Origin of the sequence: Pseudomonas sp. LAIL14HWK12:I1 (assembly GCF_003202095.1) — a bacterium.
Classification (GTDB): domain Bacteria; phylum Pseudomonadota; class Gammaproteobacteria; order Pseudomonadales; family Pseudomonadaceae; genus Aquipseudomonas; species Aquipseudomonas monteilii.
In genome coordinates this window covers 170409-226971 of record NZ_QJKG01000007.1, presented here as the reverse complement: position 1 = coordinate 226971, position 56563 = coordinate 170409, and the positions used below count along the sequence as shown (strand labels likewise).

The window sequence follows — 56563 nt, the reverse complement described above, 5'->3', positions numbered from 1 at the left end:
GGTTGAGGCGATCCTCAACACCAAGCTGATCAGCCACCTGCTGCCCAAGGCCGAGCTGACCCTGGAGGCGCTGCACAGCGCCTGCTACGAACCCTATTTCGTGCCGGAAAGCACGCCGCTGCAAATGCAGCTGCTGAACTTTCACAAGCAACAGCGCCGGCTGGGCGTGGTGGTGGACGAGTACGGCGAGGTGCTTGGCATTGTCACCCTGGAAGACATCCTCGAAGAGATCGTCGGTGAGTTCGAGGACGAGCAAAGCCTGGACAACCCCCATGTACACCCGCAGACCGATGGCACGTTCGTCATCGATGGCACCGCTTCGCTACGCGAAATCAACCGCACCCTGGGCTGGCACCTGCCTTGCGACGGCGGGCCGAAAACCCTCAACGGGCTGGTGACCGAGGCGCTGGAGAGCATCCCGGAAAGCGCCGTTTGCCTGAAGATCGGCCGCTATCGCCTGGAAATCCTCGAAACGGAGGACAATTGTGCCAGCAAGGTACTGGTGTGGACCGTGACCCGATAGCTATACTCGGGTCACGCTTACCCAGCCCCGCCGTCCCGCCTGCTACCCGCACCCGGCGCTACACGGCCAGTCCGCTCCACTGACACGCCCTGCGGCCCTGCTTCAACACCCCGAACAGAGCCCGCCCCGCCCCTATCCCCCTTGGGCTATCGTCAGTCGGGCGCACACAACAACAAAACGCTCCGGCGTCCGCGCATCTGTGCCTGCCCTTTTGCATTGCACACCGTCGCGGGCAAAGCCCATGGAGCCGGACCAGACTGTTAGGGACCTACTTAATGACAACCAGCAGCACCTATGCCGAAGCGCCTGCCGCGCCGGTCAACTCGCCGGCACGGGTGGCCACAGCCAGCTTTATCGGCACCGCCATCGAGTTCTACGACTTTTACGTTTACGCCACCGCCGCTGCCCTGGTGATCGGCCCGGTGTTCTTCCCGTCGGGGTCGGGCACTGCGCAGATGCTGGCGGCGTTCCTCACCTTTGGTATTGCCTTCCTTGCCCGCCCATTGGGCTCGGCGCTGTTCGGCCATTTCGGCGACCGCATCGGCCGTAAATCAACCTTGGTCGCGTCGCTGCTGCTGATGGGTGTGTCCACCACGGCCATTGGCGTGCTGCCAGGCTATGACAGCATCGGCGTGTGGGCGCCGATCATCCTCTGCCTGCTGCGCTTTGGCCAAGGCCTGGGCCTGGGCGGCGAATGGGGTGGCGCGGCGCTGCTGGCCACCGAGAACGCCCCGGAAGGCAAGCGCGCCTGGTTCGGCATGTTCCCGCAACTTGGGCCGTCGATCGGCTTTTTGGCTGCCAACGGCCTGTTCCTGACCCTGGCCCTGCTGCTCAGCGACGAGCAGTTCCGTGAGTGGGGCTGGCGTATTCCGTTCCTGCTCAGCGCTGCGCTGGTGCTGGTGGGGCTCTATGTGCGCCTGAAGCTTGAAGAGAGCCCGGTGTTCGCCAAGGCCGTTGCCCGTCACGAGCGGGTGAAAATGCCGGTGGTCGACCTGTTCTCCAAGTACTGGGTGCCAACCCTGCTGGGCGCTGCGGCCATGGTGGTGTGCTACGCGCTGTTCTACATCTCTACAGTGTTCTCGCTGAGCTATGGCGTGACCACACTAGGCTACAGCCGCGAGACGTTCCTTGGCCTGCTGTGCTTCGCGGTGGTGTTCATGGCCTTGGCCACGCCCCTGTCGGCCTGGCTCAGCGACCGTTACGGGCGTAAGCCGGTGCTAATCGTCGGTGGCCTGCTGGCGGTAGCGTCGGGCTTTACCATGGAGCCGCTGCTGACCTCGGGCTCGACCACGGGCGTAGCGCTGTTCCTGGCCATCGAACTGTTCCTGATGGGCGTGACCTTTGCGCCAATGGGGGCACTGCTGCCTGAACTGTTCCCGACCCACGTGCGGTATACCGGCGCTTCGGCGGCGTATAACCTGGGCGGGATTGTCGGGGCCTCGGCGGCACCGTTCTTTGCCCAGAAGCTGGTGAGCATGGGTGGGTTGAGCTGGGTGGGAGGGTATGTGTCGGCGGCGGCGGTGATCAGCCTGATTGCCGTGTTGTGCCTGAAAGAGACGCGCAATACCGAACTGTAAACAAATGGGGCCGCGTTGCGGCCCCAATCGGATCAGAACTCGACCTTGACCGCTTGCGATGCACGGGTCGCCTTGGCCCGCGCCTGCTCTACCGACTCATCACGCGCCAGGCACACGCCCATGCGGCGGGTGCCGTTGATTTCCGGCTTGCCGAACAAGCGAATGGCGGTATCCGGCTCGCTCAGCGCTGCGCCCAGGTTGGCGAAGCTGGTCTGCTGCGACTGCCCTTCCGGCAGGATCACCGCCGAGGCCGACGGGCCAAACTGGCGCACCACCGGAATTGGCAAGCCGAGAATGGCGCGGGCATGCAAGGCAAACTGCGACAGGTCCTGGGAAATCAGGGTGACCAGGCCCGTGTCATGCGGGCGTGGCGACACTTCGCTGAACCACACCTGGTCGCCCTTCACGAACAGCTCAACACCAAACAGGCCACGACCGCCCAGGGCATCGGTGACCGCCTTGGCCACGCGTTGCGATTCGGCCAGCGCTTTCGGGCTCATGGCCTGCGGCTGCCACGATTCCTGATAATCGCCCTTCTCCTGGCGATGACCAACCGGCTCCAGGAAGGTGGTACCCCCCACATGGCGCACGGTCAGCAGGGTGATTTCGTATTCGAAGTCGATAAAGCCCTCGACGATCACCCGGCCCTTGCCAGCGCGGCCGCCTTCCTGGGCGTAGTCCCACGCCTTCTGCAAGTCGGCATCGCTGCGCAGCAGGCTCTGGCCCTTGCCCGACGAGCTCATTACTGGCTTGACCACGCACGGGTAGCCGACATCGGCCACGCCCTTGGCGAAGTCTTCATAGGTGTCGGCGAAGTGGTAGGGCGACGTTGGCAGCTCCAGCTCTTCGGCGGCGAGGCGACGAATGCCTTCGCGGTTCATGGTGAGCTGGGTGGCACGGGCAGTCGGCACCACGTTGAAGCCTTCGTTCTCCAGCTCGACCAGGGTGGCGGTGGCGATGGCTTCGATTTCCGGAACGATGTAGTGCGGTTTTTCGGCTTCGATCACGGCCCGCAGGGCCACGCCATCGAGCATGTTGACCACGTGGCTGCGGTGCGCCACCTGCATGGCCGGGGCATTGGCGTAGCGGTCGACGGCGATCACCTCGACGCCCAGGCGCTGCAGTTCGATCACCACTTCCTTGCCCAGCTCGCCACAGCCGCACAGCAGTACACGGGTCGCGGTGGGCGACAAAGGGGTTCCGATAAGGGTCATTTCAGGTCCTCGAAGGCATCCGGGGTCGCACCAGGCTTGGTACGGCCCGCTGAAAAAGGACCGCTATTCTACACCATCAGCCCGCAACGGCGGCCCGTCGGGCGCGAAATGCCATGGCCAGCCACACGGCGGTGACACCGGCAAACTTCGAGGCCATGGCGGTGCCGACTATCACCGGCGTCAGGGCGCCGATCATGCCGAAGAAGATGAAGGTATCCACCGGAATGCTCAGTGCCGAGCTCAGCCACAGGCGGTCGCGCAGCGGCCGGCGGGTGATGCTGAACACCAGCCAGTCGATCAGCTCGGAAATGAAGAACGCGGTGGCGCTGGCCAAGGCGATGGCCGGCTCCGAGGTGACGTAGGACAGCACCAGGGCCACCAGCATGGCCGCCAGGGCGCCGTGGCCGAAGCGGGTCTGCACCATGTCACGCAGGATGAACACCAGGCCGCCCCAGGCGGACCAGATGATGTCCAGGTGCGGGGCGCTAGAGAAGGCGTAGTTGATCAGCACTACGCTGCTGATGTAGGCAATCAGATAGAACATGGCGAGTCGTCTGTGGGCAAGCCCTACAGATTACCGCTGGCTTCTTCGCGGGTAAACCCGCAGGCACCGCACCACATAACCTGTGGGAGCGGGCATGCCCACAGGTTCTGCGTCAACCTACAGGATGAGGCCGGCGGCTACTGCCCGTTCATGGCAGAGCTTCAACACCGCCCGGCGCTCGTCATTGTCCATCCGCCCCCAGCGGCCAATCTCCGCCACGGTACGCTGGCACCCGGTGCAGACATCCTGCTCGTCCAGCGCACAAATGCTCACGCACGGCGAGGCTACCGGCCGCTCTACAACATCACTCATCATCAATCACCAGTTCCTGCGCATAACGCCGGGCATTATGCACATAGTGCGCGGCGCTGGCTTCGAGCATTCGCTTTTGCTGCTCGGTCAATTCACGTACCACCTTGCCCGGCGAGCCCATTACCAGCGACCCATCAGGGATTTCCTTGCCCTCGGCGATCAATGCATTGGCGCCGATGATGCAGTGCTTGCCGATGCGCGCGCCGTTGAGAATCACCGCATTGATACCGACCAGGCTGTAGTCGCCCACCGTGCAGCCATGCAGCATGGCGTTGTGGCCAACGGTCACGCCCTTGCCCAAGGTCAGCGGCGAGCCCATGTCGGTGTGCATCACCGTGCCATCCTGCACGTTGCTGCCCTCGCCAATGTCGATCAGCTCGTTATCCCCGCGCAGTACCGCGCCAAACCATACGCTGGCATCGGCCTGCAGGCGCACGTTGCCAATCAGTGTGGCGTTGGGTGCGGCCCAACTGGTGGGGTGGCTCTCGACCCGCAGGTCGCCCAGGCGGTATTTCATGCTTGCTCCTCAGGCTGGAACGCAGACGGCGGGGTTGGCCCCGCTCAGTTTTCGATGTAACGCTCAGGGGGGTGGTGCAGGCTGATGCCGGCATCGAACAACACGTTGACCAGTTCCACGATCATGATCGCCGACAACCCCCAGATCTTGTATTCGCCATAACGGTAGCTGGGCACATACCAGCTGCGCCCCTGGTAATCGATACGGTGGGTATGGTCGCGCGGGTCCTGGCGGAAGAATTCCAGCGGCACGGTGAATACTGCCGCGATTTCGGCGTCGTTGGCGCGGTATTCGACGAAGTCGGGAATAACCCCGACGAATGGCGTCACTTTGAGGCCGTGCAGCGAAATCAGCGGGCTGAGCGGGCCGATCACTTCCACCAGCCCCGGCGGCAGGCCGATTTCTTCTTCGGCTTCACGGAGCGCGGTGAACACCAGGTCCGGGTCTTCCGGGTCGCGACGGCCACCGGGAAAGGCCACTTCGCCACCATGTGTGGACAGGCCCTTGGCGCGCAAGGTAAGGACCAGTTCGGGCGCTTCGCTGCGGGTAATGGGCAAAAGAACCGCCGCTTCAGGAAACCGCCGGTCGGTTTCCAATGATGCGGGTTGGTGGTTGCTCATTCGGCGAAGTAGCTCGTCCAGCATTGCGCACACTCGTATCCAAGGCCTGCCTTGCATGATGCACCAAAGCCGCGAAGCACCCAAGCCCCTGCGCTTGCGGCGGCCTTGCCGGCGCGCCAAGATAGCCCCAAGCAAAAGGACCTACACATGAAATTCTGCAGCGCGTGCGGCCAGCCGGTCATACAGCAGATCCCCGAAGGCGACAGCCGCCTGCGGTATGTCTGCGAGTCTTGCCAGACCATCCACTACCAGAACCCCAACATCGTTGCTGGCGTGTTGCCAACCTGGGGCAGCCAGGTGCTGTTGTGCCGGCGTGCCATCGAGCCCCGCCGGGGCTATTGGACCTTGCCCGCCGGCTTCATGGAGAACGGCGAAACCCTCGACCAGGCCGCCCGTCGCGAAACTGTCGAGGAAGCCTGCGCCCGGGTCGGGTCGATGAGCCTGTACCAACTGTTCGATTTGCCGCACATCAACCAGGTGCACGTGTTCTTCCGCGCCGAGCTGGCGGACCTTGCCTTTGATGTGGGTGTCGAAAGCCTGGAGGTGCGCTTGTTCGAAGAACATGAGGTACCGTGGGGCGAGCTGGCTTTTCGCACCGTCACGCGCACACTAGAATGCTACTATCGCGACCGCATCGGGTATCACTACCCCATTGGCCATGAGTACCTGCCGCCGATGAACGTCTCGACCACGACCTCTACATAGAAAAGCCTTCAGGGATACCGTTACATGCGTTGGTTGCTTGCCCTTTTCTGCCTTTGCGTTACCTCGGTGTCCCAGGCGGCCTTCACCGAGACCATCATCCGCAAGCCCGTACCGGCAGCGCAAACGCCTTCGCCTTCGCAGCAGGCCATGCAACCGCTGATCGACAAGGTGCTGGTGATCAAGTCCGAGCGCCGCCTGCAGCTGATCAGCCGTGGCGAGCCGCTGAAAACCTACCGCATTTCCCTGGGCAAGCAGCCCAAGGGCGCCAAAGAGCGCGAAGGCGACAAAAAAACCCCCGAAGGCCTGTACTGGCTGGACTGGCGCAAGCAAAGCGACCGCTTCAACCTGGCCATGCACATCAATTACCCGAACGTCAGCGACGCCGCCCGTGCCACCCGCGAAGGGGTGAGTGCCGGCAGCATGATCATGATCCACGGCACGCCGATCAACGACGAATACCCGGAATGGTACTTCCATACCCTGGACTGGACCGATGGCTGCATTGCCATGCGTAACCGTGACATGCAGGAAGTGTGGGACCTGGTGCGGGATGGGACGTTGATCGAGATTCGGCCTTAGCCCTACAAGCAAGTACCCGCTTCGACAGGTTTACCAGCGCAAGTCGCGTTGCCCTGCCAACGCCTGCGGCCCCAGCCACTGCGCCCCCCGCAACAAGGGCGTCAACGCAGCCTCCGGTTGCAACTCGAATACCAGCTGCGCCCGACGACCTGGCAGGTCAGCATCCACCGCCAACTGATGCTGCCCCTGCTGCGCCAGTTGGCCACGCAGGCGCCAGCCACTGCGGCAGTCCATTTCCAGCCAGCCCTGCCCCAGGCCCAGCGACCAGGGTTGGCTCAGTGCCAGATCACTCACTGTTACGCGGCCTTCGCTGGCCAGGCACCGGCGCCCTACCCCGTTCAGGTGCACTGCGCCCTGCCACTGCCCGGCCAGGCGGTAATCAGCCGCCACCGTAGCCTGAGGCCCCATGGCCGCTGCTTCCAGCCGCCAACGCCAAGGCCAGCCTTCGGCACGCAGCTGCCAGGCTTGCCCTTGGAACCCCAGCTGCGCAGTGGCCTGCATGCGCCAAGGCTCCACCGACCAACGCAATGGCCCGACTGGCCCCAACTGTTGTGCGTGACCTTGCCACAGGCTGCCACGGGCATCCTGCATTGGCAGGCCGAGCCCGCGCGCCACCCAGCTAGCAGGTGGTTCCACCAGCAGTGTCACGGCGAACACGAGCAGTACCCACGCCGCAGCTTTACGGCTCATGGCTGCACCACCAGATCGAAGCGCAACACCTTGCCATCCTGCTCAAGCCCCCATTGCAGCGGCTGTACGCCTTCGGTGCGCAGAGCCTGCAACCAGTCTTGCAGCGCCCGCTCATCGGCCACCTGCCCGCGCAGGTGCCAGGTTTTGCCTTGTTCATCGACCTCGGCCAGCGCCACCCGCCGCGCCTCGGCCGACTGCTTCAAACGCTCCATGCTCAAGCCAGGGCCACCCTGCAAACTGGCGGCTTGTGCAGCCAACCCTTGCCACTGACTGAGTTCGCGCCATTGCGCCAAGCCACCGCGCAGGCCCAGGAAGGCCAGCAACACGGCAATCAACAACCAGGCGAACTTCAACCGATGACGTTGCATCCAGTCGCGGCTCATACGGCTGCTCCCAAGTCGAAGATCACTTCGCCACTTAGCACCTGCACGGCGGCGCCAGCTGCGCTGGCCATGTCTTGCCAAGGTGGCGCGGCCCCCTCGCCCGCCAACCGCACGCGCCAGCGCTGGCCATCGAAGCGCACGGCTTGCAGGCGCCAGCCGGGGTGATCCCGCAGCCACGCCTGCAACGTTGCCTGCAAGTCTTCGAGCTGGCGTGTGCGCACTTGCTGTTGCAATCCACTTTCACGCAGGCGCTTGAGGGCCTGAGCGGCATGCCGTGGGCTGGCCTGTTCGCCTGTCACGGCAATGACCTGGGCCCGCCAGAGTTGCGCCTGGCGCCATTGCTGGCTCAACCACAGGCTGCCCCATACAGTCGCCAGTACCAGGCAAGCAGCCAACAGCCGTTGCTGCGGACGCGAAACGGCAGGCAATGAAGGTGTCTTGCGGCCACGCTCGAACAAGCCAGGCAGCGAAGTGAGGGGCGCCAGCGCACTTGGCCAGTCGCCACTCAGTGGCACCTTTTGCAGGTGTGCCCAAGGTTGCTGCGGCATTTCTTCCAGTACATCCGGCCACGCCAGCCAGTGTTCCTGTTCGTCTTCGCCCAACCCTTTGTACAAGGACATGCCGGGTGGGCGCTGCCAGTGCCAGGCAGTGCCTGCTTCTAACGCAGGTAGCAACTGCAGCTCTGCCCAGCAACGCTCCACTTGCAGGCCCCATGCGGCACACTGCCCGCGCCAGCCCTCCAGTTTCTGGCGTGCCACAACCAGCAGACGAAGGTGCCCGGGTTCTCGGGCCAGGCAGGCACAGGCCACTTCGTCCGGCGGTTGCAGCAAGCAGTCCTCAAGCAGCAACGACCACTCTTCACGCTTGAGCCCCGGTGGAGCCGGTACGCGGAAGCAGCTGCACGCCTCGGCAGGCAGAATCAGTGCAACCCGGGCTTGCAGGTTCGCCGGTGGCTCACCCTGCCCTTGGCGCTGCACGACGCCGCCCTCGGTCAGTGCCCAGTGCCAGACAACGCCGGGGCGCAGCAACAACCACGGCTGAGCCGGCGTTCGTCGCCGCCATTCAAATTTCATGAGTGCCCCCACGGGAGGGCGAAAGTGCAGACATAGGGTGCTCCATCACGCTGCAATTCCAGGCGCACACCACGGCCGGGATGCGCGGGCTGGTCAGAAGGCCAGGTCAGCCAGCGGCCGCCCTGGTAATAAAGGACATTCATCACGCTGACCCGGTCGAGGTGTTCGCGTTGTATCCAGCGCGGGGCGGCGGCCGCGTACAGGTCGGCCGAGCTTTCCAGCAGCAGGCGTTGATCGCGGGCCTCAAAGCGCAAGCGTTGGCGCTGCAGGCGCGATCCGCCCTCGGCCTCTGGCAGGCCGGTGGCGGCGACCCATTGCAATTGGTGGCTTGCCGGTTGCCAGTCCAGCCAGCGGCTGGTCAAGGGCAGGCGCTGGTCATAGACCCGGCGCAGCACCGGGCTGTCGAAGCGACGCTCCAAGGCCAGGCAAAAGTCCAGCACCGAGGTTTGTTGGCTGGTGACCTGAAGGCGTTCGCGGACCTTGAGCCAGCCGTTGACCAAAGCGGCGAGCATGATGCCGAGCAAGGCTGTCAGGGCCAGGGCGACCATCAGCTCGATCAGGGTCAAGCCAGCCTGGCGGCGCTTCATGGGCGCTCCAGAAACACGGTGTACTGGCCCAGCGGCAGGCGCTGGTCACGGTCGGCGAACAGTTGCAGCTCGCCCCGGCGCAAGTCGCGCACGCCGGTGCGGCGCAGTTGCAATTGCCAATGGCACGGCTGGCCGCCCTGGTTCAGCTCGCCGTTAGCCTGATTGGCGGCAGGCCAGAACTGCTCGACAGCGAAGCGGGTTTGCAGCTCACGCGCGCACAGCAGGCCAAGGCGATGCTGCTGCAGGTTGTCCTGCACGGCCAGGCGCTGACGCAGGACCTGGCTGGTGATCACCGCCAGCACAGCAGCGATCGCCAAGGCTACGGTCACCTCCAGCAAGGTGAAGCCACGCTGACGTTGCTTCATGGCGCCACCTGCAAGCGACCATCGCGGCCCCAGGCCCATTGCTGGCTGCCATCGGCCCAGCGCCAGATCACGCTGCCCGGCTGTGCCCAGCCATGCGGCGTGAACACCAGGCGCGGCTGCGGGCTGACGGGCCAGTCCGGGTGCAGGCCTTTGGGCCAGTCGCCCACCGCAACGGCTTCGACGACCCAGGCATTGCCCTCGCGCCGCACAAACTCCGGACGCGGGCCATTCCAGCGCAGCCCGCGCAGTTGCCCGGTATGTCGGGCCAACGCGGCCTGCGCTCGGGTTTCGGCCGCCAGGCGCTGCAACGCCTGGTCGACATTGGCTTGACCGCTGCCAAGCCCCGCCACCGCCAGGCCCGTCATCAGGCCGGCGATGGCCAGCACCACCAGCAATTCGATCAGGCTGAAGCCCCGCTGACGGCGCACCTTTACAGTTCCCAGTTACCCAGGTCGGCATCCTGGCCTTCCCCCCCGGGCAGGCCGTCCGCGCCCAGCGAGTAAACATCCACCCGACCATGTTCACCGGGCATGCGGTACTGGTACGGAGTGCCCCACGGGTCTTCCGGCAGGCGGCGCACATAACCGTCGTTGCGCCAGGCCCGTGGCAGTGGTTCCTGGCTCGGCTTTTTCACCAGTGCGGCCAGGCCCTGCTCGCTGCTGGGGAAACGCAGGTTATCCAACCGGTACATGTCCAGCGCCTGCTCCAGGGTGGCCAGGTCGGCCATCACTTTCTGTTTCATGGCCTTGTCCTGGTTGCCCAGCACGCTGGGCGCGACCACGGCGATGAGCAGGCCGATGATGAAGATCACCACCATGATTTCCATGAGGGTGAAACCGCGCTGGCGGTTGCGTCGATGCAGCATGGCAAAACTCCTTGTCGTCACAGTTGCAGGCCCTGGTTGAGTTGCATGATCGGCAGCAGCACCGCCAGCACGATGAACAGCACCACTGCGCCCATCACCAGGATCATCAGGGGTTCGAACAGCGCCATGGCGGTATCCACCTGGCGGGCAAAGCCGCGCTCCTGGTCGTCGGCCACGCGTTCGAGCATGTCGGCCAGGGTGCCGCTGGCCTCGCCGCTGCCGACCATGTTCACCAGTAGCGGCGGGAATTGCTGGCTGGCATCCAGCGCTCGGTGCAGGCTGGTGCCGCCCTGCACTTGCTGGCGCACCTGCTCCATGGCCAGCCGGATGCGCCGGTTGCCGACGGTTTCGGTGGCTACTTGCAAGGCTTCGAGCAGGGCCACGCCACTGCCACTGAGAATCGCCAGACTGCGCGCCAGGCGGGCGCTTTCCAGCACCTGCAGCAGGCTGCCGATGCGCGGCAGGCGCAGCAGCAACTGGTCGCGGCGCAAGCACCAATGCGGCTTGCGCAGCAACCAGCCGCCGAGCACGCCAAGCATCAACGCTACCCCCAACAACCACGGCCCGGCGTGTACCAGCCCCTGGCTCAGGCCGATCAGCAGCGAGGTGATCAGCGGCAGGCTTTGCCCCGCGTGGGCGAATTGTTCGGTGAGTTTGGGCACGACGAAGGTCATCAGGCCGACGACCACGGCAAGTGACACACCCATCAATACGGTGGGGTAGATCAGCGCAGTACGGGCTTTGTGCTGCTGGCGCTGTACCTGCTCCAGGTGGTCGGCCAAACGTGTAAGCACCTGTGCCAGGCGCCCGGAACGCTCGCCGGCCTCGACCAGTGCGCAATACAAACCCGTGAACGGCGCCCCCTGGCGCGCCAGGCTGCGGGCCAGGCCCAGGCCTTCGGCGAGCGATCCACGCAGGGCCACCAGCACACTGTGCAGGGCGGGCTGGCGCAGTTGGCGTTCAAGGGTACCCAGCGCATCGACCAAGGGGATGCCAGCCCCGATAAGGGTCGCCAGCTGGCGGGTCAGTTCACAGAGCTGGGCGCGGCTTAAACGCTGGCGCCTGGCTTGCCGGGCTCCGGCTTCCTGGCGCTGCAACTGTCGGGCGAACAGGCCCTGCTCGCGCAACAACTGGCGTGCATGGCGCTCGCTGTCGGCTTGCAGGCTGGCTTTGTGCGCTTTGCCGGCGAGGTCGACGGCCTGGTAGCGATACGTCGGCATGCCTTAACCCTGCACCACACGCAGCACTTCGGCCAGGCTGGTCTCGCCACGGGCAAGGCAATCACTGGCCATCGCCACCAGGCTCTGGCGACGCTCGGCCAGGTAATCCTGCATGGCCAGTTCACTGGCGCCGTCGTAGAGCAGACCAATCAACCCGGCATCCAGCTCGATGAATTCGTACAGGCCCAGGCGCCCGACATAACCGCTGCCCTGGCACTGTTCGCAGCCCACCGCGTGGTAGCTGCTGCCCAGTGCCGCCAGTTCTGGCCACAGCTCACGCTCGGCAGGTTGCAGCGGGTACGACACGGCGCAACGGCACAAGCGCCGTACCAGGCGCTGGGCCAGCACACCACGCAGGCACGAGGCGATCAGGAACGGCTCGATGCCCATGTCGCGCAGACGGGTTACTGCCCCCACGGCGCTGTTGGTGTGCAGGGTGGACAGCACCAGATGGCCGGTGAGGCTGGCCTGTACCGCGATCTGCGCGGTTTCCTGGTCGCGGATTTCACCGAGCATGATCACGTCCGGGTCCTGGCGCAGGATGGCGCGCAGGCCACTGGCAAACGTCAGCCCGGCACGTGGGTTTATGGCTGTCTGGCCAATGCCGGCAATGGCGTATTCGACGGGGTCTTCGACCGTGAGGATATTGCGGCTGCCGTCGTTGAGGCTATTGAGGCTGGCGTACAGGGTGGTGGTCTTGCCCGAGCCGGTCGGGCCAGTGGACAGCACGATGCCATTGGGACGCGCCAGGCAACTGCGCAGGCCCTGTAACACGGCGGGCGGCATGCCCAGGTTATCCAGCGCCAGCAGGCTGGCCTGCTTGTCGAGCACGCGCATGACCACCCGCTCGCCATGAATGCCGGGCAAGGTCGAAACCCGTACATCCACTTCACGGCCTGCTGCACGCAAGGTGATACGGCCGTCCTGGGGCTGGCGCTTTTCGGCGATGTCCAGGCGCGCCATGACCTTGATCCGCGACACCAGCATGGCCGACAGCGCTCGCGGTGGGCGCAACACTTCACGCAGGTGCCCATCGATCCGCAGGCGCACCACCAGGCTCTGCTCGAAGGTTTCGATATGGATGTCCGAGGCGCGCAGGCGCAGCGCCTGGCCAAACAGGCCATTGATAAGACGGATGACCGGGGCTTCGTCATCGCTTTCCAGCAGGTCTTCGATACGCGGCATCTCGCTCATCAGGCTGTCCAGGTCGACCTGGTCACCAATGCCTTCGATCAGCGCTTCAGTGGCGGCATCACCCACCTCATACAACTGGCCCAGGCGCTCGTCGAACACGGCCGGTTCCAGATATTCCAGCGCACTGGGCTGGCCATGTACACGCAGCAGCTCCTGCAACTGGGCGCTGTCGGCATCGCGCCGTAGCCACAGCTGCCAGCCCTCGGCCGCCGGGACCATGGCCACCCCGCTTTGCCGTGCCTGGCGATAAGGCAGCATCACCAGTCACCGCCTTCCAGGCGCGCGCGGCTGGCGGGGAATACCTGCAACAAAGGGGTGCCCTCGGTCAGGTCCGGCAGTTGCAGCGGCGTGGTCTGCTGCAAGGTGCGGTACTTGTCTTCGCTAAGCCCGGCCAGGCTTGGCCCGTCCCGCAAGATGCGCGGGCGGATGAACACCATCAGGTTCTGCTTGGTGTTTTTGGTGGCGTCGGAACGGAACAGCCGGCCCAGGTAAGGGATGTCACCGAGCAGCGGCACGCGCTGGTTGCTGGTGCTCAGTTCGTCGCTGATCAGGCCGCCGAGGATCACCAGGCCGTTGTCCTCGACCATGACCTTGGTCTTGATCTCGCGCTTGTTGGTGATCACATCGCTGGCCGCGCTGGATTCGGCGATCGATGACACCTCCTGGACAATGTCCAGGCGCACGCTGTTGTCGACGTTGATCTGCGGCTTGATGCGCAGCTTCACCCCGACCTCTTTACGTTCGATGGTCTGGTACGGGTTGGCGTTGTTCTGTGTGACCGAACCGGTGACAAAGGGCACCTCCTGGCCGACCAGGATGGAGGCCTCGGCGTTGTCCAGGGTCAGCAAAGTAGGTGTGGACAGCAGGTTAAAACCACTCTTGCCCTTCAGCGCATTGACCAACATGGCGAAGTTGAACCCGCCGCCGAAATGGCCGATGCCCGCCGTGGCGCCGGTAGTGGCGGACAGCAGGTCGCCAAGCGCCTCGTTGTCGCCACTGGCAGCCGCCCCGGCGATGTTGGCGATGTTCACCCCGTTGCTGCCGAAGTTGACGATGCCGGCACCGAACTTTTCGTCGGCAAACAGCCATTGCACGCCCAGCTCCTGGGCGCTGCTATCGGACACCTCGGCAATGATCGCTTCCACCACCACCTGGGCACGGCGAATGTCCAGCTGCTCGACGATGGCGCGGTAGGCGGCCAGCTCGCTGTCTGGGCCGACCATGACCACAGCATTGGTGCCTTCTTCGTATTCAAGGCGAATGCCCGGGCCACCACTGGTAGCCACCGCGGGCCTGTCCTTACCCTCACCTTCACCCGCCCCTTCGGCCGGCACCACACCTTCCTGGCTGAGCCCCCGTAACACCTTGACCACTTCTCCGGCATTGGCATGGCGCAGGTAGATCACCTGGGTGCTGCCATTGCCAGGCGCCTCTTGCGGGCGGTCGAGCTGGCGCAGCAGGCTGGCGATGCGGTCGAGGTTACTGCGCCAGTCGGTGACCACCAACTGATGCGCTGCCGGGTACGGGGTGATCACCCCAACGCGCGGGTCGATCAGGGGTTTGAGGATACCCAGCACCTGTTCGTTGGCGGCGTTGCGCACATTGAATACACGGGTGGCCACGCTGTCGCTGCCTTCACCCTGCTGCCCGCCCGCCTCCACCGGCACCGGTTCCAGGCGCGCGGCCTGGTCGGGGACGATCTTCACGCTGCCGTTGGGCAGGTCGACAGTGGCATAGCCTTGGGCGCGCAACTGCGCGAGGAAGATGTCGTAGATGGCATCGGCGTCGTGCAGGTCGACGGTGCGCACAGTGACCTTACCCTTTACCCGGGGGTCGACGATGAACGTCGTGCCGGTGATACGCGACACGCTGTCGATGAACTCGCCCAGTTCGGTGTCGACGAAGTTCACCTCGTACATGGGCGTCCCGTTGTCATCGAACACCGGCTCTTCGGCGCAGGCCAAGGACAGCACCAGGCTCAGCGCAGCAGCCACGCAGTATCTAACAGGCATCGTTCATCCTTGCCGCTTGAAGCCGGTCACGGCGGGGCGTGGCGGCCAGGGCAGGCGTTCGCGCCGCCCCTGGTTGTTGAAAATCAGGCCATCACTGTCGATGTCCTGCAGCACGATCCCCGGCGCCAGGCGTTGGCCACGCGCCAGCGTGCGTACTTGCTCGCCGTAGCGCAGCACCACCACGCTGGAGGCCAGTGGCTCAGCCTTCAGGCCCCCGAGGTATTGCAGTGGCAGGCGGGTAATGGCGATTGCACCGTCGTCGATGGGCGCCTGCCAGTGACCGACCATCAGCCCAGGCAACGGACCGACAGCCACCGCAGGTGCTGTCGCCGGTTGTGGCTGGAGGCTCAGTTGCAGCACGCACTGGGCGGCCAGCCAGCCTGCCAAGGTCAGGCCTGCGCCCGAGAGCAGGCGCGAAGCGAACGTCACGAAGCCAACTGCCGTGGGTGCCAGCCCGGGTGCCCCTGCACATAGCGCACGTCTGGCCATTGCAACGGCACCAGTTGCCAGCCGGGTGCCTGACGGGCAAGCCAGGCTTCAACCCGCTGCCACAGGGGCTCGCCCGCCTGGCTTTCAAACTGCAGGCCAAAAGTGCGGCACAGGCCCTGCACCGGCTCCAGCCCGGTGATGCGCTTGCCTTGCGGGCTGTAGCTGACCCCCCAGGCCTGGCTCTGCCAGCGTGGCAGGTCTTGGCTGTTGTCCAGCAGTAGCGGGTCGCCGAACAGTTGCTCTGCGGCGTTCTCCAGTACTTGCTCCACCTGCCGGGCCGGCGCTTCGACCACCGGGGCCGGGTAGCCACCGGTCAGGCTGATCAGGTGTTCGCGGGTGATGGGGGCACCTGCGGGCAGCGGGTAGTCATAGCGCAGGCCCGGCAGCAGCACGGGCATGCTGCTGTCATCGGCCAACGCTTGATGCAGCAAGCGGTCCCAGCTGCCGCCACGGGTGTCGCGGCGCCACAAAGCCTGTGGCGCACGGGCCAGCGGTTGGTCGAGCCAGGCCGCATGGCCGGCGCGTTGCTGGCGCAAGGTAGCCTGCAGTTGCCCCACCCGCAGTTGCGCGGCGGGTGACAGTTGCTGTTCGAACGCCGGGAAGAAACGCCCATCGAATTGCCATGCGCCAGCCACTCGCTGACAACGCAGGCGGAAGACGCCGCTGCCCCGACAGCCGGCGAACAGCACCGGCACGCGCCGGCCATTGGCCTGGGTGACCTCGACCGGCGCGGGCCACAGGTCCTGGCCACGGGCGCACAACAACACGTCGATTTGCGGCACCCGCTCGGCCAGCCACAAACCAGGGCCTGTGCCTATGTCGGCCATGGCCACCACCAGGTCGCCTTCGCGCCGGGCTTGCTCGAACACGGGTTGTAATGATTGGTACCACAGTTTCAGGGAGGCTTTCTGGTCCTGGGCGTAAGGGTCGGTCACGCCGACCACGGCAATGCGGGCACCGCCGCGCTCGAAGACGTGCAAGGCCTCCAGCCCCAGTGCCTGACGTTGCGCGTCCGCCAGCCCGGCGCCCAAGGTAATGGCGCTAGCCTGGCGATACAGCCCATGGCTACGCTGCGGCCACAGCACGCGTTCATCGCTGCTGACACGCACCTCACTGCCCAGCATCTGGCTGCCTTGAACGCCGCTCTCACCTTGAGTCAGGTAGGCCAGGCCACTGCCATTCCAGCCTTGGCCGTTTTCCAGGGTCAGGCTGTTACCTGCACCGGCCTCCTCCCGCAGTTGCTCCAGCAACGCCGCCAGCACGGCAAAACCGCCCAGCTGGGCTGTAGTTGCCTGGCTGGCATCGAGCAACGACGCCAGTTGCGGGTAGGCCAGGCTGGCGCTGCTGCCGGTCATCCAAGGTGCGCGGCCCAGGTGGCTGACCGGCCCCAGGCGAGTCGCCGGCACCACCGCCTGGCCGGGTTGGCGGGCATCGAGGGTATCGGCCACGTACAGCAGGTCGAGGTGGGCGTTACCGCCCTGCTGTGCCGGGAAAGCAGAACAGGCGCCGAGCAGCGGGGCCATGGCCCCGACACCCATCCAGCTGATCACTTCGCGCCTGTGCATGCTGCTTGCCATCGAACCCGCCATCCTTATCCATGTTCATTCAGGGCTCCGGATGTTGCGGCGTTGGCATTACAGTTTGATGGCAGAATTCCGACAATCATTCCAAATCGATCTGTCAGCGTATGTTCTAAGAGCGGGCCGTTTTAAAACGCCGTTAACATTTCTGCCAATGAATCATCATATTTGCGCACTAAAGTCGCGGTTTCCTCTAACTCAGCCAACATAAGGACACCCTGATGAGTCGAGATACCGGCGACAACCTGGACCGGAACCAAAGCGGCAACCTGCCGATGGCCAACGTCATGGACGCCTACCTCAGCCGCCGCAGCGTGATGCGCGGCAGCCTGGGCGCCGCCATCGCCATGATCGCCGGTACCGGCCTGACAGGCTGCTTCGACGGTGGTGGTTCCGATCACGATGATCCGGTCACCGAGCCACCGGTGACCGAGCCGCCTGTTACCGAACCAGAGGTACCGAAACTGGCGCTGGGCTTCCAGTCCATCCCGGGCTCGCGCACCGACGCCTGCGTGGTGGCCGCCGGCTACAGCGCCTATGTACTGGCGCCGTGGGGTACGCCCATCAACAGCAATGGCAACCCGTGGAAGTCCGACGGCAGCAACACCTCGACCGACCAGGCCAATGCCATGGGCATGCACCATGACGGCATGCACTTCTTCCCCATCAACGGCAGCTCGGAAGACGGCTTGCTGGCGATCAACTTCGAATACATCGACACCGCCGCCCTGCACCCGGCCGGCCCCACCACCGACGTGAACGGCAAGCGCCCGGTCGAAGAAGTGCGCAAGGAGATCAACGCCCACGGAGCTGGCGTGGTGCGCCTGCAGAAAATCGGCGGACGCTGGCAGGTGGTCGACAACGACCCGCTGAACCGCCGCTTCACCACCGCCTCGCGCATGGAAATCACCGGCCCGCTGCGTGGCACCGACCACGTCAAGACCAAGTACTCCACCGCCGGCACCCATTGCCGTGGCACCAACAACAACTGCGGCAACGGCTACACCCCGTGGGGCACCTACCTGACCTGTGAAGAGAACTGGCCGGGTATCTTCGTCAACAAGGGTACCCGCCCCGAAGACCAGCGCCGCATTGGCGTGGGCACCTCCAGCGGCCAGTACAAGTGGGAAACCGCTGCCGGTGACAGCACCGAGGTGGCCGACGAGTTCGCCCGTTTCGACGTCACCGTCAAAGGCGCCAGCGCCACCGACGACTACCGCAACGAAGCCAGCACCTACGGCTACATCGTCGAAATCGACCCGTACAACAGCAGCACCCTGGCCACCAAGCGCACCGCACTGGGCCGCTTCCGCCACGAGGGCTGCGCCCCAGGTCTGCCGGTCGCCGGCAAGCCGCTGGTGTGGTACATGGGTGACGACTCGAACAACGAGTACCTCTACAAGTGGGTGTCCACCGCGGTGTGGGACGCCGCCGACGCCAACCCGGCCGACCGCCTGGCCACCGGTGCCAAGTACCTTGACCAGGGCAAGCTCTACGTGGCCCGCTTCAATGCCGACGGCACCGGCGTATGGCTGCTGCTGGATGTGAACACCGCTACCACTAACGGCAGCACCCTGGGTGCGCTGTATGGTGACTTGCCAGGCATCATCCTCAACACCCGTGGCGCCGGCGATGCCGTGGGCGCAACGCCGATGGACCGTCCGGAATGGACCACGGTCAACCCGCTGAACGGCGATGTATACCTGACCCTGACCAACAACAGCGCGCGTACCCCGGAAAAGGTCGATGCGGCCAACCCGCGCGGCCCGAACCGCCATGGCCACATCATTCGCTGGCACGACAGCGACGACCAGTTGAGCTTCACCTGGGACATCTTCGTGTTCGGCGCCAACGCAGCCGGTACTGCCGATATCAACCGTTCCGGCCTGACCGAACTGAACCAGTTCGCCAGCCCCGACGGCATGAGCTTCGATAGCCGTGGCGTGCTGTGGTTCGAGACTGACAACGGTGAAAGCACCCTCACTGATTACACCAACGACCAGCTGCTGGCAGTGATCCCCACCGACCTGGTAGACGCCAGCGGCAAGCAGGTGCCGGTGAACGCGCAGAATCAGGTGGACCTGCGCCGCTTCTTCGTTGGGCCGAATGAATGTGAGGTGACCGGGATTACCTTTACGCCGGACAACAAGACGCTGTTCGTGAACATTCAGCACCCGGGGAACTGGCCATATACCGACAAGGCGACCGACGCTACGCCGGCTGGGACTACGGTACGGCCGCGGGCTTCGACGGTGGTGATTCAGCGTATTGATGGCGGGGAGATCGGGACTGCCTGATCGACCTGTGCACGGGGGCCGCTTTGCGGCCCTTTCGCGACACAAGGCCGCTCCTACAGTGGGTACGCGATCTCTTGTAGGAGCGGCCTTGTGCCGCGAATGGGCTGCACAGCAGCCCCGGCAACCTCAAGCCCTACCAAGCCATCGGCTCGCGGCTGCGCACCCGCACCTGCTGCGCCGGCCCCCGGGAAACTGCCCAATCACCGACCAACCATTTCTTCAGAAGTGGAACCAGCTGAGTGCGTCAACACCAAGTCGACTGCGGATTTGGTCTGCGTGCGCTCTGATATTGGATATGTCTCGCTCATAACTCAGACGTTGTTCGGTGCCTTCTACCAAATATGAAAGATTCTGACTAAAGTTTTGCTCGTGCCGATTCATGTCAATAAGTTGCTGATACAGAGACTCTGCCTGAGCGAGGTCAAGTGGCTGTAGTCCCGCAGCTTCATGGCGGGGCGGAGTTCGAGCCCCGTTGGCCAATGGCAGCTGTTGAGCTGTACTACCCGCTGGTGCAAGACGGTTAGCCAGATACACTGTACCCTGCTGAGCCATAGGGTTTCTCAGTGTTTGCCTAACAGGTTGTGTTGGCATATGGGCTTGTGTTTGTTGCCGCTGTTGTAGTCTGGCACGCAGTGCCTCCACACGCTGTTCTGCAGTCTGCCGCGGAGCCCTTTGTGCCCCTGCCCTTCGTGATTGCTGCAATAGCTTTTGCGGTACTTTACGCAGACCACTTAGATCCGCGTGACCACTTGGATCCAGCCCCATGACTGGATCTCCTGAGCAGTAGCTATAAGCATTTGGCCCGCCAGCACCAAAAGGACTCCAGCCATCAGGTGAAAGAAATCGCCTCAGGGCTGGGCTGTAAGCCCGATAACCATTGCCTAGCACGTAGGTGCCGGAGCGGCAGTCTTCTCGCTCACCATTGTAGCCAAGCATGAATGCCGAGCTAGCTTGGTTTTGGTGGTGCCCGTAAGGGCAATAGGCACGCAGAGCTACTGACACAGGGTTTTGCCTCGCAAGACGGTGAGCTGAAGTTTTGGTCTTTCCGAGGCCAGGCGCAACTAGCAAGATTATCAGTACACGCTGCTGGTTTCAGCTCACGATCACAGGTTCTGAATACCGTGCAATTCCTGAATGTGACTGGCTTGCCAGCGAATAGGCTGCACAGCAGCCCCGGCAACCTCAAGCCCTACCAAGCCATCGGCTCGCGGCTGCGCACCCGCACCTGCTGCGCCGGCACCCGGGCATGCCATTGCACCACCCCCAACGCCTCCACCTGGAATTCGCTGCGTATCGCCCGCCCCTCTTCCTCGAACGACAACTGCAACAGGAAATACCCGCTGTTCAGCAGCAACCCTTCGCTCAGCCGTTCGAACGTTTCGTCATCCACCGCCCCCAACGCCTGACGCAAGGCACCTGCATCCACATACCCCGACGCCGGCCGCCCGCTGATGATGCGGCTGAGCAACGAGCGCGAATAGCGCCCTTCGTATAACGCCTCCAGCAGCGGCAAATGCTCCAGCCCAAGCGCATTGGCGTTCAGGCGCCAACCGGTCACCTGCGGCAAGGCACACAACATCGGATAGCGGCCCTGCCGACTGGCGTCCGGCTCCAGCAGCAGGTTCAGCTCGCTGGTGTCGAGCATCGGCTGGTTGGCCGCCAGGCGTGGTGGCTGCTGACGCAGGTACTGGGCGCTTTCGGCGCCTTGCAGGCGGGTATCGCTATCGGCGTCGAGCCAGTCGGCCAGCGCATCGACCAGCCGCTCAGCCGCCATGTCGTCGCCTAGCAAATAGCGCAACTGACGCTCGGCTCGCTCGCCATCAGCACCTAGCAGCGCATTGACGTTGAAGCAGGTGTGCTGGTCGCGCACCCGCAACTGCGCCTGGCCAGCGCCAAAGTCATAGTTCAACGGCTGCCCACGCAGGGCCTGCCAGAACAATGGGCTAAGCCGCCAGGCGGGATCGCGCAGGGCTTGCTCGGCGTAGGCCAGGCCGGCCTGCTCCATGGCCCGCGCTTGCACCCGCTGGTGCAACAGGCGCACTTCATCCACCTGACGCCGGCCGTCTTCCACCAGCCAGGCCATACCCGCCGCCAACATTGCCAGCACCACCATCACCATCAACAGGGCCGCCCCCCGCTGTTGCCTGCCACCCATCCGTGCGTGCCTCGCTCGCGGAATAAAGACGCCAGTCAACACGCGGTGTGTTGCAGGTAGATGGCAATGCCCGTCCGTCATGTGTACGTCATCTACACGAGGCAGGATTAGCCTTCCTTTTCATGACCTTACAGGAGTGGTCGCAATGGGTGGCATTGGAATCTGGCAACTGGTGATCGTACTGCTGATCGTATTCCTGCTGTTTGGCACCAAGCGCCTCAAGGGCCTGGGCAGCGATGTGGGTGAGGCGATCCAGGGTTTTCGCAAGTCCATGGGCGGTGACAACGATGTCAATGCCGCTGGCCAGGCTCAGGTACAGCAGCAGGCGCCGCTGAACGGCCAGGCCACACAGCAGCCTCAAGCGGATCGTCAGGCCTGATGTTCGAGGTAGGCTTCAGCGAGTTGCTGTTGGTCGGCATCGTCGCGTTGCTGGTGCTGGGCCCGGAACGCCTGCCGGTGGCGGCGCGTACCCTGGGGCGCGGACTGGGCCAGGCGCGCCGGGCCATGCACGCCTTGCGCACGCAGGTAGAACGCGAAATCGACATGCCGAACCTCGACAGCGCCCCATTACAGCGCCTGGAGCAGGAGATCCGCCAAGGCATAAGCCTGAACGCGGAGCCGGCCAATGATGCAGCCACGGTCGCCCAGCCCAAGGAAAACGCCTCATGAGTATTGCCATGGACCCGGCGGCCAGCATGCCGTTGACCGAACACCTGCGCGACCTGCGCAAACGCCTGGTGCGTTGCCTGGCACTGGTGGCATTGGTGTTCGCCGGCCTGTTCCCCTTTGCGCAAACGCTGTACACGCTCATTTCCGAACCACTGCGGCGCTTTTTGCCAGAAGGCGCGAGCATGATCGCTACCAGCGTCACCTCGCCGTTTCTGACACCGTTCAAACTGACCGCGATGTGTGCGCTGTTCGTGGCCATGCCGCTGCTGCTGCACCAGGCTTGGGGCTTTCTGGCGCCGGGGCTGTACCGCCGTGAACGGCGCATTGCCCTGCCGCTGCTGGTGTCGAGCATCGTGCTGTTCTATGCCGGCATGGCCTTCGCGTTCTTCCTGGTGTTTCCGATGATGTTCGGCTTTTTTGCCAGCGTGACGCCGGACGGCGTGGCGATGATGACCGACATCAGCCAGTACCTGGACTTTATCCTGGCGCTGTTCCTGGCGTTCGGGCTGGCGTTCGAGATCCCGGTGGCGACGTTCATCGTGGTCTGGGTGGGGTTGGCCGATGTGGCCACGTTGCGGCGCAGCAGGCCCTACGTGATTGTCGGGTGCTTTGTGGTGGGGATGATATTGACGCCGCCGGATGTGTTTTCGCAGACGATGCTGGCGGTGCCGATGTGGGTGTTGTTCGAGGTGGGGTTGCTGGCTTGTGGCTGGTTGAAGCGGCCGGTGCCTGGCAAGGACATTGTGGCTGGCGTGTAGGGCCTATTCGCGGGCGTGCCCGCGAATGGCCTTGATGCGGTCTAGAACTCGGCGAGCAGCCAGGCTTCATAGGCTGGCGTCTCGTACGGGTGGCTCTGCTTGAGCGCAGCGACGACCTGAGATATCAGATCGTCAGTCACCACCAGCTCCACCTTCCACTCTTCCACCACCTCGACCTGGCCGGCTTGCCCGAGGAACGGCTGACTGCCGTCCAGCGGGCGGAACTGGCCCTGGCCGAGGGTTTGCCAAGCGCAGTGGTCATAGTCACCGATGCGCCCGCCACCGGCGGCGAACACGGCGGCCTTGACCACTTCGACATGGCTGTCGGGGACGAAAAAGGCGAGCTTGTACACGCCTTAGTTCACCCACACCCGTGCGTTGCGGAACATACGCATCAGCGCGGCATCTTCCTGCCACTCGTCCGGGCGCCACGAGTTCTGCACGGCGCGGAACATACGCTCCGGGTGCGGCATCATGATGGTCACACGGCCGTCGCGGCTGGTGAGGCCGGTGATACCACGCGGCGAGCCGTTCGGGTTGGCCGGGTAGGCTTCGGTGACCTTGCCGTGGTTGTCGACGTAGCGCAGGGCCACGCAACCGGACACGTCGGCTTCCAGCAGTGCCGCTTCGTTGGCGAACTCGGCGTGGCCTTCGCCGTGGGCGATGGCGATCGGCATGCGCGAACCGGCCATGCCCTGCAGGAAGATCGAGTTGGACTTCTGCACCTCGACCATGGCCACACGCGCTTCGAACTGCTCCGAGCGGTTACGCACGAAGTGCGGCCAGTACTCGGTGCCCGGGATCAGCTCGTGCAGGTTGGACATCATCTGGCAACCGTTGCACACGCCCAGGGCGAAGCTGTCGGTACGCTCGAAGAAGGCCTGGAAGGCGTCACGGGCACGGGCGTTGAACAACGCCGACTTGGCCCAGCCTTCACCGGCACCCAGCACGTCACCGTACGAGAAGCCCCCGCAGGCGACCAGGCCCTTGAAGGCCTCGAAGTCGACACGGCCCGCGAGGATGTCGCTCATGTGCACGTCGATGGCGGCGAAGCCGGCACGGTCGAAGGCTGCGGCCATCTCGACCTGGCCGTTGACACCCTGCTCGCGCAGGATGGCCACTTGCGGGCGCACGCCCTTCTTGATGTACGGTGCGGCGATGTCGTCGTTGACGTCGAAGCCCAGCTTCACCGACAGGCCCGGGTTGTCTTCCTCGAGCAGCAGGTCGAATTCCTGGTCCGCGCAGTCGGCGTTGTCGCGCAGGCGCTGGATCTGGTAGCTGGTTTCAGCCCACTGGCGCTGCAGCATGCGGCGGTCATCGTCGAACAGCACTTCGCCGTTCAGGCTGATGGACACTTCACCGTTGTTGACCGGCTTGCCGATCACCGCGACGCAACCTTCGCCCAGGCCAGCGGCGCTGAACTGTGCCAGTACGTCAGGGGTAGCATCCTGGCGAACCTGGATGACTGCGCCCAGCTCTTCGTTGAAGAGGATGGCTGGCACGTCGCCCTTGCTGTCGGTCAGCGGGTCGAGGTGCAGGTCGAGGCCGCAGTGGCCGGCGAAGGCCATTTCCAGCACGGTGGTGACCAGGCCGCCATCGGAACGGTCGTGGTAGGCCAGCAGGTGGCCGTCGGCGTTCAAGCCCTGGATCACGGCGAAGAAGGCCTTGAGGTCTTCAGCATCGTCGACGTCCGGTGCCTGGGCAGCGATCTTGCCGTAGGTCTGGGCCAGGATCGAGGCGCCCATGCGGTTCTTGCCACGGCCCAGGTCGATCAGGATCAGGTCGGTCTCGCCCTTGTCCATGCGCAGTTGCGGGGTCAGGGTTTTACGGATGTCGGTGACCGGGGCGAAGCCGGTGATGATCAGCGACATTGGCGAGGTAACGCTCTTCTCGCCGCCCTCATCGCTCCATTTGGTCTTCATCGACATCGAGTCTTTGCCGACCGGAATGGTGATACCCAGCTCCGGGCACAGCTCCATGCCGACAGCCTTGACGGTGTCGTACAGGCGGGCGTCTTCACCCGGGTGGCCGGCGGCGGACATCCAGTTGGCCGACAGCTTGATGTCGGACAGCTTCTCGATGCGCGAAGCGGCCAGGTTGGTCAGGGTTTCGCCGATGGCCATGCGGCCGGACGCCGGGGCATCCAGCAGCGCCAGCGGAGTACGCTCGCCCATGGCCATGGCTTCACCGGTGTAGACGTCGAAGCTGGTAGCGGTAACGGCGCAGTCGGCCACCGGTACCTGCCACGGGCCGACCATCTGGTCGCGGGCAACCAGGCCGGTGATGGTGCGGTCGCCGATGGTGATCAGGAAGCTCTTGCTGGCCACGGCCGGGTGGCTAAGAACGCGCTGGACGGCGTTGTCCAGGTCCAGCTTGCTCGGGTCGAAGTCATCGCCCAGCTCGGCTTCACGGGTAACCGAACGGTGCATGCGTGGGGGCTTGCCCAGCAGCACGTCCAGCGGCATGTCCACCGGGGTGTTGCCGAAGTGGCTGTCGCTGACGGTCAGGTGTTGCTCTTCAGTCGCTTCACCCACTACGGCGAACGGGCAGCGTTCGCGCTCGCAGATGGCCTTGAAGCGCTCGAAATCGACGGCGCTGACGGCCAGCACGTAACGCTCTTGCGATTCGTTGCTCCAGATTTCGTGCGGGGCCATGCCCGGCTCGTCGTTGGGCACGTTACGCAGTTCGAAGCGGCCGCCACGGCCACCGTCGTTGACCAGCTCAGGGAAGGCGTTGGAGATACCGCCGGCGCCAACGTCGTGGATGAAGGCGATCGGGTTGGCGTCGCCCAACTGCCAGCAGCGGTCGATGACTTCCTGGCAACGGCGCTCCATTTCAGGGTTTTCGCGCTGTACCGAGGCGAAGTCCAGGTCTGCCGAGCTGGCACCGGTCGCCACCGACGAAGCGGCGCCGCCGCCCAGGCCAATCAGCATGGCCGGGCCGCCGAGCACGATCAGCTTGGCGCCGACGGTGATCTCACCCTTCTGCACGTGGTCTTCACGGATGTTGCCCATACCACCGGCGAGCATGATCGGCTTGTGGTAACCGCGCACTTCTTCGCCGTGCGGGGTGTTGATGGCCTGCTCGAAGGTACGGAAGTAACCGGTCAGGGCCGGGCGACCGAATTCGTTGTTGAACGCCGCGCCACCCAGAGGGCCTTCGATCATGATGTCGAGGGCGTCGACGATGCGCTCAGGCTTGCCGTAAGGCTGCTCCCATGGCTGCTCGAAGCCCGGGATGCGCAGGTTGGACACGGTGAAGCCGGTGAGGCCAGCCTTGGGCTTGGCGCCACGGCCGGTAGCACCTTCGTCGCGGATTTCACCACCGGAGCCGGTGGAGGCACCAGAGAACGGGGCGATGGCGGTCGGGTGGTTGTGGGTTTCCACCTTCATCAGGATGTGCACCGGCTCCTGCACTGCGCCGTACTGGCGGGTTTCAGGGTTCGGGAAGAAGCGGCCGGCCACGTTACCGACGATGACCGAAGCGTTGTCCTTGTAGGCGGACAGCACGCCTTCGTTGTGCATCTGGTAGGTGTTCTTGATCATGCCGAACAGGCTCTTTTCCTGAGCCTGGCCGTCGATGTCCCAACTGGCGTTGAAGATTTTGTGGCGGCAGTGCTCGGAGTTGGCCTGGGCGAACATCATCAGTTCGATGTCGTTCGGGTTGCGCTTGAGGCCCTGGAAAGCGTTGACCAGGTAGTCGATCTCGTCTTCGGCCAGGGCCAGGCCCAGGTCGATGTTGGCCTTGGCCAGCGCGTCGCGGCCACCGGCCAGGATGTCGACCGAGGTCATCGGCTTGGGCTGGGCGTGGCTGAACATGTCGGCCGCCTGCTCCAGCTGGCCCAGCACGCGCTGGGTCATGCGGTCGTGCAGCTCGGCGGCGATCAATGCAGCGTCAGCATCGCTCAGGGTGCCGGCCACGTAGTAAGCGATGCCGCGCTCAAGGCGCTGGATCGACTGCAGGCCGCAGTTGTGGGCGATGTCGCTGGCCTTGCTGGCCCACGGCGAAATGGTGCCCAGGCGCGGCACGACCAGGAACAGGCGACCGGTCGGCTCCTGTACCGGCACACTCGGGCCGTACTTGAGCAGACGGCCCAGCACCTGCTGCTGGTCGGCGGTCAGTTCGCCATCAACATCGGCGAAGTGGGCGAATTCGGCATACAAACCAGTAACAGCGGGGACTTTCTGGCTCAGTTGCTCGAGTAATTTACCGTGGCGAAAGGCAGAAAGGGCAGGAGCGCCGCGCAGGATCAACATCGTCGGGACAGCCTCAGGAAGGGGTGTGCTTAGAGGCCGTGCATTCTAGCCTAATTCGATGGCTTTCGGCACCCGCTCTACGCCACGGCTGCCGGGCGGTGGAACCGGACTTTCGGGTCAATATTTCGGGTGCTCGCCTCAAGAGGTTTATGGCCTGTGAGATCGAGCGCCGCGCGGGCGGCGCTCGATCTCACAGGCGCCACACCTCTCACGGCAGGCACTTGGTGGCCCAAACACAATCCACCGCCACGCCCCCACATCACATAAACCGCTACCAGACAAGCTAACCGTTGTCGAGATATGGTTGAACCGGTCCTTTGCGTATACTGCAACCTATGTTCGCCCACACTGCTTTGCGCCAGCGTTGCGCCAAATGGCTTCTCGCAACCGGACTCTTTCTGCTGCTCGGTGCCTGCGTTGAAAAACCCAGCACCCTCGAGCGCGTGAAGGAGGATGGCGTGCTGCGCGTCATCACCCGCAACAGCCCGGCCACCTATTTCCAGGACCGCAACGGCGAAACCGGCTTCGAATACGAGCTGGTTCAGCATTTCGCCGAAGATCTGGGCGTAAAGCTGCAAATCGAGACCGCCGACAACCTCGACGAGCTGTACGACGCCCTCGGCAAGCCCTCCGGCCCGGTGCTGGCCGCTGCCGGCCTGGTCAGCAGCGAGCGGCGCAAGGCACAGGTCAGATACTCTCACCCGTATCTGGAGGTGACCCCGCAGGTCATCTACCGCAACGGCCGCCCGCGCCCCACAGACGCCAAGGGCCTGGTCGGCAAGAAGATCATGGTGCTCAAGGGCAGCAGCCATGCCGACCAGCTGGCCGAACTGAAGAAGCAGTACCCGGGCCTGCAATACGAAGAGTCCGACGCCGTCGAGGTGGTCGACCTGTTGCGCATGGTCGACGAAGGCCAGATCGACCTGACCTTGGTCGACTCCAACGAGCTGGCGATGAACCAGGTGTACTTCCCCAACGTGCGGGTTGCCTTCGACCTGGGCGATACCCGTGACCAGCGCTGGGCAGTGGCCGCAGGCGAAGACAACAGCCTGCTCAACGAGATCAACGAATTTCTCGACAAGGCGCAGAAGAACGGCACCCTGCAGCGACTGAAAGACCGTTATTACGGCCATGTCGACGTGTTGGGCTATGTGGGCGCCTACACCTTCGCCCAGCACCTGCAGCAACGCCTGCCCAAGTACGAGAAGCACTTCAAGAGCTACGCCAAGGTCGAGCAGGTAGACTGGCGCCTGCTGGCCGCTATCGGCTATCAGGAATCGATGTGGCAGCCGGAGGTCACCTCCAAGACCGGCGTGCGCGGCCTGATGATGCTGACCCAGCGCACCGCCCAGGCCATGGGCGTGTCCAACCGCCTGGACCCGAAACAGAGCATTCAGGGTGGCGCCAAATACTTCATGAAGATCAAGGAAGAGCTGGACGACAGCATTCAGGAGCCGGACCGCACCTGGTTCGCCCTGGCTGCCTATAACGTCGGCAGCGGCCACCTGGAAGACGCCCGTACCCTGGCCAAGCGCGAGAAGCTCAACCCGAACAAGTGGCTGGACGTGAAGAAGATGCTGCCGCGCCTGTCGCAGAAGCAGTGGTATCGGCAAACCAAGTACGGCTACGCCCGGGGTGGCGAGCCGGTGCACTTCGTGGCCAACATCCGCCGTTACTACGACATCCTCACCTGGGTGACCCAGCCGCAGCTCGAAGGCCAGGTGGCCGAGGGCAACCTGCATGTGCCTGGGGTGAACAAGGACAAGCCGGCAGATCAGTCGCCGCCCATGTAAGCCTGTACAGGTTAAGCCTTGGCCCGGCGAGCCTTGAAGAAATCACTGAGGATCTGCCCGCACTCCTCCGCCAGCACCCCGCCTTCCACCATCACCCGATGGTTCAGGAACCCCTGCCCGAAAAACTGCCCTTGGCTCTGCACGATCCCCGCCTTGGGCTCCAGGGCGCCAAACACCACGCGCATCACCCGCGAATGCACGATCAGCCCCGCACACATGCTGCACGGTTCCAGGGTCACGTAAAGGGTGCTGCCGGGCAGCCGGTAATTACTGGCAGACTTCGCCGCTGCGCGGATGGCCACCATCTCGGCATGCGCACTGGGGTCGCTGTCGATGATCGGCCGGTTGAAGCCCTGGCCGATCACCTGGCCATGCTGCACCAGCACTGCCCCCACCGGCACTTCCCCCATGCTTGCGCCTTGCGCAGCCAGTGTCAGTGCCAGGCGCATGAATTCCTGATCGCGGCTGCGATCGATGATCTGAGGGCGCATCAGACCACCGCGATCGCGGCCATCAGGCCGGTTTCCATGTGGTCGATGACGTGGCAGTGGAACATCCAGGTGCCCGGATTATCCGCCACCAGCGCCACCTGGGCGCGTTCGTTCTTGCCCAGCAGGTAGGTGTCGGTGAACCACGGCTCCTTGATGTCGTGGCGATTGGAGCCGATCACCTTGAAGCTCATGCCGTGCAGGTGGATCGGGTGCTGGTACTGGGTCATGTTCTTCAGCTCGAAGATGTAGCTCTTGCCCTTCTGCAACGTGGCGATGGGGCGGTCCGCGCAGGTCTTGTCGGTGATGTCCCAGGCCTGGCCGTTGATCTGCCACATGCTCGACGGTTTGTCCGGGTCAGGGGTGACAGTGACGTTGGCCGCCCATTCGAAATTGAAGTTGAGCTTTTCGGCATTCTCCAGGTCCGGCTCGGCGATCGGGTTGGGCGGCAGCGCTGGCGGCCAGTCACTCGGCACGTCGTTGCTGGCCACCGAACGCAGGGTGCCCAGGCGCACGAAACCGTCTCGCAGGGAAATCTCCTCACCCGCCTCGGGAATACGGATGGCCAGGCAGATACGCATGCCGGGGCCGAGCCAGTACTCGTCTTCCAATGGGCGCGGGGTCACCGGGTTGCCGTCGAGGGCATAGATTTTTGCCTCGCAGTTGCCCTTGAGGTTGAGGCGGTAGGTCCAGGTGTTGTCCAGGTTCAGCAGGCGCACCCGCACCACGTGGCCGGCCGGCAGCTCGATCACCGAGTCGGGCTGACCATTGATGGTGATCAAGCGCCCGGCGGTGCCGTTGCGCGCGGCCTCGCGCGGGATGCTGAAAGGCAGCCAGGCGCCCTGCTCGTCCACGTGCCAGTTCTTCAGGCTAAGGGTGCGCTCATGCTGGAAACCGGTCGGCTCGCGCTCCTCGACGATTAGCGGGCCAACCAGACCGCGCCCCAGCTCTTCGGAGCTGCTGACATGCGGGTGATACCAGTAGCTGCCGGCATCCGGTACGCGGAACTTGTAGTCAAAATACTCGCCCGGCTTGACCGGCAGTTGCGAGACGTAGGGCACACCGTCCATTTCCAGCGGCAGGCGAATGCCGTGCCAGTGAATGGTGGTTTCCACCGGCAGGTGGTTGATGAAGCGTACCCGCAGCCAGGTACCCTGGCGCACGCGAAGCTCGGTACCCGGCGCCGACGGGCCGAACGCCCAGGCCTCGGTCTTGAAGCCCGGCACCAGCTCGACGTCCAGCGGCGCTGCAATCAACTCATAATCGTGGCCGGCGTTTTCGTCTTCGACCTTGCCCAGCCAGTAACGCGCCGCGCCACCGGCGCCCAGGCCAACCACAACCAGGCCAGTCAGGCCCTTGAGCATTTGTCGACGGGTGAAGGACATCGGTGCGGGTACCTCGTGTTTTGCGCAATCAAGCTGCCAGCATGGCTGACGGTGAAGGGCGAATACGATACACCTGCAAATGGGAAAGATTAAGTGAAGTCTCGTTTTTGCCTGTGCTGGCCTCTTCGCGGGCAAGCCCGCGAAGAGGCCGATACAGAGGGCAGATACAACAAGGGCGCCTCGCGGCGCCCTTGTGGCTCAACTTATTCCCACTCGATAGTGGCCGGCGGCTTGCTCGACACGTCGTAGGTCACGCGCGAGATACCGTCGATTTCGTTGATGATACGGCCGCTGACGGTTTCCAGCAGTTCGTACGGCAGGTGCGCCCAGCGCGCGGTCATGAAGTCCACGGTCTCGACGGCACGCAGGGCCACGACCCAGGCGTAGCGACGGCCGTCGCCAACGACGCCAACCGACTTGACCGGCTGGAACACCACGAACGCCTGGCTGGTCTTGTGGTACCAGTCGGCCTTGCGCAGTTCTTCGATGAAGATGTGGTCGGCGCGACGCAGGATGTCGGCGTATTCCTTCTTCACTTCACCCAGAATGCGCACGCCCAGGCCCGGGCCCGGGAACGGGTGGCGGTAGACCATGTCGTACGGCAGGCCCAGTTCCAGGCCGATCTTACGCACTTCGTCCTTGAACAGCTCACGCAGCGGCTCGACCAGCTTGAGGTTCATTTCCTCCGGCAGGCCGCCCACGTTGTGGTGCGACTTGATCACGTGGGCCTTGCCGCTCTTGGCGCCAGCCGACTCGATCACGTCCGGGTAGATGGTGCCCTGAGCGAGGAACTGGATGTTTTCCAGTTTGCTGGCTTCGGCATCGAAGATGTCGATGAAGGTACGGCCGATGATCTTGCGCTTCTTCTCCGGGTCGGCTTCGCCTTCCAGGTTATCGAGGAACTGCTTTTCAGCATCGGCGCGGATCACTTTGACGCCCATGTTCTCTTTGAACATGGCCATCACCTGGTCGCCTTCGTGCAGGCGCAGCAGGCCGTTGTCGACGAATACGCAGGTCAGCTGGTCGCCGATGGCCCGGTGCAGCAGCGCGGCAACCACCGAGCTGTCGACGCCGCCGGACAGGCCCAGCAGGACGTTGGCCGAACCGACTTGCTCACGCACCTGGGCGATGGCGTCTTCAACAATGTTGGAAGGCGTCCACAGGGCTTCACAGCCGCAGATGTCCTGCACGAAGCGGGACAGGATGCGACCGCCTTGCTTGGTGTGGGTCACTTCCGGGTGGAACTGCACGCCGTAATAGCCACGGGAATCGTCGAACATGCCGGCGATCGGGCAGCTTGGGGTGCTGGCCAGCACGTGGAAGTTGCCCGGCATCTGGGTAACCTTGTCGCCGTGGCTCATCCACACGTCCAGGCCCAGTACGCCGTCGCCGTCAACGTGGTCTTCGATGCCGTCGAGCAGGCGGCTCTTGCCGACCACGTCTACGCGGGCATAACCGAATTCACGCAGGTCAGAACCTTCTACCTTGCCGCCCATCTGCTCGGCCATGGTCTGCATGCCGTAGCAGATGCCCAGCACCGGTACGTTCAGGTCGAACACGGCCTGCGGAGCGCGTGGGCTGTTGGCTTCGTGGACCGACTCGGGGCCGCCGGCGAGGATGATGCCGCGCGGGTTGAATTCGCGGATCGCTTCATCGTCCATGTCGAACGGGTGCAGTTCGCAGTACACGCCGATTTCGCGCACGCGGCGGGCGATCAGCTGGGTGTACTGGGAACCGAAATCGAGGATCAGGATGCGGTGAGCGTGAATGTCGAGGGCCATGACTCAATCTCGTCAGTGGAAATCGGAAACGACGCGGGGCTGTCGTGACAGCCCCGCATGCTTATATTGCTGGAAGCCTTAGCCTACACGGTAGTTAGGGGCTTCTTTGGTGATCTGCACGTCATGCACGTGGGACTCGGCCATGCCGGCACCGGTGATACGCACGAATTCCGGCTTGGTGCGCATCTCTTCGATGGTTGCGCTGCCGGTGTAGCCCATGGACGAACGCAGGCCGCCCATCAGCTGGTGGATGATCGCGGCCAGGGCGCCTTTGTAAGGTACGCGGCCTTCGATGCCTTCCGGTACCAGCTTCTCGGCGCCGGCCGAGGAGTCCTGGAAGTAACGGTCGGACGAGCCTTGCGCCTGTGCCATGGCACCCAGCGAGCCCATGCCACGGTAGGCCTTGTAAGAACGGCCCTGGAACAGCTCGACTTCACCCGGAGCCTCTTCGGTACCGGCGAACATCGAACCCATCATCACGCAGGAAGCACCGGCAACGATGGCCTTGGACAGGTCACCGGAGAAGCGGATACCGCCGTCGGCGATCAGTGGCACGCCAGTGCCTTCCAGTGCGGCGGCAACGTTGGCGATGGCGCTGATTTGCGGCACGCCGACACCGGCAACGATACGGGTGGTGCAGATGGAGCCTGGGCCGATACCGACCTTGACGGCGTCAGCGCCCGCTTCGGCCAGGGCCTTGGCAGCGGCGCCGGTGGCGATGTTGCCGCCGATGACCTGCACTTGCGGGTAGGTTTCTTTTACCCAGCGAACGCGGTCGATCACGCCTTTGGAGTGACCGTGGGCGGTGTCGACAACCACCACGTCAACGCCAGCGGCAACCAGGGCGGCAACGCGCTCGCCGGTGTCCTTGCCGGTGCCGACCGCAGCGCCAACGCGCAGACGACCTTGGTCGTCCTTGCTGGCCAGCGGGTAGGCCTTGGCTTTTTCGATGTCCTTGACGGTCATCATGCCCTTGAGGTTGAACTTGTCGTCAACGATCAGGACCTTTTCCAGGCGGTGCTTGTGCAGCAGCTCGCGCACTTCGTTCTTGTCGGCGCCTTCGCGGACGGTGACCAGACGCTCTTTTGGCGTCATCACGTCGCGGACCTTGGCGTCCAGGCGGGTTTCGAAGCGCACGTCACGGGAAGTGACGATGCCGACCAGGTCACCGTTCGCCAGCACCGGTACGCCGGAGATGTTGTTCAGGCGGGTCAGGTCGAACAAGTCGCGCACGGTGGCGTCGGCGTCGATGGTGATCGGGTCCTTGACCACGCCAGCCTCGAACTTCTTGACCTTGCGCACTTCGCCGGCCTGCTGTTCGATGGTCATGTTCTTGTGGATGATGCCGATACCGCCTTCCTGGGCCATGGCAATGGCCAGGCGCGCTTCGGTCACGGTATCCATGGCGGCGGAAACCAGCGGAATGTTCAGCTCGATGCCACGGGTCAAACGGGTCTTGAGACTGACTTCATTGGGCAGTACCTCGGAATAACCAGGTACAAGGAGGATATCGTCGAAGGTCAGGGCTTCTTGGCTGATACGCAGCATCGCGGGGGCTCCCGGGCGGGAAAAATGGAAGCGCGCCATTATACTCATGCACGGCGCGCCGCTCAATGCAAAATAAGGGCCTTCGGTCAGCCTTGTGGCAGTTTTACCTGCACCACGGCCACCGGCTGGTCGAGCCAGTCGGCGAAGCTGTCGAGAAAGGCCTGGGTGAAGCCGGCCTCGCCCCAGTTGTTGAAGATGAACCCCAGGTTGGAAAAGGCACATGGCTGCAGGTAAATGAAGCCATTGATGTCATCTTCGAAGCCGCACAGCGGGCAGGTGAAGTTGTCACTTACCCCCGGCATCCACTCTTCCAGGCTTTCGAACAGCGGCTCGCCCACCTCGCGCCGGCACTCCGGGCAACCGGCTTCTTCAAGAAAGCCTTCGGTAGGGGTATAGATGCATCGCTTGAGCATCACCTCCAACCCGTTGACCTGCTCGCCGAAAGGCAGTTTTTCGGGGTGCAGGGCCACTTTGCGTGCCCCGGCGGCCAGGGCATGCCCCATGCGGTTACCAGTGCGACCACAGGTAGTGAGTTGCTCCTCGACGACCTTCTCGCGCACCAGCCAACGCAGGATGGCGCGGGCGCGGGCTTCATGCACCGGGACGGTGGACAGTTTGGGGACGATGATGCTCTGGGTGTTCATGAACAGGAAAAACCTGAAAAACTGCGGTAATGACGCAATTCTACCGCTCAGGCGCTCAGGTAGCGACCAATCAACGCCAGGCCGCTGGCCAGCACCAGCCAGGTGACCAAGCGTACAAAGGCTTCACGTGACAGTCGATTGGTCAGTCTGCGCCCCACCCAGAGGCCCACGAACATGACGGGTAGCAAACAGACGGCGAGCAGCAACAGGCTTTGGTCGGCATAGACACCGGCAATAAGGAACAGGGACAACCGGACGATGGTACTGCAACTGATCAGTGCACTCTGCGTCGCGCGCACCTGCTCTTTTACTTCAAGACGTGCACTCAGGTAGATCGCATAAAGGAAGCCACCACTGCCGAACAGCGCGCCGAACAACCCGCCTACCGTGCCCATCGGCACTGCCCAGATGCCCGATAGTTTCGCTGGCCGTACCTTCACCGCCAGGCCATAAACGGCGTAGGCAGTCACGAACAGCCCCATCAGTAGCAACAGCAGATCGGACTTCAGTTGCAGCAGGAATACCACGCCCAGCGTGCAGCCCACAGCCATGAACGGTAGCAGCCGCAACAACTCGCTGCGCACCACGTCCCGGCGCGATGGCAGCAGGTTGCCGAACGCGGCAACGAAGTCTAGCAACACCAACAACGGGATGATGCGTGACAACGGCATGAAGTGGATCAACACAGGGCCGGCCACCAGCGCCGTGCCGAAACCGGCGATGCCAAAAACGATATAGGCGGCACCGACACCGAACAGGATGGGCAGCCAGTCAAGGCCGGAAAACGACAGTTGGGCAAGCATGGCAGCAGTTCCTGAAAAGTCAGGCCAAGGTTAGCCAGCCATGAGCCATGCCGACTAATATGACTTTATCGCCATAGCTATCTTGAAAAGGCATGACATGACGTCGATCCGCCAGTTGCGTTACTTCGTGGAAATTGCCGATTGTGGCAGCTTCAGCGGTGCCGCCGAACGGCTATACATCGCCCAGTCGGCGCTGAGCCGGCAGATCAAGGAGCTGGAGCAGCAACTGGGCACGCCACTGTTCGAACGCACGGCACGCCTGCCACGCCTGACGCTGGCCGGGCAGGCCTTTCTCGAACGGGCACGCCGCTTGCTGGCCGACCTGGCGCAAGCAGAGCGCGTAACGCGCGACATTGGCGAGGGGTTGCAGGGCAGCCTGCGCCTGAACCATTCCAGTACCGTGCCGCTGATCGGCCCGTTGCTGACTCGCCTGGGGGACTATCTGCGGGAAAACCCGGGGGTTTCGCTGGAGATCGCGCAGCAGTCGTCGGAGGCCCAGCTGGAAGATATTGCGGCCGGGCGGCTGGATATTGGCCTGCTGCGCTTGCCAGTGCTGCGCCAGCATGAAGGCGTGGTGCTGCATGAACTGTTCAGCGAACCGCTGTTACTGGCGGTCGCCGCTGGGCACCCGTTGGCCAATGCGCAGTACGTTCAACTGGAGCAATTGAGGGAAGAACGTTTTATTTCCATCCCGCACCGGGACCGTGGCGGGCTGAGTTACCTGTCGGCTTCGTTGTGCATGGGGGCCGGCTTCTTTCCGCGCGCGGCGCAGGTGCTGTCGCGCAAAACTACGCAATTGCAGCTGATTCAGGCGGGCTTCGGGGTGGCGTTACTGCCAGCGTGCATGCGTGAAATTGCGCCGGCTTCGGTCAGTTTCGTGGCGCTGGAGGGGGGCTGCGAGAGCACCGTAGCGCTGGCTTGCCGACGTGATGCAGGGCAGATGGTGCGCCAGTTCGTGGCAGCAATGCAGCGTTGAACCAAGCCACCACCATACCTGTCAAAACTGCCAGTTGAGTTTGCCCCGCTAGATGGTTTGAATAACATCTGGAAGCGAAGAAGGGCGTTCACCGTGGAAGGGTTCAAACCACACCAAAGCATCAAGTGCTGCGCACTTCAACGCGCAAAGCCGTACTGCCCTTACGGGCACCGCAAATCGGAAGGCCACCTCACAAGCTCGCTGGGATTCAACGGAGAACCCCAAGACCAACAATCTGGGTGCTACATACTGGGCAGTGGATATCGCACCTACAACCCACGCCTGTTGCGTTTCCATTCGGCTGATAGCTTGAGCCCCTTCGGCAAAGGTGGAATCAATAGCTATGCCTACTGTGCGGGTGACCCGGTGAACTTTACCGACCCTTCTGGACATTTAGCGCCTTTGAAACGTATTACCCAAACACGCCGAGCAACCCCTTCCAGGCGACCCAGCCTGACTTCAGTATTCGAGAGCCTTGCGCAGCAGCAAGAAACGACTGGAGCCGCACTTCAAATTGCACAAGCTGAGCGAGCTAACACCCTGCAACGGGAACTGACCCAGCGTATACAACCCCGCCCGCAGGAGCCTATCAATAGCGCTGAAGCGACCCCTTACGCGTCAATGGAGAGCCTGCAAAGCAGTGGAAACAACTCGCTCACCGATATCCCGTCTGCGACGCAACAATCGGTGCAAACTACAACTCCGAACTCGACGGATGTAACAGATATCGGAATGCAGGCACATGAGTTGCGAACCAGTTCACTCAGTCGTCGCCGAGCCTCAATTTGAGCCAATTTACAATATGTCAGGTCTGAGCTGAGGTGGCGCCAATCTGGCAAATGGAGGCTCATATTGCTTGAAGCTCTCTGCTTTCAACTGCGATGATGCCCGCCATGATCAAAGACCCCTTCGAACGACTCGGCCTGGACCGTGAGGTCCTTACCGTCAGCCAACTCAACGGCCGCGCCCGCGTGCTGCTGGAAGACGTGTTCCGCAGCGTGTGGGTGGAAGGCGAGATTTCCAACCTCGCCCGCCCGGCGTCCGGCCACATGTACTTCACCCTCAAGGACAGCGGCGCCCAGGTGCGCTGTGCGTTGTTCCGGCAGAATGCCACCCGCGTACGCCAGGCACTGCGAGACGGCCTTGCCGTTCGTGTGCGCGGCAAGGTTTCGCTGTTCGAGGGGCGTGGCGACTACCAGCTGATTCTCGACACCGTCGAGCCGGCCGGCGATGGCGCACTGCGCCTGGCGTTCGAAGCCCTGAAGGAGAAGCTCGGTGCCGAGGGGCTGTTCAGCGCCGAACGCAAGAAGCCGCTACCGGCCCACCCCCAACGCATCGGCATCATCACATCACCCACCGGTGCAGTGATCCGCGACATCATCAGCGTGTTCGGCCGCCGAGCTCCACAGGTAGAGCTGAACCTGATCCCGACAGCGGTACAGGGCCGCGAAGCCATCGCGCAGATCGTGCGTGCCATCCGTCTCGCCGACAGCCTCGGTTTCGATGCGCTGATCCTGGCCCGTGGGGGCGGCTCGCTGGAAGACTTGTGGTGCTTCAACGAAGAAGCCGTGGCGCGTGCGGTCGCCGCCTGCGTAACGCCGATTGTCAGCGCCGTGGGCCATGAAACCGATGTGTCGATCAGCGACTTCGTCGCTGACGTGCGCGCCCCCACACCGTCTGCTGCCGCGGAACTGCTGGCCCCCGACAACAGTGGCCTGCAGCAACGCCTGGATGGCCTGCAACGGCGCCTGCTGCTGCGCATGCAGAACCGCCTGACCCACGACCGCCTGCGCCTGGAATCCCTGGCCCGGCGCCTGCGCCACCCGGGCGAGCGTTTGCGCCAGCAAGCCCAGCGCCTGGACGACCTGGACATGCGCTTGCGCCGCGCCTTCATGCTCAGCCTCAACCAGCGCCGCGAGCGCCTGGCACGCCTGGATACGCGCTTGGCCGCACAGCATCCGGGGCGTAACCTGAAACTGCTGAGCCAGCGCCTGGACAGCCTGGCCGAGCGCCTGCCGCGGGCCATGCGCGACGTGCTCAAAGATCGCCGCCAACGCTTCCAGGCTCAGTTGCAAACCCTGCAGGTGGTCAGCCCGCTGGCCACCCTTGCCCGCGGCTACAGCATTTTGCTGGATGAACAAGGCCAGGCCATCCGCAGCGCCGAACAGACCCGCAACGGCCAGCGCCTGACCGCTCGCCTGAACGAAGGCGAGCTGCTGGTGCGGGTCGAAGACAACCACCTGACCCCGGTCACCCTCTCACTACTGGACTGACACATGCCCCGCCTGCTTGCGCCTTTGCTTGCCCTTTCCCTGTTGCTGCTGGCCGGCGGCGCTCAGGCCAGCTACATCACCCGCACGCTGAACAAGCCGGTGCCCGGCGGCGTTGCAGTGGTCGACCTGGGCCCCGCCGCCAGCGCGCCCAGTGCCCGCTTCGACGGCAAGCCGGTGCTGGTGGTGAAAGAGCAGGATACCTGGCTTGCCATCGTCGGCATCCCGCTGACCCAGAAGCCCGGCACCGCCACGCTGAACCAGGGCGGTCGCACGCTGCCCTTCAGCGTGGGGAGCAAAAAATACCCCGAGCAGCGCATCACCCTGAAGAACACCCGCCAGGTCAACCCGAACCCCGCCGACCTCAAGCGCATCGACCGCGAACTGGCCGAGCAGATCAAGGCCTACCGCAGCTTCAGCCCGAGCCTGCCGAGCAACCTGATCCTCGACAAGCCGGTCAACGGCCCGCTGTCGAGCAAGTTTGGCGTGCGCCGCTTCTTCAATGGCGAAGAACGCAACCCGCATGCAGGGCTGGACTTCGCGGTGCCGGCGGGGACGCCAATCAAGACCCCCGCCAATGGCAAGGTGATTCTGGTGGGGGACTACTTCTTCAATGGCCGCACAGTGTTCGTCGACCATGGGCAGGGCTTCATCAGCATGTTCTGCCACATGTCGAAGATCGATGTGCAGGTGGGGCAGCAACTGCGCCGTGGCGAGGTGGTCGGGCGGGTGGGCTCCACCGGGCGGGCGACCGGGCCGCATATGCACTGGAACGTCAGCCTGAATGATGCGCGGGTGGATCCGGCGATTTTCATTGGGGCGTTCCAGCCCTGAAACCGCAGCGCCTGCTTCGCGGGTAAACCCGCTCCTACAGGGGGCGCGCCGCATCCGAAGGCTGCGCTGCAGCTGGTAGGGGCGGGTTTACCCGCGAAGAGACCAGCACTGCCGACATCAATTCCACTGTGTTGCGCCATCGAAAAATACCGCGCAACATTCAATAATCACCCAGCAAATTCCAGCTATAAAATCTCGCACAAGATCTTTTTTTAAGCATTCCTCTCAATTTTCCTCGAACGCTTGCCATCCCCCACCCCACTGGTTAAGTTTGAAGGCATGAAAACCTTCAGCACCCTCATCCTGCTCCGACAACATCGCAGCCTCTGCCTGGTCAGCGCCCGACTACCAGGTTGAATCGCGTCGCCTCGCCTCTTCATCTCGTTATCGCTCGGCAGGCCCGATCTCGGCCGCACACAAAAGGATTGCTTCCATGACCATGCTCAAAGACCCTTCGAAGAAGTACCGCGCTTTCCCGACCATCGACCTGCCTGACCGCACCTGGCCGTCGAAGACCATCACTGCCGCGCCGATCTGGTGCAGCTCTGACCTGCGTGATGGCAACCAGTCGCTGATCGAGCCGATGGATTCGGAGAAGAAACTGCGCTTCTGGAAGACCCTGGTGCAGGTGGGTGTGAAGGAAATCGAAGCCTCGTTCCCGTCCGCTTCGCAGACCGACTTCGACTTCGTGCGCATGCTGATCGAAGAAGGCCACATCCCCGACGACACCACCATTCAGGTGCTCACCCAGGCCCGTGAAGACCTGATCGCCCGTACCTTCGAGTCGCTGCGCGGTGCCAAGAAAGCCATCGTCCACCTGTACAACGCCACCAGCCCGTCGTTCCGCCGCATCGTCTTCAACCAGGACAAGCAAGGCGTGAAGGACATCGCGGTGAACGCGGCCAAGCTGTTCGTCAAGTACGCTGCCCAGCAGCCGGAAACCCAGTGGACCTTCCAGTACTCGCCAGAAACCTTCAGCGCCACCGAAATGGAGTTCGCCAAGGAAGTCTGTGACGCAGTCATCGAAGTGTGGAACCCGACGCCTGAGCACAAGATCATCCTCAACCTGCCGGCCACCGTGGAAGTGTCCACCCCGAACATCTACGCCGACCAGATCGAGTGGTTCTGCCGCAACGTCAGCCGTCGCGACAGCGTGATCATCAGCCTGCACTGCCACAACGACCGCGGCACCGGCATTGCCGCCACCGAACTGGGCCTGATGGCGGGTGCCGACCGCGCCGAAGGCTGCCTGTTCGGCAACGGCGAGCGTACCGGTAACGTCGACCTGGTGACCTTGGCACTGAACCTCTACACCCAGGGCATCGACCCGTTGCTGGACTTCTCCGACATCGACGGCGTGCGCAAAGTGGTCGAAGAGTGCAACCAGTTGCCGGTGCACCCACGCCACCCGTATGTGGGCGATCTGGTCCACACCGCGTTCTCCGGCTCGCACCAGGACGCCATCCGCAAAGGTTTCGCCAAGCAGCAGGAAGGCGAGCTGTGGGAAGTGCCTTACTTGCCGATCGACCCGGCCGACATCGGCCGCAGCTACGAGGCGGTCATCCGCGTCAACAGCCAGTCGGGCAAAGGCGGCATCACCTACCTGCTCGAGCAGGAATACGGCATCAGCCTGCCACGCCGCATGCAGATCGAATTCAGCCAGGTCGTCCAGGGTGAAACCGACCGCCTGGGCCTGGAAATGACCGCCCAGCAGATCTACAGCCTGCTGCACAAGGAATACCTCCAGGCCAACGCGCCGTACGCGCTGGTCAGCCACCGCCTGCAGGAAGAAAACGGCCACAGCGCCGTGGAAGTGGAAGTCGCCGGCGAAGGCGAAACCACCCTGCACTGGCGCGGCAAGGGCAACGGCGCCCTGGAAGCCCTGGTAGCCGGCCTGCCGATCTCGGTGGAGATCATGGACTACAACGAGCATGCCATTGGCGCAGGCACCAATGCCAAGGCTGCTGCCTACATTGAATTGCGCGTGGCCGGTGGCCGTCCGGTGCATGGTGTGGGTATCGATGAAAACATCACCACCGCCAGCTTCAAGGCGCTGTTCAGCGCGCTGAACCGCTCGCTGAGCCAGCAGGAAGCGAAGGCGGCCTGAGCCCTGGTGTGATGAATGAAAAAGCCCGCATCGTTTGATGCGGGCTTTTTTGTTGCCTGTTCTGGCCCTACAAGAATGACAGGCAAAAAAAGGGGCGCCGACCAAGCGCCCCATAAGCCGTAAAGCACACAACAAATTCAGTTGGCGTCCAGCAACGCCATCGCCTCGGCACTGCACGCCTCGATCCGCGCCCAGTCGCCGTTCTTGATCCAGCCGCTGTCGAGCATCCAGGTCCCGCCCACGCACATCACATTGGGCAAGGCCATGTAGTTGCGCACGTTGGCCGGGTTCACGCCGCCCGTAGGGCAGAAGCGGATATCACCGAACGGCCCGCCAAAGGCCTTGATCGCTGCAACACCGCCGCTGATTTCCGCCGGGAACAGCTTGAAGCGGCGGTAGCCCAGGGCGTAGCCCATCATGATTTCGGACGGGGTGCTGATGCCCGGCAGCAGCGGGATTTCACTGTCCACGCCAGCTTCGAGAATGTCCTGGGTAATGCCCGGGGTAACGACGAATTGCGCGCCCGCCGCTTCAACGGCGGCAAACATGCTGCGATCAAGCACGGTACCGGCACCAACGCACAGCTCCGGGCGCTGTTCACGCAGCACCTGGATGGCCTTCAGGCCATGCTGCGAGCGCAGGGTCACTTCCAGGGTACGGATGCCGCCAGCGGCCAGGGCATCAGCCAGTGGCAGGATGTCTTCCTCACGGGCGATGGTGATCACCGGCAGGATGCGCGCCTTTTCGCAGATGGCATCGATCCGCGCGGCTTTATCGGCCATCGAGAGCTTGGGCTGTGGGCGTTCAAGGGTGGTCATGACTGTGGATCCTTGGCTCATGGGCACCAGTAGATGTCCAGGGGGTCGTGAAGAAAAGCGCGAATCGGCATTTCAGTGAGGTCGTTGCCAGCCAGCGCGGCGCGCAGGGTAGCGAGTTTGCCCTGGCCTTGCACGGACAGCGCAGTAAAGGCAGCACTGGCCAGCAGCGAGCGGGTCATCGACAGGCGCTGGTGCGGCACGCTCGGTGCCAGCAACGGCAGGCAGCGGCGCGGGCTGGACAGGTCCAGGCCTGCTTCCAGGTTGGGGCTGGCCGGGAACAGCGAGGCGGTATGGCCATCGTCGCCCATGCCCAACACCAACACATCGATAAGTGGCAGCCCGGCCAAGGCCTGGTCGGCCTTGAGCGCGGCGGCTTCGAGGTTCTCCGCCTGCTGGTACAGGCCAACAAAGCGGGCCTTGGCCGCTGCACCCTTGAGCAGGTGGCGGGCCAGCAGGCCAGCATTGCTGTCGGCGTGCTCCACGGGCACCCAGCGCTCATCGGCCAGGCTGACGGTGACCTTGGACCAGTCCAGGTTTTCGCTGGCCAGCTTCTCCAGGAACGGCACCGGGCTGCGGCCGCCGGACAGCACCAGGCAGGCCTGGCCCTTGGCAGCAATCGCCGCACGCAGGCGCTCGGCCACGTCGTGGGCTTGAGTGGCGGCCAGCGCCTTGGCATCTGCCAGCGCGTGTACCTTCACAGCCGCTGGCAGTTTCAGTTCAGATATCCCCATACCACGCCCTCCCATCGCGTGTGATCAGTGCAATCGAGCTCATCGGCCCCCAGGAGCCCGCCGCGTAAGGCTTGGGCGCATCGCCTGCATTACGCCAGCCGGCGATCAACTGGTCGCACCATTTCCAGGCATATTCGATTTCGTCCTTGCGCACGAACAGGTTCTGGTTGCCACGCATCACTTCGAGCAGCAAGCGCTCGTAGGCATCCGGAATCCGCGTGCTGCGCCAGGTGTCGGAAAAATTCAGCTGCAACGGGCCGCTGCGCAGCTGCATGCCCTTGTCCAGGCCCTGCTCCTTGGTCATTACCCGTAAAGAAATGCCTTCGTCCGGTTGCAGGCGGATGATCAGCTTGTTACCGATCTGCAAACGCTGTTCCGGGGCGAAGATGTAGTGCGGCGTTTCCTTGAAGTGGATAACGATCTGCGACAGTTTCTGCGGCATGCGCTTGCCGGTACGCAGGTAGAACGGCACGCCCGACCAGCGCCAGTTGCGAATGTCGGCACGCAGTGCGACGAACGTTTCGGTGTCACTCTGGGCATTGGCGTTGTCTTCCTCCAGGTAGCCCGGCACCGGTTTGCCTTCGCTGTAGCCGGCAATGTACTGGCCACGCACCACACGGGTGCTTAGCCCGTCGCCGGTGATCGGTGCCAGGGCCTTGAGCACTTTTACCTTTTCGTCGCGAATGGCATCGGCCGACAGTTCGCTGGGCGGGTCCATGGCGATCAGGCACAGCAGCTGCAGCAGGTGGTTCTGGATCATGTCACGCAGTTGGCCAGCCTTGTCGAAATAGCCCCAGCGGCCTTCGATACCGACTTTTTCGGCAACGGTGATCTCCACATGGGAGATGGAATTCTGGTTCCACTGGGTTTCGAACAGGCTGTTGGCGAAGCGCAGGGCAATGAGGTTTTGCACCGTCTCTTTGCCCAGGTAGTGATCGATACGGTAAACCCGGCTTTCGGGGAAGAACCGTGCTACGGCATCGTTGACCCGGCGTGACGACTCCAGGTCGTGGCCGATAGGCTTTTCCAGCACCACACGGGTGCGCGGGGCCAGCCCGGCCTTGTCGAGGTTTTCACAGATTGCCCCATACACCGCTGCCGCCGTGGCGAAGTAGGCGATCAGCGGCAGCTCGCCTGGCAATTGCTCGGCCAGGGCCTGGTAGCCCTCGGGCTGAAGAAAATCCAGATGCTGGTAATTCAGCCTGGCGAGAAAGCGCCCCAGCGCTGCTGGCTCGATATCCGCCTCGGGCACATGCCGGCGCAGGTGCGCCTCGATGCTGTTCAGGTGCTCCTGCGCGCTGCCGGCTTCGCGGGCCAACGCCAACAAGCGGGTGTCCGGGTGCAACAGGTTGGCCCGGTCAAGCTGGTAAAGCGCAGGAAACAGCTTGCGCAATGCCAGGTCGCCGAGGGCGCCAAACAGGGCAAAGGTGCAAGGTTCGACACTGATCGCAGCCATGATGTTGGTTCTTTCCTAAAGTTGGTCTAGGAATACCGCTTTCACATGCGGTTTTCAAGGGATAATGTAGTAAAAACCACAACATTACACGCAAGTGTTACAGACAAGTGGTACGCCAACCGCGCCGACAGTACGATAGACGACCGTGCAAAAAGCCTGCTGCTTCCACAGCCGGCTGTCTTCCCGACCCAAGGACACACCCATGGACCGCGTGCGAAACCTCCTGGAGCAGATCCAGGGACGCCTCGACGAGCTGAACAAGGCCGAACGCAAAGTCGCCGAAGTCATCCTGCTCAACCCGCAACAAGCCACCCGTTTCAGCATTGCTGCGCTGGCCCAGGCAGCCAAGGTCAGCGAACCGACCGTCAACCGCTTTTGCCGCTCGTTCGGCGTCAGCGGCTACCCCGAACTGAAGCTGCAGCTGGCACAGAGCCTGGCCAGCGGCGCCGCCTACGTCAGCCGCGCAGTAGAGGCCGACGATGACCCGGCCGCCTATACCCAGAAGATCTTCGCCAGCGCCATCGCCTCGCTCGACAGCGCCTGCCAGCAACTGGACCCGCAACAGGTCAGCCGCGCCGTGGACATGATGATCCAGGCCCGGCAAATCCACTTCTTCGGCCTGGGCGCCTCGGCGCCGGTAGCCCTGGATGCGCAGCACAAGTTCTTCCGCTTCAACCTGGCCGTGTCGGCCCATGCTGACGTGCTGATGCAGCGCATGCTGGCCTCGGTGGCGCACACCGGCGACCTGTTCGTGATCATTTCCTACACCGGGCGCACCCGTGAACTGGTCGAAGTGGCCCGGCTGGCCCGTGAAAACGGCGCCTCGGTACTGGGCCTGACCGCTGCCGGCTCGCCCCTGGCCAACGCCTGCAGCCTGAGCCTGCACATTCCGCTGCCGGAAGACACCGACATCTACATGCCGATGACTTCGCGGATCATTCAGCTGACAGTGCTCGATGTGCTGGCCACCGGCATGACCCTGCGCCGCGGCGTGGACTTCCAGCCGCACCTGCGCAAGATCAAGGAAAGCCTCAACGCCAGCCGCTACCCGATCGAGGACGACGAGCTCAACTGAGCCGGTGCGCCTGCAGGCGCAGGTGGGCACGCTGCCCCGGCGCCAGGCTCAGGCCCTCGCCACTGCCGCTGGCGGCCTCGACACAGACGAAGCGTTGGCATTCACGCCCGGTCACGCCCATCAACGGGCGGTTGCCCGGGTGCCAGACCACGGTGTCGTCGCTGTCCCCCGTATCGATGCACAGCTCACGCTGCCAGGCCGGGTCCTGCAGTTGCACACGCGGTGTGCCGGGGTAGACCTTCTGGCAGCCCCCCTTGAGCTTCAGCGCGCCATCTTCTCGGCAGGCCTGGCGGTTCAAGCGGTCGTAACCTTCGATGTCCTCAAGCCCGGATAGCGCTATCTCGGACACGTCACTGATGCGCCAGTAAGCCAGCAGTGCATGGCTCAACTGGCAGGGTTCGCTGTCCTGATGCTCGGTGCTCAGGCTCAGTTCCATGCGGCTACCCAGCCGGGCATGCAGGTCTACCTGCCAGTCACACAGGTCCAGCCGCCACTTCAGGGTCACGCCCTCCTCGTCCTCACGGCTGTCCACCAGCTTCCAGTCCAGCAGCCGTGCCCAGCCATGGGCAGGCCACAAGTCTTCGCTGGGGTGGCGGCCATACCACGGCCAGCACACCGGCACGCCACCACGGATCGCCCCTACCTGCGGCCACTGCTCGGCGCACCACAGCCAAGGGCGTTCACCCGCTGGCTGAAAGTGCAGCAGTTGCGCGCCCTGGCGACTGAATACCGCCTGGCAACGGGGGTGATCGATGATCAGCACATCGCGCTGCTGGTAACGCTCCCACTCGAATGTCGGCCTGGGCCGCTGCGAGGAAAAGAAGCGATGGAGCGGATGTTCGGGCATGGTTCAGAGCTCTTGTTGTTTGAGATAGCGCTGTCTCGGCCTATCCCTGGCACCCACTGCAGGCCAGTGGGTGCCGGGAACCGAAAAGGGATTGGCGTAAATTTACAACAATTGCCCTCAGAATGACGACTGAATCTTCAAACCAGCGACCAGCGCATTGTCCACCTCGTCCACCCCGCCAGGGCTCTTGATGTACTGCAGGTTGGGCCGCACGGTCAGCCAGTTGGTGACGTGAAAGCCGTAATAGAGCTCGGCGTTGTACTCGGTGCGCTGCAGCGGCACGAAGCCTGGGTTGTCGTAATCGCTGATACCGCTCTGGGCATTGAGCAGTTCGGCACGCTTCTTCACGTCGTCATTCACATGAATACGCGCCACGCCGAAGCCGATGTCATCCTTGGGCCGGGCATCGAAGGCGCCCTTGTAGACCAGCCCCACCTGCTGGTAATTGTCGACCACGTTGGTGGCCTTGTCGTGCACGGTGAAGTTGGCGAACAGGCTAAGGCCACGGTTGACGTCACCCGCCTGTGCAGTGACCTGCTGCTGTGCCACCACCCACCAGCCATGCTTGCTGGAATGCGACTTGAAGGCCTCGCCGCTCAACGCCTGCGGGTTGCCGTTGACGTCGTCGAACACATCGTCGGCCTTGGCCGTGCTGTAGTAGTAGCCCAGGCGGTACTCGCCCGGCAGGCCGTTGACTTTGGGCGACCACACCGCCTCTACCGGGAGGATCGCGCCCTTGGTTCCGCTGCCGCTGAGCTTGAAGCCGTTGCCGGTTTCCAGGTTGGAGGGGTTCTGCTCGAAGGCGCCGACCTGCACGAAAAATTCCGGGGTGATGTTGTATTTCACCCGCAGCGCCCACTGGCTGACCGGCCAGTTGTACCAGATGCCGCCCACCCAGTTGCCCACCTGCGAGCCGCAGAACGCCAGGTTCTGGAAGTCGCAGGGGAAGCTGTTGAAGTCCTCGCCCTCGCCGAAGCGGCCGAATTTCACATCCAGCGCGCCATCGAAGTACTTCTGCTTGATCCACATCTGGGTCAGGCGCCAGGTCTGGCCACGGCCCCACACCTCTTGCACCGAACTGAACTGCCCGGCGCGCGGGTCGCTGATGCGGTCGTTGGACAGGTTACGACCACTGCGCTCGGTGATCGCCAACTTGAACTCGGCATCGTGCCAGCCAAGAATCTTTTGCAAGTCCAGGTGTGCGCCAAGGGCAAACTGGTCGCTGTAGCGGGCCGTCTTGTCGGCGTTGTAGCCGCCGTGCAGGTTGCCAGCCACCTCGCCGACGTAGTCGAGGGTGAAGTCGTAGCCCTTCTCCAGCAATTCGGTGCGGGTGCCGCCCCAGTCGCCGGTCATCCATCTCGATTCGCTGGAAAAGGCCTCGGCAGCCTGCGCGCCGCTGCTGCCGACAACGGCGAGCAAAGCCAGCGAGCCCAATGTCCTGATGCGTTTGCGCTGTTCCATCCCTTTGCGTCCTCTTTTTTCTTATTGATGGTGTAGACGAGTCAACGGCCTTTGAAGTGAGCCACGTTGTCCTTTACCGCTGCGCCTGGGCTGGCCGGGTGCAGGCGCGCGCCCGTGCCGGCATCGAACAGCAGCACCCGGGCCGGGTCGAATTGCAGGTTGAGGGTGTCCCCCACCCGGCACGCCACATCGGGCGCCAGGCGGCAGCACACCTTGGTCTGGTTGAGGGTGACGAACACGAGCAGGTCCGGCCCGGTGGGCTCGGTTACCTGCACCTCGGCACGAATGCCCGGCAGGCCGTTGCCCTCGACGGTGCCCAAGGCAATCTGCTCGGGGCGGATGCCGAGGATGATCTCGCGGCCGTCCAGTTCGTCACCGGCGACGCCCAAGGGCAGCTCGCAGCGTGCCTGGCCGCTGTCGAGCACGGCCAACAAGCGCCCCTCCTGCTGCGTGAGGCGCACCGGGATGAAGTTCATCGGCGGCGAACCGATGAAACTGGCGACAAACTGGTTGGCCGGGTCGTTGTAGATCTGCTGGGGGGTGCCGAACTGCTGGATGATGCCGTCCTTCATCACCGCCACCTTGTCGCCCAGGGTCATGGCCTCGATCTGGTCATGGGTGACGTACACGGTGGTGGTTTTCAAACGCTGGTGCATCAGCTTCATTTCGGTGCGCATCTCGACCCGCAGCTTGGCATCGAGGTTGGACAGCGGTTCGTCGAACAGGTAAATCTTCGGCCGCCGCGCCAGCGCCCGCCCCATGGCTACCCGTTGCTGCTGGCCCCCGGACAGCTGCGCCGGCTTGCGCGCCAGCAGGTGCTCGATCTGCAGCAGCTTGGCCACCCGCGCCACCTCTTCGTCGATGGCGGTCTGTGGCAGCTTGCGGATCTTCAGGCCAAACTCGATGTTCTCGCGCACACTCATGGTCGGGTACAACGCGTAGGACTGGAACACCATGGCGATGTCGCGGTCCTTAGGGCTCATGCCGCTGACGTCCTGCTCGTCGATGAGAATCGCACCGGCAGTGATCTGCTCCAGGCCGGCAATGCAGTTCATCAAGGTTGACTTGCCGCAGCCCGAGGGGCCGACCAGGATCAGGAACTCGCCATCCCTGATCGACAGCTGGATGTCCTTGAGGGTATCCGGCAGGCCACTGCCGTAGGTCTTGTTCACATTGCGAAGTTCGAGCGTTGCCATGGCTTACCCCTTGACCGCGCCGGCCGTCAGCCCGCGCACGAAATATTTGCCTGCCACCACATAGACCAGCAGGGTTGGCAGGCCGGCAATCATCGCCGCCGCCATGTCGACGTTGTATTCCTTGGCCCCGGTGCTGGTGTTGACCAGGTTGTTCAGGGCCACGGTGATCGGTTGCGAGTCGCCACTGGAGAACACCACACCGAACAGGAAGTCATTCCAGATCTGGGTGAACTGCCAGATCAGGCAGACCATGATGATGGGCGTCGACATCGGCAGGATGATGCGGCGGAAAATGGTGAAGAAGCCGGCACCGTCCAGGCGTGCTGCCTTGACCAGCGCATCGGGAATGCTTACGTAGAAGTTGCGGAAGAACAGCGTGGTGAAGGCCAGGCCATAGACCACATGCACCAGTACCAGGCCGCCGGTAGTGCTGGCCAGGCCGAGCTTGCCGAGGGTGAACGAAGCCGGCAGCAGCACGGTCTGGAACGGCAGGAAGCAGCCGAACAGCAGCAGGCCGAAGAACAGCTGCGAGCCGCGAAAGCGCCACATCGACAGCACATAGCCGTTCAGCGCGCCGATGGCCGTGGAAATCAGCACGGCGGGCACAGTGATCATGATCGAGTTCCAGAAGTAACCGCTGACCGTGCCCCAGGCCTTGACCCAGCCAATGCCGGTCATCACCTGCGGCCAACTCAGCAAGTTGCCGGTGCTGATGTCTTCCGGGGTCTTGAAGCTGGTCAGCAGCATCACCACCAGCGGCACCAGGTACAGCGCCACGGCCAACAGCAGCACCGCATGGATGGCGATACGGCTCATGCTGAGCACGGGCTTTTCGACAGGGCTATGCATGGCGTTTGCTCCGCAGCTCCGAGTACAGGTAAGGCACGAGGATCGCCAGGATCGCCCCGAGCATGAGAATGGCACTGGCCGAGCCCATGCCCATCTGACCACGGCTGAAGGTGAACGCGTACATGAACATCGCAGGCAGGTCGGATGAGTAACCCGGGCCGCCAGCGGTCATCGCCGCCACCAGGTCGAAGCTTTTGATGGCGATGTGCGAAAGGATCATCAGCGCACTGAAAAACACCGGGCGCAGGCTGGGCAGAACCACGGTCCAGTAGATGCGCGGCATGCTGGCGCCATCCATTTGCGCCGCGCGGATGATCGAAGGGTCGACACCGCGCAGGCCGGCCAGGAACATCGCCATGATGAAGCCCGAGGCCTGCCACACGGCCGCGATCACCAGGCAGTACACGACCCGGTCGGGGTCGATCAGCCAGTCCAGCCGAAAGCCCTCCCAGCCCCAGTCGCGCAGCAGCTTGTCCAGGCCCATGCCGGGGTTGAGCAGCCACTTCCAGGCGGTGCCGGTAACGATCATCGACAGCGCCATGGGGTAGAGGTAAATGGTGCGGATGAAGCCTTCGCGGCGGATGCGCTGGTCCAGCAGCACTGCCAGCAACACACCGATGGCCAGGCTGATGGCGATGAACAGGCCACCGAACAGCAGCAGGTTTTTGCTGGCTACCCACCAGCGGTCGTTGTCGAATAGCCGGGCGTATTGCGCCAGGCCGGCCCATTTGTAGGTGGGCAGGAAGGTCGAGGTGGTGAAGGACAGCACGAAGGTCCAGAGGATGTAGCCGTAGAAGCCCACCAGGACGATGAACATGCTCGGCGCCAGCACCAGTTTGGGCAGCCAGCGCTGAAGCGCGTCCAGGGGTGAGGCCCGCAGTTGGGCGGTCGTTGTGGTCATAGATCGGATCCCGAGGTAATGGCGATGCTCTGCATCGCTTCGCGGGCAAGCCCGCTCCGACATGGGCCCTGCTCGCCGCAAGTCTCAGGCAGAACGCCAGACCTGAGGGAGCGGGCTTGCCCGCGAATAGCGGTTACTGGGCTGCCTTGATCGCCGCCGCCAGTTTCTTCGCCGCATCGGCCGGGTCGGCCTTAGGGTCGTTGATGTAGTTGGTCACCACATCGAAGAACGCGCCCTGCACGGCCAGCGTGGTGGCCATGTTGTGCGCCATGCTAGGCTGCAGGCCGCCATTTTTGGCATCCGCCAGGAAGTCTTTGGCAGACGCCTGCGCACAGGCATCGAAGCCATACTTGCCCATGTCGGCGAGCATGTCGTTGCGCACCGGGATCGACCCCTTGTTGGTGCTGAAGACCTTCTGGAAGTCTTCACCCAGCACCTTGCGGGCAATGTCCTGCTGGCCGGCAGCCGTACCAGGGTTGTTCTGCTTGAACACCACCAGCGAGTCGATGTTGTAGAGGAAGGCTTTTTCGGTGCCGGGGAATGGCACGCACTGGTAATCCTTGCCAGCGGTTTTCTTCGCCAGGGTCCACTCACTCTTGGCCCAGTCGCCCATGATCTGCATGCCGGCCTTGCCGTTGATGACCTTGGCCGCTTCCAGGTTCCAGTCTTGGCCTTTACCGTCCGGGTCCATGTAGGTGGCGACCTTTTTCAGCTCGGTCAGCGCCTTGACCATTTGCGGCCCGGTCAGCGCGACGCTGTCGAGATCGACCATGGCCTTCTTGTAGCCTTCGGTGCCCATTACCGACAGCACCACGCTTTCGAACACGGTGCTGTCCTGCCACGGCTGGCCGCCATGGGCGAGCGGGATGAAGCCGGCAGCCTTGAGTTTGTCGGCGGCGGCGTAAAATTCGTCGAGTGTGGTGGGGGCCTTGTCGATACCGGCTTTCTTGAAGACTTCCGGGTTGATCCACAGCCAGTTGGTACGGTGGATATTTACCGGTACGGCGACGTAGTCACCGTCGTACTTCACAGTGTCGGCGACCTTCTGGTCGAGCAGTGTGTCCCACTGTTCGGCCTTGGCCACATCCTTGAGCACATCGCCATCGAGCAAGCCGGTGGCCGCCCAGTCCTGGATGTCAGGCCCTTTGATCTGCGCCACGCCTGGTGGGTTGCCGGCTACAGCGCGGCTCTTGAGCACGGTCATGGCTGTGGCACCGCCACCACCCGCGACGGCGCCATCTTTCCACGTAAAGCCGTCTTTTTCGACCTGGGCCTTGAGCACATCGGCAGCAGCTTTTTCACCACCCGAAGTCCACCAATGCACGACTTCGACGCTGCCTTTGGGTTCGGCAGCCTGGGCGCTGAGCGGGAGTAGAGAAGCCAGGGAGATTGCGGCAGCGAGCCGGAGCGTGGAATTCATCGGAGCACCTTTCTTGTTGTTATGCCGTGCAAGTCGAGCGCTTGCGTTGCTTGAAGTCTAAACAGCCTGCCCACCTCGCCAGGTAACGAAGCGATGCGTGAATGTCATCGTTTGGTTACATTGCCGGCACCTGCCACACACAGACTCACTCCATGCCACGCGGCAGATACAAGGTCACCCGCAAACCACCTTCCCTCAGGTTCAGCAGGCTCACCTCGCCCCCATGGCTGTGGGCGATGTTGCGGGCAATCCCCAGCCCCAACCCATAACCTTGCTGCTGCGCGGCCAGGCGGAAGTGCGGTTCGAACACCTGCTCCAGCTGCTGCTGCGGCACCCCCGGGCCCTGATCGTCCACCTGCAGCACAAACCCCTCGGCACTGTCGATGATGCGCAGCCGTGCCCGCTCGCCGTACTTGATGGCGTTGTCGATCAGGTTGCCAATGCAGCGGCGCAGCGCCAGCGGCTTGCCGGGGTATGGCGCCAGCGCGCGGCCTTCAACCGTGATACGGCCATCGCGCAGGTAGGGCTCGGCCAGGATTTCCAGCACCTGGTTGAGGTCCACCGGCTCGATGTTTTCGTGGATGTCGGTGTCTTTCACACACTGCAAGGCGCCTTTCACCAGCAGTTCCAGTTCATCCAGGTCCTGGCTGAACTTGGCCTGCAAGTGTTCGTCTTCCAGCAGTTCGACGCGCAGGCGCAGGCGCGTAATCGGGGTGCGCAGGTCATGGGAAATGGCGCTGAACAGCTGGCTGCGCTCCGTCAGGTAGCGGCTGATGCGCTCGCGCATGCTGTTGAACGCCCGGCCCACCTCGACCACCTCGCTGCCACCGCCTTCGGCCACCGGCGCCACATCGGCGCCCAGCGACATCTCCCGCGCGGCCCTCGCCAGGCGCTTGAGCGGCCAGCTTTGCCAGTGCACCAGCAAGCCGATGAACAGCAACAGCAAGGCCGTGGTGAGCACGATGAAGCCGATCTGCTGGCGAGGCAGGCGTTCGGCCTCAAGGCTGGTGTAGGGTTCGGGCAGCAGCGAGGCGATGTACAGCCACTCGCCCTCGCCCAGGCGGATCTGCGTGACCAGCACCGGCGGGTTGAGCGGTTCCAGGGTCAACGAGTAATGCGCCCAGGAACGTGGCAGCTCGTCGAGCTTCAGGCCGCTGTTGAAGATGCGCAGGTCATCGGGCCCGACGAATTCCACGGAAATGTCCATCTGCGAACCCAGGCGCTCATGCAGCACCTGCTGGAACACATCGATCACCGCCTGCTTGCGCGGGGTAACGGGCAGCACCGGCATATCCAGTGGTTTGGCATTGAGTGACACGAAAAAGCGTGTTCCCCCCATGCTGCGCAACTGGTCGAGCACCATGGGCCGGTAGGCCACCGGCAGCGAGCGGAAGTAACTGACACTGGCGCTCATCGAGTGGGCCAGGCTGCTGGCGCTGGCACGCAGGCCCTGCAACTGGCTGGCACGCAGCTGGGCCACCCAGATGATGCTCGACAGGCCCTGGGCCAGCAGCACCACCAACAGGGTCAGCAGCAGCATGCGCCCCAGCAGCGAACGCGGCAGCAAGCGCCAGCGCCGCTCAGGGCGCATTGCAGACATGCGTCGCCAGCAGGTAGCCGCTGCCGCGCACCGTGCGGATCAGCCGGGGTGGTTTTTCAGTATCGCGCAGGCGCTGACGCAGGCGGCTGACCGCCATGTCGACAATGCGGTCCAGCGGCATGGGCTCGCGGCCACGGGTGGCATTACCGATGGTGTCGCGGTCGAGAATCTGCTGCGGGTGGTCGAGGAACAGCTTGAGCAGGGCAAAGTCGGCGCCCGACAGAATCACCTCTTCACCGTCGCGATGGAACAGCCGGTGGCTGACCGAGTCCAGGCGCCAGTCATCGAAGGCCAGCACGGCATTGCCGGGTGCCGCCGTGCCGAATTCGGCGCGGCGCAGCAGGGCCTTGATTCGCGCTTGCAGTTCGCGAGGGCTGAAGGGTTTGCCCAAGTAGTCGTCGGCACCCAGCTCCAGGCCGATGACCCGGTCGGTTTCATCGGAGCTGGCCGTCAGCATGATGATCGGTACCCGCGCCTGGCGCGGGTGCTGGCGTACCCAGCGGCACAGGCTGAAGCCGTCTTCGTCGGGCAGCATGACATCGAGGATGACCAAGTCGCAGGGGGTGCTTTCCAGAGCGCGGCGAAAGCCTGCGCCGTCGGCTTCGGCATGCACCTGAAAGCCGGAGCGGCTCAGGTAGGTTTGCAACAGTTCGCGGATTTCCTGGTCGTCGTCGACCATCAGGATCGATTTGCCGGCAGTGCTCAAGGTGGTCCGTCCTCTTGTTGGTTACAGGTCTTGGTTGCCTGTTATTGGGGGCGCGAAGCGGCCCCCGTACACCTATCTCCGATCCAACGCTTGCTGCAAAGCCACCCCGGCCCCCAGCAACCCGGAAAACTCCGCCGTCACCAGCCACACCGGCACGCCAGCGAAGTAGCCGCTCATACAGCCCTTGTCAGCAAAACTCGCCGCAAACCCGCTACGCAGGAACAGCTCGGCAAAGCGCGGAATCACGCCACCCACAATATAAACCCCGCCTCGCGCGCCCAGCGTCAGCACATTGTTACCGGCCACACGCCCTAGGAACCGACAGAACTGCTCGACCACCGCTAGCGCACGCGGCTCGCCGCCCAGCGCGGCATCGGTAACCTGCGCCGGCGTCACGTGTCTGGGTGTTTCGCCGTCCAGCGCGCAGATTGCCTGATACAGGCGCACCAGGCCGCCACCACTGAGTACGGTTTCGGCGCTGACATGGCCAATCTGGCCATGGATTTGCTGATGGATCGCCGCTTCACGGGCATTGCCAACCGGCAGGTCGACATGCCCACCCTCCCCCGGCAAGGCCTGCCAGTGCTGTTCACCAAGGCGCAACAGCGACCCCACGCCCAAGCCTGTGCCCGGCCCGATAACCAGCGCCGGCCGCGACGGGTCAGCCTGGCCTGGGCACACTTCTCGGAACTCGCCCTCGCGCAGGCGGGTCATGCCCAGCGCCATGGCCGTGAAATCGTTGATCAGCAACAGCCGCTCGACCTGCAAGGTCTTGCAGAAGGCCGCGCGGCTCAGGCGCCAGTGGTTGTTGGTGAAGCGAAATTCGTCGCCATCGACCGGCCCGGCCACTGCCAGGCACACCGCTGCCAGGCCGCCGCGGGCAATGCCCTGGCTTGCCAGATAGGCTTCGATGGCCTGCTCCGGGCTGGTGTAGTCCGCCGTGGCGAAGACTTTGACTTCATGCAGCTGGTTGTCACGCCACAACGCAAAACGAGCATTGGTGCCGCCGATGTCGCCAACCAGCAGGTCCTTCATTTGAGGTTCTCCAGGGCCGAGGTGAAGGCGCTTGCGCCCTGCTCTGCCGGGCTGAACGCCATGCGCATGAAGCCGAACAGCTCGCGCCCGCAACCCAGGTCGTTGCCCTGAGGCGCTGGCGGCAGGTCGCGGCTGGCCAGTTCTTCGGCCGATACCATCACCCGCAACGTGCCTTCGACACCGTCGACCCGCACGATATCACCATCGCGCACCCGCGCCAGCGGGCCGCCATCATAGGCTTCGGGGCATACGTGAATCGCCGCCGGGATCTTGCCCGAGGCACCGGACATGCGCCCGTCGGTGACCAGCGCCACCTTGAAGCCACGGTCCTGCAACACACCCAGGAATGGCGTGAGCTTGTGCAACTCGGGCATGCCGTTGCAACGCGGCCCCTGGAAACGCACCACAGCGACAAAATCACGCTCCAGTTCGCCGGCCTTGAACGCATCGGCCAACGACTGCTGATCGTGGAACACCCGTGCCGGGGCCTCGACCACCTGATGCTCGGGGGCCACGGCAGACACCTTCATCACGCCACGGCCCAGGTTGCCCTCCATCACCCGCAAGCCGCCTTCGGCCGAAAACGGTCGCGCCACCGGGCGCAGGATGGTTTCGTCCAGGCTCTGCTGTGGCCCTTCGCGCCAAACCAGCTTGC

The 56563-nt window shown here is 63.6% G+C and carries 55 protein-coding genes (2 of these 55 only partly in view); 15 read left to right on the top strand and 40 right to left on the bottom strand.

The window, feature by feature from the left end:
- On the top strand, window positions 1-523 hold the 3' portion of the coding sequence (locus D906_RS18780) for a transporter associated domain-containing protein (protein ID WP_019098709.1). The gene continues 683 nt to the left of window position 1, outside the view; 523 of the gene's 1206 nt are visible here — the last part of the coding sequence; its start codon lies beyond the left edge, outside the window; it ends in the stop codon at window positions 521-523.
- Window positions 524-798: 275 nt separating this feature from the next.
- Complete coding sequence (locus tag D906_RS18775) at window positions 799-2100, top strand: MFS transporter (RefSeq protein WP_016713003.1); 1302 nt, start codon at window positions 799-801, stop codon at window positions 2098-2100.
- Window positions 2101-2132: 32 nt separating this feature from the next.
- On the opposite strand, the gene purT is transcribed toward D906_RS18775, so the two are convergent.
- The 5 genes from purT to D906_RS18750 all read right to left on the bottom strand — a co-directional run bounded on the left by purT (window position 2133) and on the right by D906_RS18750 (window position 5331).
- Window positions 2133-3314, bottom strand: a complete 1182-nt coding sequence (gene purT, locus D906_RS18770) for a formate-dependent phosphoribosylglycinamide formyltransferase (RefSeq protein ID WP_027615501.1) — start codon at window positions 3312-3314, stop codon at window positions 2133-2135.
- 76 nt (window positions 3315-3390) lie between these two features.
- Window positions 3391-3858 (bottom strand): VUT family protein, encoded by a 468-nt coding sequence (locus tag D906_RS18765; RefSeq protein WP_027615500.1) that lies wholly within the window; start codon window positions 3856-3858, stop codon window positions 3391-3393.
- 117 nt (window positions 3859-3975) lie between these two features.
- Window positions 3976-4173, bottom strand: coding sequence for a DUF1289 domain-containing protein (locus D906_RS18760; RefSeq protein WP_027609560.1), 198 nt, complete (start codon window positions 4171-4173; stop codon window positions 3976-3978).
- Window positions 4163-4687 carry a gamma carbonic anhydrase family protein gene (locus D906_RS18755; RefSeq protein WP_025753749.1) on the bottom strand — a complete coding sequence of 175 codons (525 nt, stop codon included), beginning with the start codon at window positions 4685-4687 and terminating at the stop codon, window positions 4163-4165. Before D906_RS18755 ends, D906_RS18760 begins: the two co-directional genes overlap by 11 nt.
- Window positions 4688-4731: 44 nt before the next feature.
- Window positions 4732-5331: a CoA pyrophosphatase gene (locus D906_RS18750; protein WP_016713008.1), complete on the bottom strand. Its 600-nt coding sequence runs from the start codon at window positions 5329-5331 to the stop codon at window positions 4732-4734.
- Window positions 5332-5454: 123 nt separating this feature from the next.
- On the opposite strand from D906_RS18750, the gene D906_RS18745 reads away from it, so the two are divergent.
- Together D906_RS18745 and D906_RS18740 are read left to right on the top strand one after the other, a co-directional pair.
- Window positions 5455-6012 (top strand): NUDIX hydrolase, encoded by a 558-nt coding sequence (locus tag D906_RS18745; protein WP_027615499.1) that lies wholly within the window; start codon window positions 5455-5457, stop codon window positions 6010-6012.
- Window positions 6013-6036: 24 nt separating this feature from the next.
- Window positions 6037-6591 carry a murein L,D-transpeptidase family protein gene (locus D906_RS18740; RefSeq protein WP_016713010.1) on the top strand — a complete coding sequence of 185 codons (555 nt, stop codon included), beginning with the start codon at window positions 6037-6039 and terminating at the stop codon, window positions 6589-6591.
- 30 nt (window positions 6592-6621) lie between these two features.
- Here the strand turns inward: D906_RS18740 and D906_RS18735 are convergent, their stop codons facing one another.
- From D906_RS18735 to D906_RS18680, 12 genes are read right to left on the bottom strand one after another with little or no spacing between them, the layout of a single operon-like run.
- A complete protein-coding gene (locus D906_RS18735; RefSeq protein WP_027615498.1) occupies window positions 6622-7281 on the bottom strand; it encodes a general secretion pathway protein GspN in 660 nt (219 codons plus the stop codon).
- A complete protein-coding gene (gene gspM, locus D906_RS18730) occupies window positions 7278-7664 on the bottom strand; it encodes a type II secretion system protein GspM (protein WP_027615497.1) in 387 nt (128 codons plus the stop codon). The genes D906_RS18735 and gspM overlap by 4 nt, the downstream gene beginning before the upstream one ends.
- Window positions 7661-8737: a type II secretion system protein GspL gene (gene gspL / locus D906_RS18725; protein ID WP_027615496.1), complete on the bottom strand. Its 1077-nt coding sequence runs from the start codon at window positions 8735-8737 to the stop codon at window positions 7661-7663. Before gspL ends, gspM begins: the two co-directional genes overlap by 4 nt.
- Window positions 8734-9324 carry a prepilin-type N-terminal cleavage/methylation domain-containing protein gene (locus D906_RS18720; RefSeq protein WP_025753752.1) on the bottom strand — a complete coding sequence of 197 codons (591 nt, stop codon included), beginning with the start codon at window positions 9322-9324 and terminating at the stop codon, window positions 8734-8736. Before D906_RS18720 ends, gspL begins: the two co-directional genes overlap by 4 nt.
- Window positions 9321-9689: a type II secretion system protein GspI gene (locus D906_RS18715; protein ID WP_019098314.1), complete on the bottom strand. Its 369-nt coding sequence runs from the start codon at window positions 9687-9689 to the stop codon at window positions 9321-9323. Before D906_RS18715 ends, D906_RS18720 begins: the two co-directional genes overlap by 4 nt.
- Entirely contained in the window at window positions 9686-10117 is a 432-nt protein-coding gene (gene gspH / locus D906_RS18710; RefSeq protein ID WP_025753753.1) for a type II secretion system minor pseudopilin GspH, read from the bottom strand. Before gspH ends, D906_RS18715 begins: the two co-directional genes overlap by 4 nt.
- Before the next feature lie 2 nt (window positions 10118-10119).
- On the bottom strand, window positions 10120-10554 hold the full coding sequence (gene gspG, locus D906_RS18705) for a type II secretion system major pseudopilin GspG (RefSeq protein ID WP_019098381.1): 435 nt from the start codon (window positions 10552-10554) through the stop codon (window positions 10120-10122).
- Between the two features lie 17 nt (window positions 10555-10571).
- On the bottom strand, window positions 10572-11774 hold the full coding sequence (gspF, locus tag D906_RS18700; RefSeq protein ID WP_016713018.1) for a type II secretion system inner membrane protein GspF: 1203 nt from the start codon (window positions 11772-11774) through the stop codon (window positions 10572-10574).
- Between the two features lie 3 nt (window positions 11775-11777).
- Window positions 11778-13226, bottom strand: coding sequence for a GspE/PulE family protein (locus D906_RS18695; protein WP_027615495.1), 1449 nt, complete (start codon window positions 13224-13226; stop codon window positions 11778-11780).
- Window positions 13226-14980, bottom strand: a complete 1755-nt coding sequence (gene gspD, locus D906_RS18690) for a type II secretion system secretin GspD (RefSeq protein WP_176431023.1) — start codon at window positions 14978-14980, stop codon at window positions 13226-13228. Before gspD ends, D906_RS18695 begins: the two co-directional genes overlap by 1 nt.
- Before the next feature lie 3 nt (window positions 14981-14983).
- Window positions 14984-15409 carry a pilus assembly protein PilZ gene (locus tag D906_RS18685; RefSeq protein ID WP_027615494.1) on the bottom strand — a complete coding sequence of 142 codons (426 nt, stop codon included), beginning with the start codon at window positions 15407-15409 and terminating at the stop codon, window positions 14984-14986.
- Window positions 15406-17046 carry a hypothetical protein gene (locus D906_RS18680; protein WP_027615493.1) on the bottom strand — a complete coding sequence of 547 codons (1641 nt, stop codon included), beginning with the start codon at window positions 17044-17046 and terminating at the stop codon, window positions 15406-15408. Before D906_RS18680 ends, D906_RS18685 begins: the two co-directional genes overlap by 4 nt.
- A 224-nt stretch (window positions 17047-17270) precedes the next feature.
- Between D906_RS18680 and D906_RS18675 the strand changes: the two genes are divergently transcribed.
- Window positions 17271-19346, top strand: a complete 2076-nt coding sequence (locus tag D906_RS18675) for a PhoX family phosphatase (protein ID WP_019099597.1) — start codon at window positions 17271-17273, stop codon at window positions 19344-19346.
- Between the two features lie 219 nt (window positions 19347-19565).
- Here D906_RS18675 and D906_RS27075 read toward each other — a convergent pair whose 3' ends face one another.
- The gene (locus D906_RS27075; protein ID WP_332107679.1) at window positions 19566-20348 is read right to left on the bottom strand and encodes an RHS repeat-associated core domain-containing protein; all 783 of its coding nucleotides are present in this window, start codon (window positions 20346-20348) and stop codon (window positions 19566-19568) included.
- Between the two features lie 187 nt (window positions 20349-20535).
- Window positions 20536-21501 carry a type II secretion system minor pseudopilin GspK gene (gene gspK / locus D906_RS18665; protein WP_016713024.1) on the bottom strand — a complete coding sequence of 322 codons (966 nt, stop codon included), beginning with the start codon at window positions 21499-21501 and terminating at the stop codon, window positions 20536-20538.
- 145 nt (window positions 21502-21646) lie between these two features.
- On the opposite strand from gspK, the gene tatA reads away from it, so the two are divergent.
- The 3 genes from tatA to tatC are packed head-to-tail and all read left to right on the top strand — an operon-like array spanning window position 21647 to window position 22928.
- The gene (tatA, locus tag D906_RS18660; RefSeq protein WP_025753757.1) at window positions 21647-21880 is read left to right on the top strand and encodes a twin-arginine translocase TatA/TatE family subunit; all 234 of its coding nucleotides are present in this window, start codon (window positions 21647-21649) and stop codon (window positions 21878-21880) included.
- Window positions 21880-22170: a Sec-independent protein translocase protein TatB gene (gene tatB / locus D906_RS18655; RefSeq protein ID WP_025753758.1), complete on the top strand. Its 291-nt coding sequence runs from the start codon at window positions 21880-21882 to the stop codon at window positions 22168-22170. Before tatA ends, tatB begins: the two co-directional genes overlap by 1 nt.
- Complete coding sequence (tatC, locus tag D906_RS18650; RefSeq protein WP_019098097.1) at window positions 22167-22928, top strand: twin-arginine translocase subunit TatC; 762 nt, start codon at window positions 22167-22169, stop codon at window positions 22926-22928. The genes tatB and tatC overlap by 4 nt, the downstream gene beginning before the upstream one ends.
- 41 nt (window positions 22929-22969) lie before the next feature.
- Here tatC and D906_RS18645 read toward each other — a convergent pair whose 3' ends face one another.
- Both D906_RS18645 and purL read right to left on the bottom strand, forming a co-directional pair.
- Entirely contained in the window at window positions 22970-23281 is a 312-nt protein-coding gene (locus D906_RS18645; RefSeq protein ID WP_025753759.1) for an NGG1p interacting factor 3 protein, NIF3, read from the bottom strand.
- Window positions 23282-23284: 3 nt separating this feature from the next.
- On the bottom strand, window positions 23285-27184 hold the full coding sequence (purL, locus tag D906_RS18640) for a phosphoribosylformylglycinamidine synthase (RefSeq protein WP_016713029.1): 3900 nt from the start codon (window positions 27182-27184) through the stop codon (window positions 23285-23287).
- Between the two features lie 335 nt (window positions 27185-27519).
- Between purL and mltF the strand changes: the two genes are divergently transcribed.
- On the top strand, window positions 27520-28977 hold the full coding sequence (gene mltF, locus D906_RS18635; RefSeq protein ID WP_019098095.1) for a membrane-bound lytic murein transglycosylase MltF: 1458 nt from the start codon (window positions 27520-27522) through the stop codon (window positions 28975-28977).
- Between the two features lie 11 nt (window positions 28978-28988).
- Here the strand turns inward: mltF and tadA are convergent, their stop codons facing one another.
- The 6 genes from tadA to D906_RS18605 form a co-directional block, all read right to left on the bottom strand.
- Window positions 28989-29468 (bottom strand): tRNA adenosine(34) deaminase TadA, encoded by a 480-nt coding sequence (gene tadA / locus D906_RS18630; RefSeq protein ID WP_016713031.1) that lies wholly within the window; start codon window positions 29466-29468, stop codon window positions 28989-28991.
- Entirely contained in the window at window positions 29468-30850 is a 1383-nt protein-coding gene (locus tag D906_RS18625) for a multicopper oxidase family protein (protein ID WP_027615492.1), read from the bottom strand. The genes tadA and D906_RS18625 overlap by 1 nt, the downstream gene beginning before the upstream one ends.
- A 203-nt stretch (window positions 30851-31053) precedes the next feature.
- Complete coding sequence (gene guaA / locus D906_RS18620) at window positions 31054-32631, bottom strand: glutamine-hydrolyzing GMP synthase (protein ID WP_016713073.1); 1578 nt, start codon at window positions 32629-32631, stop codon at window positions 31054-31056.
- A 78-nt stretch (window positions 32632-32709) separates the two neighbouring features.
- The gene (gene guaB, locus D906_RS18615) at window positions 32710-34179 is read right to left on the bottom strand and encodes an IMP dehydrogenase (protein WP_016713074.1); all 1470 of its coding nucleotides are present in this window, start codon (window positions 34177-34179) and stop codon (window positions 32710-32712) included.
- Between the two features lie 86 nt (window positions 34180-34265).
- Window positions 34266-34823, bottom strand: coding sequence for a hypothetical protein (locus tag D906_RS18610; protein WP_019098221.1), 558 nt, complete (start codon window positions 34821-34823; stop codon window positions 34266-34268).
- A gap of 47 nt (window positions 34824-34870) precedes the next feature.
- Window positions 34871-35626, bottom strand: a complete 756-nt coding sequence (locus D906_RS18605) for a sulfite exporter TauE/SafE family protein (protein WP_025753761.1) — start codon at window positions 35624-35626, stop codon at window positions 34871-34873.
- Between the two features lie 97 nt (window positions 35627-35723).
- Between D906_RS18605 and D906_RS18600 the strand changes: the two genes are divergently transcribed.
- The 5 genes from D906_RS18600 (at window position 35724) to leuA (ending at window position 41813) form a co-directional block, all read left to right on the top strand.
- Window positions 35724-36602 (top strand): LysR family transcriptional regulator, encoded by an 879-nt coding sequence (locus tag D906_RS18600; RefSeq protein ID WP_027609555.1) that lies wholly within the window; start codon window positions 35724-35726, stop codon window positions 36600-36602.
- A 93-nt stretch (window positions 36603-36695) separates the two neighbouring features.
- Window positions 36696-37391, top strand: coding sequence for an RHS repeat-associated core domain-containing protein (locus D906_RS27070; protein WP_371058801.1), 696 nt, complete (start codon window positions 36696-36698; stop codon window positions 37389-37391).
- Between the two features lie 104 nt (window positions 37392-37495).
- Entirely contained in the window at window positions 37496-38875 is a 1380-nt protein-coding gene (xseA, locus tag D906_RS18590) for an exodeoxyribonuclease VII large subunit (RefSeq protein ID WP_026020419.1), read from the top strand.
- Window positions 38876-38878: 3 nt separating this feature from the next.
- Window positions 38879-39706, top strand: a complete 828-nt coding sequence (locus D906_RS18585) for a M23 family metallopeptidase (protein ID WP_019098217.1) — start codon at window positions 38879-38881, stop codon at window positions 39704-39706.
- 433 nt (window positions 39707-40139) lie between these two features.
- On the top strand, window positions 40140-41813 hold the full coding sequence (leuA, locus tag D906_RS18580; protein ID WP_016713080.1) for a 2-isopropylmalate synthase: 1674 nt from the start codon (window positions 40140-40142) through the stop codon (window positions 41811-41813).
- Window positions 41814-41950: 137 nt separating this feature from the next.
- Here leuA and D906_RS18575 read toward each other — a convergent pair whose 3' ends face one another.
- From D906_RS18575 to zwf, 3 genes are read right to left on the bottom strand one after another with little or no spacing between them, the layout of a single operon-like run.
- The gene (locus tag D906_RS18575; RefSeq protein WP_019098216.1) at window positions 41951-42631 is read right to left on the bottom strand and encodes a bifunctional 4-hydroxy-2-oxoglutarate aldolase/2-dehydro-3-deoxy-phosphogluconate aldolase; all 681 of its coding nucleotides are present in this window, start codon (window positions 42629-42631) and stop codon (window positions 41951-41953) included.
- A 17-nt stretch (window positions 42632-42648) separates the two neighbouring features.
- Window positions 42649-43362 carry a 6-phosphogluconolactonase gene (gene pgl / locus D906_RS18570; protein WP_016713082.1) on the bottom strand — a complete coding sequence of 238 codons (714 nt, stop codon included), beginning with the start codon at window positions 43360-43362 and terminating at the stop codon, window positions 42649-42651.
- Window positions 43349-44818: a glucose-6-phosphate dehydrogenase gene (gene zwf / locus D906_RS18565; protein WP_016713083.1), complete on the bottom strand. Its 1470-nt coding sequence runs from the start codon at window positions 44816-44818 to the stop codon at window positions 43349-43351. The genes pgl and zwf overlap by 14 nt, the downstream gene beginning before the upstream one ends.
- Before the next feature lie 211 nt (window positions 44819-45029).
- On the opposite strand from zwf, the gene hexR reads away from it, so the two are divergent.
- Window positions 45030-45893: a DNA-binding transcriptional regulator HexR gene (hexR, locus tag D906_RS18560; protein WP_169774905.1), complete on the top strand. Its 864-nt coding sequence runs from the start codon at window positions 45030-45032 to the stop codon at window positions 45891-45893.
- Here hexR and D906_RS18555 read toward each other — a convergent pair.
- From D906_RS18555 to edd, 10 genes are all read right to left on the bottom strand, one after another.
- Complete coding sequence (locus D906_RS18555) at window positions 45886-46740, bottom strand: D-hexose-6-phosphate mutarotase (RefSeq protein WP_016713084.1); 855 nt, start codon at window positions 46738-46740, stop codon at window positions 45886-45888. The two genes, hexR and D906_RS18555, sit on opposite strands and share 8 nt — an antisense overlap.
- A gap of 117 nt (window positions 46741-46857) precedes the next feature.
- Complete coding sequence (locus D906_RS18550; RefSeq protein ID WP_027615491.1) at window positions 46858-48201, bottom strand: carbohydrate porin; 1344 nt, start codon at window positions 48199-48201, stop codon at window positions 46858-46860.
- Window positions 48202-48242: 41 nt separating this feature from the next.
- The gene (locus D906_RS18545) at window positions 48243-49397 is read right to left on the bottom strand and encodes an ABC transporter ATP-binding protein (protein ID WP_025753764.1); all 1155 of its coding nucleotides are present in this window, start codon (window positions 49395-49397) and stop codon (window positions 48243-48245) included.
- A gap of 3 nt (window positions 49398-49400) precedes the next feature.
- Window positions 49401-50246, bottom strand: coding sequence for a carbohydrate ABC transporter permease (locus D906_RS18540; RefSeq protein ID WP_016713086.1), 846 nt, complete (start codon window positions 50244-50246; stop codon window positions 49401-49403).
- Window positions 50239-51147, bottom strand: coding sequence for a carbohydrate ABC transporter permease (locus D906_RS18535; protein WP_019098213.1), 909 nt, complete (start codon window positions 51145-51147; stop codon window positions 50239-50241). The genes D906_RS18540 and D906_RS18535 overlap by 8 nt, the downstream gene beginning before the upstream one ends.
- Window positions 51148-51280: 133 nt before the next feature.
- On the bottom strand, window positions 51281-52567 hold the full coding sequence (locus tag D906_RS18530; RefSeq protein ID WP_019098212.1) for an ABC transporter substrate-binding protein: 1287 nt from the start codon (window positions 52565-52567) through the stop codon (window positions 51281-51283).
- Between the two features lie 145 nt (window positions 52568-52712).
- Window positions 52713-54167: an ATP-binding protein gene (locus D906_RS18525; RefSeq protein WP_025753766.1), complete on the bottom strand. Its 1455-nt coding sequence runs from the start codon at window positions 54165-54167 to the stop codon at window positions 52713-52715.
- The gene (gene gltR, locus D906_RS18520) at window positions 54148-54873 is read right to left on the bottom strand and encodes a two-component system response regulator GltR (RefSeq protein ID WP_097156181.1); all 726 of its coding nucleotides are present in this window, start codon (window positions 54871-54873) and stop codon (window positions 54148-54150) included. The genes D906_RS18525 and gltR overlap by 20 nt, the downstream gene beginning before the upstream one ends.
- Window positions 54874-54945: 72 nt before the next feature.
- Window positions 54946-55908, bottom strand: coding sequence for a glucokinase (locus D906_RS18515; RefSeq protein WP_019098210.1), 963 nt, complete (start codon window positions 55906-55908; stop codon window positions 54946-54948).
- On the bottom strand, window positions 55905-56563 hold the final stretch of the coding sequence (gene edd / locus D906_RS18510; RefSeq protein WP_016713092.1) for a phosphogluconate dehydratase. 1168 nt of this gene lie beyond the right edge of the window; 659 of the gene's 1827 nt are visible here — the last part of the coding sequence; its start codon lies beyond the right edge, outside the window; the stop codon is at window positions 55905-55907. The genes D906_RS18515 and edd overlap by 4 nt, the downstream gene beginning before the upstream one ends.

What these genes read in the sequence shown, in the direction of transcription:
- tadA (WP_016713031.1), bottom strand. Translation starts at nt 29,468, where the DNA reads ATGCGCCCTCAGATCATCGATCGCAGCCGCGATCAGGAATTCATGCGC.
- D906_RS18525 (WP_025753766.1), bottom strand. Translation starts at nt 54,167, where the DNA reads ATGTCTGCAATGCGCCCTGAGCGGCGCTGGCGCTTGCTGCCGCGTTCG.
- D906_RS18735 (WP_027615498.1), bottom strand. Translation starts at nt 7,281, where the DNA reads ATGAGCCGTAAAGCTGCGGCGTGGGTACTGCTCGTGTTCGCCGTGACA.
- D906_RS18765 (WP_027615500.1), bottom strand. Translation starts at nt 3,858, where the DNA reads ATGTTCTATCTGATTGCCTACATCAGCAGCGTAGTGCTGATCAACTAC.
- pgl (WP_016713082.1), bottom strand. Translation starts at nt 43,362, where the DNA reads ATGGGGATATCTGAACTGAAACTGCCAGCGGCTGTGAAGGTACACGCG.
- zwf (WP_016713083.1), bottom strand. Translation starts at nt 44,818, where the DNA reads ATGGCTGCGATCAGTGTCGAACCTTGCACCTTTGCCCTGTTTGGCGCC.
- guaB (WP_016713074.1), bottom strand. Translation starts at nt 34,179, where the DNA reads ATGCTGCGTATCAGCCAAGAAGCCCTGACCTTCGACGATATCCTCCTT.
- D906_RS18715 (WP_019098314.1), bottom strand. Translation starts at nt 9,689, where the DNA reads ATGAAGCAACGTCAGCGTGGCTTCACCTTGCTGGAGGTGACCGTAGCC.
- gspK (WP_016713024.1), bottom strand. Translation starts at nt 21,501, where the DNA reads ATGGGTGGCAGGCAACAGCGGGGGGCGGCCCTGTTGATGGTGATGGTG.
- D906_RS18720 (WP_025753752.1), bottom strand. Translation starts at nt 9,324, where the DNA reads ATGAAGCGCCGCCAGGCTGGCTTGACCCTGATCGAGCTGATGGTCGCC.
- purT (WP_027615501.1), bottom strand. Translation starts at nt 3,314, where the DNA reads ATGACCCTTATCGGAACCCCTTTGTCGCCCACCGCGACCCGTGTACTG.
- mltF (WP_019098095.1), top strand. Translation starts at nt 27,520, where the DNA reads ATGTTCGCCCACACTGCTTTGCGCCAGCGTTGCGCCAAATGGCTTCTC.
- D906_RS18625 (WP_027615492.1), bottom strand. Translation starts at nt 30,850, where the DNA reads ATGTCCTTCACCCGTCGACAAATGCTCAAGGGCCTGACTGGCCTGGTT.
- D906_RS18755 (WP_025753749.1), bottom strand. Translation starts at nt 4,687, where the DNA reads ATGAAATACCGCCTGGGCGACCTGCGGGTCGAGAGCCACCCCACCAGT.
- D906_RS18610 (WP_019098221.1), bottom strand. Translation starts at nt 34,823, where the DNA reads ATGAACACCCAGAGCATCATCGTCCCCAAACTGTCCACCGTCCCGGTG.
- xseA (WP_026020419.1), top strand. Translation starts at nt 37,496, where the DNA reads ATGATCAAAGACCCCTTCGAACGACTCGGCCTGGACCGTGAGGTCCTT.
- D906_RS18750 (WP_016713008.1), bottom strand. Translation starts at nt 5,331, where the DNA reads ATGCTGGACGAGCTACTTCGCCGAATGAGCAACCACCAACCCGCATCA.
- D906_RS18740 (WP_016713010.1), top strand. Translation starts at nt 6,037, where the DNA reads ATGCGTTGGTTGCTTGCCCTTTTCTGCCTTTGCGTTACCTCGGTGTCC.
- D906_RS18530 (WP_019098212.1), bottom strand. Translation starts at nt 52,567, where the DNA reads ATGAATTCCACGCTCCGGCTCGCTGCCGCAATCTCCCTGGCTTCTCTA.
- gspL (WP_027615496.1), bottom strand. Translation starts at nt 8,737, where the DNA reads ATGAAATTTGAATGGCGGCGACGAACGCCGGCTCAGCCGTGGTTGTTG.
- gspF (WP_016713018.1), bottom strand. Translation starts at nt 11,774, where the DNA reads ATGCCGACGTATCGCTACCAGGCCGTCGACCTCGCCGGCAAAGCGCAC.
- D906_RS18675 (WP_019099597.1), top strand. Translation starts at nt 17,271, where the DNA reads ATGAGTCGAGATACCGGCGACAACCTGGACCGGAACCAAAGCGGCAAC.
- tatA (WP_025753757.1), top strand. Translation starts at nt 21,647, where the DNA reads ATGGGTGGCATTGGAATCTGGCAACTGGTGATCGTACTGCTGATCGTA.
- D906_RS18775 (WP_016713003.1), top strand. Translation starts at nt 799, where the DNA reads ATGACAACCAGCAGCACCTATGCCGAAGCGCCTGCCGCGCCGGTCAAC.
- D906_RS18695 (WP_027615495.1), bottom strand. Translation starts at nt 13,226, where the DNA reads ATGCTGCCTTATCGCCAGGCACGGCAAAGCGGGGTGGCCATGGTCCCG.
- purL (WP_016713029.1), bottom strand. Translation starts at nt 27,184, where the DNA reads ATGTTGATCCTGCGCGGCGCTCCTGCCCTTTCTGCCTTTCGCCACGGT.
- D906_RS18515 (WP_019098210.1), bottom strand. Translation starts at nt 55,908, where the DNA reads ATGAAGGACCTGCTGGTTGGCGACATCGGCGGCACCAATGCTCGTTTT.
- D906_RS18600 (WP_027609555.1), top strand. Translation starts at nt 35,724, where the DNA reads ATGACGTCGATCCGCCAGTTGCGTTACTTCGTGGAAATTGCCGATTGT.
- D906_RS18535 (WP_019098213.1), bottom strand. Translation starts at nt 51,147, where the DNA reads ATGACCACAACGACCGCCCAACTGCGGGCCTCACCCCTGGACGCGCTT.
- D906_RS18585 (WP_019098217.1), top strand. Translation starts at nt 38,879, where the DNA reads ATGCCCCGCCTGCTTGCGCCTTTGCTTGCCCTTTCCCTGTTGCTGCTG.
- D906_RS18555 (WP_016713084.1), bottom strand. Translation starts at nt 46,740, where the DNA reads ATGCCCGAACATCCGCTCCATCGCTTCTTTTCCTCGCAGCGGCCCAGG.
- D906_RS18540 (WP_016713086.1), bottom strand. Translation starts at nt 50,246, where the DNA reads ATGCATAGCCCTGTCGAAAAGCCCGTGCTCAGCATGAGCCGTATCGCC.
- gspD (WP_176431023.1), bottom strand. Translation starts at nt 14,980, where the DNA reads ATGCCTGTTAGATACTGCGTGGCTGCTGCGCTGAGCCTGGTGCTGTCC.
- D906_RS18550 (WP_027615491.1), bottom strand. Translation starts at nt 48,201, where the DNA reads ATGGAACAGCGCAAACGCATCAGGACATTGGGCTCGCTGGCTTTGCTC.
- D906_RS18545 (WP_025753764.1), bottom strand. Translation starts at nt 49,397, where the DNA reads ATGGCAACGCTCGAACTTCGCAATGTGAACAAGACCTACGGCAGTGGC.
- D906_RS18575 (WP_019098216.1), bottom strand. Translation starts at nt 42,631, where the DNA reads ATGACCACCCTTGAACGCCCACAGCCCAAGCTCTCGATGGCCGATAAA.
- leuA (WP_016713080.1), top strand. Translation starts at nt 40,140, where the DNA reads ATGACCATGCTCAAAGACCCTTCGAAGAAGTACCGCGCTTTCCCGACC.
- gspM (WP_027615497.1), bottom strand. Translation starts at nt 7,664, where the DNA reads ATGAGCCGCGACTGGATGCAACGTCATCGGTTGAAGTTCGCCTGGTTG.
- guaA (WP_016713073.1), bottom strand. Translation starts at nt 32,631, where the DNA reads ATGGCCCTCGACATTCACGCTCACCGCATCCTGATCCTCGATTTCGGT.
- D906_RS18745 (WP_027615499.1), top strand. Translation starts at nt 5,455, where the DNA reads ATGAAATTCTGCAGCGCGTGCGGCCAGCCGGTCATACAGCAGATCCCC.
- gspG (WP_019098381.1), bottom strand. Translation starts at nt 10,554, where the DNA reads ATGCTGCATCGACGCAACCGCCAGCGCGGTTTCACCCTCATGGAAATC.
- tatB (WP_025753758.1), top strand. Translation starts at nt 21,880, where the DNA reads ATGTTCGAGGTAGGCTTCAGCGAGTTGCTGTTGGTCGGCATCGTCGCG.
- tatC (WP_019098097.1), top strand. Translation starts at nt 22,167, where the DNA reads ATGAGTATTGCCATGGACCCGGCGGCCAGCATGCCGTTGACCGAACAC.
- D906_RS18680 (WP_027615493.1), bottom strand. Translation starts at nt 17,046, where the DNA reads ATGGCAAGCAGCATGCACAGGCGCGAAGTGATCAGCTGGATGGGTGTC.
- D906_RS18605 (WP_025753761.1), bottom strand. Translation starts at nt 35,626, where the DNA reads ATGCTTGCCCAACTGTCGTTTTCCGGCCTTGACTGGCTGCCCATCCTG.
- D906_RS18760 (WP_027609560.1), bottom strand. Translation starts at nt 4,173, where the DNA reads ATGATGAGTGATGTTGTAGAGCGGCCGGTAGCCTCGCCGTGCGTGAGC.